53 protein-coding genes and 1 tRNA gene (2 of these 54 running past the window's edge) are annotated in these 56,978 nt (G+C 64.7%); 25 read left to right on the forward strand and 29 right to left on the reverse strand.

The window, feature by feature from the left end; genetic code table 11:
• On the reverse strand, positions 1-366 hold the 5' portion of the coding sequence (locus tag RXV90_RS16035) for a type 1 glutamine amidotransferase domain-containing protein (RefSeq protein WP_316649881.1). Its footprint begins 195 nt before the window's first position; only the first 366 of its 561 coding nucleotides appear in the window; its start codon is at positions 364-366; its stop codon lies beyond the left edge, outside the window.
• A gap of 138 nt (positions 367-504) precedes the next feature.
• On the opposite strand from RXV90_RS16035, the gene gatB reads away from it, so the two are divergent.
• Entirely contained in the window at positions 505-2,016 is a 1,512-nt protein-coding gene (gatB, locus tag RXV90_RS16040) for an Asp-tRNA(Asn)/Glu-tRNA(Gln) amidotransferase subunit GatB (protein WP_316649882.1), read from the forward strand.
• Between the two features lie 64 nt (positions 2,017-2,080).
• On the opposite strand, the gene RXV90_RS16045 is transcribed toward gatB, so the two are convergent.
• Positions 2,081-2,629, reverse strand: coding sequence for a VPLPA-CTERM sorting domain-containing protein (locus tag RXV90_RS16045; RefSeq protein WP_316649883.1), 549 nt, complete (start codon positions 2,627-2,629; stop codon positions 2,081-2,083).
• Between the two features lie 440 nt (positions 2,630-3,069).
• Between RXV90_RS16045 and RXV90_RS16050 the strand changes: the two genes are divergently transcribed.
• Positions 3,070-3,441 carry a DUF4177 domain-containing protein gene (locus tag RXV90_RS16050; protein WP_316649884.1) on the forward strand — a complete coding sequence of 124 codons (372 nt, stop codon included), beginning with the start codon at positions 3,070-3,072 and terminating at the stop codon, positions 3,439-3,441.
• A gap of 1 nt (position 3,442) precedes the next feature.
• On the opposite strand, the gene RXV90_RS16055 is transcribed toward RXV90_RS16050, so the two are convergent.
• On the reverse strand, positions 3,443-3,700 hold the full coding sequence (locus RXV90_RS16055) for a BolA family protein (RefSeq protein ID WP_316649885.1): 258 nt from the start codon (positions 3,698-3,700) through the stop codon (positions 3,443-3,445).
• 75 nt (positions 3,701-3,775) lie between these two features.
• On the opposite strand from RXV90_RS16055, the gene RXV90_RS16060 reads away from it, so the two are divergent.
• On the forward strand, positions 3,776-4,408 hold the full coding sequence (locus RXV90_RS16060) for a J domain-containing protein (protein ID WP_316649887.1): 633 nt from the start codon (positions 3,776-3,778) through the stop codon (positions 4,406-4,408).
• A gap of 117 nt (positions 4,409-4,525) precedes the next feature.
• The gene (locus RXV90_RS16065) at positions 4,526-6,862 is read left to right on the forward strand and encodes a methyl-accepting chemotaxis protein (protein ID WP_316649888.1); all 2,337 of its coding nucleotides are present in this window, start codon (positions 4,526-4,528) and stop codon (positions 6,860-6,862) included.
• A 21-nt stretch (positions 6,863-6,883) separates the two neighbouring features.
• On the opposite strand, the gene msrB is transcribed toward RXV90_RS16065, so the two are convergent.
• Positions 6,884-7,354: a peptide-methionine (R)-S-oxide reductase MsrB gene (msrB, locus tag RXV90_RS16070; RefSeq protein WP_316649889.1), complete on the reverse strand. Its 471-nt coding sequence runs from the start codon at positions 7,352-7,354 to the stop codon at positions 6,884-6,886.
• Between the two features lie 303 nt (positions 7,355-7,657).
• Here msrB and cobS point away from each other — a divergent pair, with 303 nt between their 5' ends.
• The 4 genes from cobS to RXV90_RS16090 all read left to right on the forward strand — a co-directional run bounded on the left by cobS (position 7,658) and on the right by RXV90_RS16090 (position 12,792).
• Positions 7,658-8,647, forward strand: a complete 990-nt coding sequence (gene cobS, locus RXV90_RS16075; protein ID WP_316649890.1) for a cobaltochelatase subunit CobS — start codon at positions 7,658-7,660, stop codon at positions 8,645-8,647.
• Positions 8,648-8,716: 69 nt separating this feature from the next.
• The gene (gene cobT / locus RXV90_RS16080) at positions 8,717-10,591 is read left to right on the forward strand and encodes a cobaltochelatase subunit CobT (protein WP_316649891.1); all 1,875 of its coding nucleotides are present in this window, start codon (positions 8,717-8,719) and stop codon (positions 10,589-10,591) included.
• Positions 10,591-12,414, forward strand: a complete 1,824-nt coding sequence (locus RXV90_RS16085) for an aminopeptidase P family protein (protein WP_316649892.1) — start codon at positions 10,591-10,593, stop codon at positions 12,412-12,414. The genes cobT and RXV90_RS16085 overlap by 1 nt, the downstream gene beginning before the upstream one ends.
• A gap of 33 nt (positions 12,415-12,447) precedes the next feature.
• Positions 12,448-12,792 carry a DUF427 domain-containing protein gene (locus tag RXV90_RS16090; protein WP_316649893.1) on the forward strand — a complete coding sequence of 115 codons (345 nt, stop codon included), beginning with the start codon at positions 12,448-12,450 and terminating at the stop codon, positions 12,790-12,792.
• Positions 12,793-12,834: 42 nt separating this feature from the next.
• Here the strand turns inward: RXV90_RS16090 and RXV90_RS16095 are convergent, their stop codons facing one another.
• Entirely contained in the window at positions 12,835-14,478 is a 1,644-nt protein-coding gene (locus RXV90_RS16095) for a chloride channel protein (RefSeq protein WP_316649951.1), read from the reverse strand.
• Between the two features lie 140 nt (positions 14,479-14,618).
• Here RXV90_RS16095 and RXV90_RS16100 point away from each other — a divergent pair, with 140 nt between their 5' ends.
• From RXV90_RS16100 to RXV90_RS16125, 6 genes are all read left to right on the forward strand, one after another.
• Positions 14,619-15,992 carry an FAD-binding oxidoreductase gene (locus tag RXV90_RS16100; protein ID WP_316649894.1) on the forward strand — a complete coding sequence of 458 codons (1,374 nt, stop codon included), beginning with the start codon at positions 14,619-14,621 and terminating at the stop codon, positions 15,990-15,992.
• A 674-nt stretch (positions 15,993-16,666) separates the two neighbouring features.
• On the forward strand, positions 16,667-16,984 hold the full coding sequence (locus RXV90_RS16105; protein ID WP_316649895.1) for a hypothetical protein: 318 nt from the start codon (positions 16,667-16,669) through the stop codon (positions 16,982-16,984).
• Between the two features lie 165 nt (positions 16,985-17,149).
• The gene (metG, locus tag RXV90_RS16110) at positions 17,150-18,865 is read left to right on the forward strand and encodes a methionine--tRNA ligase (RefSeq protein WP_316649896.1); all 1,716 of its coding nucleotides are present in this window, start codon (positions 17,150-17,152) and stop codon (positions 18,863-18,865) included.
• 73 nt (positions 18,866-18,938) lie between these two features.
• Entirely contained in the window at positions 18,939-19,574 is a 636-nt protein-coding gene (locus RXV90_RS16115; RefSeq protein ID WP_316649897.1) for a putative sugar O-methyltransferase, read from the forward strand.
• Positions 19,575-19,622: 48 nt separating this feature from the next.
• Positions 19,623-19,787, forward strand: coding sequence for a hypothetical protein (locus RXV90_RS16120; RefSeq protein ID WP_316649898.1), 165 nt, complete (start codon positions 19,623-19,625; stop codon positions 19,785-19,787).
• A 243-nt stretch (positions 19,788-20,030) separates the two neighbouring features.
• Positions 20,031-21,878 (forward strand): ABC transporter ATP-binding protein, encoded by a 1,848-nt coding sequence (locus RXV90_RS16125; RefSeq protein ID WP_316649900.1) that lies wholly within the window; start codon positions 20,031-20,033, stop codon positions 21,876-21,878.
• Positions 21,879-21,887: 9 nt separating this feature from the next.
• Here RXV90_RS16125 and RXV90_RS16130 read toward each other — a convergent pair whose 3' ends face one another.
• The 3 genes from RXV90_RS16130 to RXV90_RS16140 all read right to left on the reverse strand — a co-directional run bounded on the left by RXV90_RS16130 (position 21,888) and on the right by RXV90_RS16140 (position 28,523).
• Complete coding sequence (locus RXV90_RS16130) at positions 21,888-27,647, reverse strand: non-ribosomal peptide synthetase (RefSeq protein WP_316649901.1); 5,760 nt, start codon at positions 27,645-27,647, stop codon at positions 21,888-21,890.
• Positions 27,648-27,846: 199 nt separating this feature from the next.
• Positions 27,847-27,930, reverse strand: a tRNA-Leu gene (locus RXV90_RS16135).
• Positions 27,931-27,983: 53 nt separating this feature from the next.
• Entirely contained in the window at positions 27,984-28,523 is a 540-nt protein-coding gene (locus RXV90_RS16140; RefSeq protein WP_316649902.1) for a tetratricopeptide repeat protein, read from the reverse strand.
• A gap of 85 nt (positions 28,524-28,608) precedes the next feature.
• Here RXV90_RS16140 and RXV90_RS16145 point away from each other — a divergent pair, with 85 nt between their 5' ends.
• Positions 28,609-29,349 (forward strand): rhomboid family intramembrane serine protease, encoded by a 741-nt coding sequence (locus tag RXV90_RS16145; RefSeq protein WP_316649903.1) that lies wholly within the window; start codon positions 28,609-28,611, stop codon positions 29,347-29,349.
• Between the two features lie 10 nt (positions 29,350-29,359).
• Here RXV90_RS16145 and RXV90_RS16150 read toward each other — a convergent pair whose 3' ends face one another.
• The 8 genes from RXV90_RS16150 to metF all read right to left on the reverse strand — a co-directional run bounded on the left by RXV90_RS16150 (position 29,360) and on the right by metF (position 38,499).
• Positions 29,360-30,148 carry an inositol monophosphatase family protein gene (locus RXV90_RS16150; protein WP_316649904.1) on the reverse strand — a complete coding sequence of 263 codons (789 nt, stop codon included), beginning with the start codon at positions 30,146-30,148 and terminating at the stop codon, positions 29,360-29,362.
• Positions 30,149-30,238: 90 nt separating this feature from the next.
• Positions 30,239-30,406, reverse strand: coding sequence for a hypothetical protein (locus tag RXV90_RS16155; RefSeq protein ID WP_316649905.1), 168 nt, complete (start codon positions 30,404-30,406; stop codon positions 30,239-30,241).
• A gap of 77 nt (positions 30,407-30,483) precedes the next feature.
• Entirely contained in the window at positions 30,484-30,672 is a 189-nt protein-coding gene (locus RXV90_RS16160; RefSeq protein WP_316649907.1) for a hypothetical protein, read from the reverse strand.
• A gap of 47 nt (positions 30,673-30,719) precedes the next feature.
• Entirely contained in the window at positions 30,720-31,841 is a 1,122-nt protein-coding gene (locus RXV90_RS16165; protein ID WP_316649909.1) for a pyridoxal phosphate-dependent aminotransferase, read from the reverse strand.
• Positions 31,842-32,052: 211 nt separating this feature from the next.
• A complete protein-coding gene (locus tag RXV90_RS16170) occupies positions 32,053-35,139 on the reverse strand; it encodes a valine--tRNA ligase (RefSeq protein WP_316649911.1) in 3,087 nt (1,028 codons plus the stop codon).
• Positions 35,140-35,502: 363 nt separating this feature from the next.
• Positions 35,503-36,984: a ribosome biogenesis GTPase Der gene (gene der, locus RXV90_RS16175; protein WP_316649912.1), complete on the reverse strand. Its 1,482-nt coding sequence runs from the start codon at positions 36,982-36,984 to the stop codon at positions 35,503-35,505.
• A gap of 105 nt (positions 36,985-37,089) precedes the next feature.
• Entirely contained in the window at positions 37,090-37,545 is a 456-nt protein-coding gene (locus RXV90_RS16180) for a PaaI family thioesterase (RefSeq protein ID WP_316649913.1), read from the reverse strand.
• Between the two features lie 69 nt (positions 37,546-37,614).
• Positions 37,615-38,499, reverse strand: coding sequence for a methylenetetrahydrofolate reductase [NAD(P)H] (metF, locus tag RXV90_RS16185; protein ID WP_316649914.1), 885 nt, complete (start codon positions 38,497-38,499; stop codon positions 37,615-37,617).
• Positions 38,500-38,591: 92 nt separating this feature from the next.
• Between metF and RXV90_RS16190 the strand changes: the two genes are divergently transcribed.
• The 4 genes from RXV90_RS16190 to RXV90_RS16205 all read left to right on the forward strand — a co-directional run bounded on the left by RXV90_RS16190 (position 38,592) and on the right by RXV90_RS16205 (position 41,831).
• Positions 38,592-39,515 (forward strand): LysR substrate-binding domain-containing protein, encoded by a 924-nt coding sequence (locus RXV90_RS16190; RefSeq protein ID WP_316649915.1) that lies wholly within the window; start codon positions 38,592-38,594, stop codon positions 39,513-39,515.
• Between the two features lie 10 nt (positions 39,516-39,525).
• Positions 39,526-40,239, forward strand: a complete 714-nt coding sequence (locus tag RXV90_RS16195; RefSeq protein WP_316649916.1) for a hypothetical protein — start codon at positions 39,526-39,528, stop codon at positions 40,237-40,239.
• Between the two features lie 137 nt (positions 40,240-40,376).
• On the forward strand, positions 40,377-40,700 hold the full coding sequence (locus RXV90_RS16200) for a VOC family protein (RefSeq protein ID WP_316649917.1): 324 nt from the start codon (positions 40,377-40,379) through the stop codon (positions 40,698-40,700).
• Between the two features lie 144 nt (positions 40,701-40,844).
• Positions 40,845-41,831 (forward strand): GDSL-type esterase/lipase family protein, encoded by a 987-nt coding sequence (locus RXV90_RS16205; RefSeq protein WP_316649918.1) that lies wholly within the window; start codon positions 40,845-40,847, stop codon positions 41,829-41,831.
• A gap of 16 nt (positions 41,832-41,847) precedes the next feature.
• Here the strand turns inward: RXV90_RS16205 and RXV90_RS16210 are convergent, their stop codons facing one another.
• The gene (locus tag RXV90_RS16210) at positions 41,848-42,930 is read right to left on the reverse strand and encodes a site-2 protease family protein (RefSeq protein WP_316649952.1); all 1,083 of its coding nucleotides are present in this window, start codon (positions 42,928-42,930) and stop codon (positions 41,848-41,850) included.
• Between the two features lie 132 nt (positions 42,931-43,062).
• Between RXV90_RS16210 and RXV90_RS16215 the strand changes: the two genes are divergently transcribed.
• A complete protein-coding gene (locus RXV90_RS16215) occupies positions 43,063-43,647 on the forward strand; it encodes a GNAT family N-acetyltransferase (protein ID WP_316649919.1) in 585 nt (194 codons plus the stop codon).
• Here the strand turns inward: RXV90_RS16215 and RXV90_RS16220 are convergent.
• Positions 43,644-44,156 (reverse strand): hypothetical protein, encoded by a 513-nt coding sequence (locus tag RXV90_RS16220; RefSeq protein WP_316649920.1) that lies wholly within the window; start codon positions 44,154-44,156, stop codon positions 43,644-43,646. The two genes, RXV90_RS16215 and RXV90_RS16220, sit on opposite strands and share 4 nt — an antisense overlap.
• A 29-nt stretch (positions 44,157-44,185) precedes the next feature.
• Positions 44,186-45,403, reverse strand: a complete 1,218-nt coding sequence (locus RXV90_RS16225) for a pyridoxal-phosphate-dependent aminotransferase family protein (RefSeq protein ID WP_316649921.1) — start codon at positions 45,401-45,403, stop codon at positions 44,186-44,188.
• A 126-nt stretch (positions 45,404-45,529) separates the two neighbouring features.
• Between RXV90_RS16225 and RXV90_RS16230 the strand changes: the two genes are divergently transcribed.
• Positions 45,530-47,296: an ABC transporter ATP-binding protein gene (locus RXV90_RS16230; protein WP_316649922.1), complete on the forward strand. Its 1,767-nt coding sequence runs from the start codon at positions 45,530-45,532 to the stop codon at positions 47,294-47,296.
• Here RXV90_RS16230 and RXV90_RS16235 read toward each other — a convergent pair.
• A complete protein-coding gene (locus RXV90_RS16235) occupies positions 47,272-47,967 on the reverse strand; it encodes a TIGR04283 family arsenosugar biosynthesis glycosyltransferase (protein ID WP_316649923.1) in 696 nt (231 codons plus the stop codon). The two genes, RXV90_RS16230 and RXV90_RS16235, sit on opposite strands and share 25 nt — an antisense overlap.
• Before the next feature lie 80 nt (positions 47,968-48,047).
• On the opposite strand from RXV90_RS16235, the gene ygfZ reads away from it, so the two are divergent.
• Together ygfZ and RXV90_RS16245 are read left to right on the forward strand one after the other, a co-directional pair.
• The gene (gene ygfZ / locus RXV90_RS16240) at positions 48,048-48,785 is read left to right on the forward strand and encodes a CAF17-like 4Fe-4S cluster assembly/insertion protein YgfZ (protein WP_316649924.1); all 738 of its coding nucleotides are present in this window, start codon (positions 48,048-48,050) and stop codon (positions 48,783-48,785) included.
• The gene (locus RXV90_RS16245; protein WP_316649925.1) at positions 48,782-49,576 is read left to right on the forward strand and encodes a fructosamine kinase family protein; all 795 of its coding nucleotides are present in this window, start codon (positions 48,782-48,784) and stop codon (positions 49,574-49,576) included. Before ygfZ ends, RXV90_RS16245 begins: the two co-directional genes overlap by 4 nt.
• A gap of 147 nt (positions 49,577-49,723) precedes the next feature.
• Here the strand turns inward: RXV90_RS16245 and efp are convergent, their stop codons facing one another.
• Complete coding sequence (gene efp / locus RXV90_RS16250; protein ID WP_316649926.1) at positions 49,724-50,287, reverse strand: elongation factor P; 564 nt, start codon at positions 50,285-50,287, stop codon at positions 49,724-49,726.
• A gap of 216 nt (positions 50,288-50,503) precedes the next feature.
• Here efp and RXV90_RS16255 point away from each other — a divergent pair, with 216 nt between their 5' ends.
• Positions 50,504-50,824: a DUF6280 family protein gene (locus RXV90_RS16255; RefSeq protein ID WP_316649927.1), complete on the forward strand. Its 321-nt coding sequence runs from the start codon at positions 50,504-50,506 to the stop codon at positions 50,822-50,824.
• A 72-nt stretch (positions 50,825-50,896) separates the two neighbouring features.
• On the opposite strand, the gene RXV90_RS16260 is transcribed toward RXV90_RS16255, so the two are convergent.
• Positions 50,897-51,304: a cobalamin biosynthesis protein CobQ gene (locus RXV90_RS16260; RefSeq protein ID WP_316649928.1), complete on the reverse strand. Its 408-nt coding sequence runs from the start codon at positions 51,302-51,304 to the stop codon at positions 50,897-50,899.
• A gap of 30 nt (positions 51,305-51,334) precedes the next feature.
• Here RXV90_RS16260 and RXV90_RS16265 point away from each other — a divergent pair, with 30 nt between their 5' ends.
• On the forward strand, positions 51,335-51,478 hold the full coding sequence (locus tag RXV90_RS16265; RefSeq protein WP_316649929.1) for a hypothetical protein: 144 nt from the start codon (positions 51,335-51,337) through the stop codon (positions 51,476-51,478).
• On the opposite strand, the gene RXV90_RS16270 is transcribed toward RXV90_RS16265, so the two are convergent.
• The 7 genes from RXV90_RS16270 to RXV90_RS16300 all read right to left on the reverse strand — a co-directional run.
• On the reverse strand, positions 51,475-52,245 hold the full coding sequence (locus RXV90_RS16270; RefSeq protein ID WP_316649930.1) for a hypothetical protein: 771 nt from the start codon (positions 52,243-52,245) through the stop codon (positions 51,475-51,477). The two genes, RXV90_RS16265 and RXV90_RS16270, sit on opposite strands and share 4 nt — an antisense overlap.
• Before the next feature lie 101 nt (positions 52,246-52,346).
• Positions 52,347-53,714, reverse strand: coding sequence for a TolC family outer membrane protein (locus RXV90_RS16275; protein WP_316649932.1), 1,368 nt, complete (start codon positions 53,712-53,714; stop codon positions 52,347-52,349).
• 16 nt (positions 53,715-53,730) lie between these two features.
• Positions 53,731-54,384, reverse strand: a complete 654-nt coding sequence (locus RXV90_RS16280) for a protein-L-isoaspartate O-methyltransferase family protein (protein WP_316649933.1) — start codon at positions 54,382-54,384, stop codon at positions 53,731-53,733.
• A gap of 135 nt (positions 54,385-54,519) precedes the next feature.
• On the reverse strand, positions 54,520-55,794 hold the full coding sequence (gene tviB / locus RXV90_RS16285) for a Vi polysaccharide biosynthesis UDP-N-acetylglucosamine C-6 dehydrogenase TviB (RefSeq protein ID WP_316649935.1): 1,275 nt from the start codon (positions 55,792-55,794) through the stop codon (positions 54,520-54,522).
• A 128-nt stretch (positions 55,795-55,922) separates the two neighbouring features.
• Positions 55,923-56,138 (reverse strand): hypothetical protein, encoded by a 216-nt coding sequence (locus tag RXV90_RS16290; RefSeq protein WP_316649937.1) that lies wholly within the window; start codon positions 56,136-56,138, stop codon positions 55,923-55,925.
• 111 nt (positions 56,139-56,249) lie between these two features.
• On the reverse strand, positions 56,250-56,723 hold the full coding sequence (locus tag RXV90_RS16295) for a lasso peptide biosynthesis B2 protein (protein WP_316649938.1): 474 nt from the start codon (positions 56,721-56,723) through the stop codon (positions 56,250-56,252).
• 79 nt (positions 56,724-56,802) lie between these two features.
• Positions 56,803-56,978, reverse strand: partial view of a CHASE2 domain-containing protein gene (locus tag RXV90_RS16300; protein WP_316649939.1) — the end only. The gene runs 2,041 nt beyond the window's last position; 176 of the gene's 2,217 nt are visible here — the last part of the coding sequence; its start codon lies off the right edge, out of view; it ends in the stop codon at positions 56,803-56,805.

A 56,978-nucleotide genomic window follows, 5' to 3' on the forward strand; every position in this document is an offset into this window, starting at 1 on the left:
AACACCGGACTCGACAAGAAGCCACGGCGCATGACAGATCGCGGCAACAATCTTGCCTTCGTTGACGAAGGCCCTGATCAATTCGATCGCGCCGTCATTCACCCTCAGAAGGTCCGGATTGATCTGCCCACCCGGCAGCACAAGCGCATCGTAATCGTCGACGCTGGCGGCCGACAGCGCAAGATCGGCTTCGGCGGGCCGGCCCCAATCGTCGCCATCCCAGCCCATGATCTCGGCACCGTCCGGTGTTGCCACATGAACCGTCGCGCCCTTGGCGCGAAGCTGATCGCGGGGGAATTCCAGCTCCGACTGTTCGAACCCGTTGGTCGACAGGATAAGTATCTTCGACTGGTCGATATTAGGCATCTGTAATCTCCTGTTTGGCGTCCCGGCGAAATAGCCGGTGTCCCCCTGTCAACGTGCGCCGACCAAGACTGTTCCACCCTTGCCGCGCTTTGCCTCCTCCCCTAGAACCACCGGCGGATCTGAAGGGATGCAACCGCCATGCTCGACCTGACCTACGAGGCACCTAAACCCAAAGTCATTCAGGGCGCCCAGCATGACTGGGAGCTTGTGATCGGTCTGGAAGTCCACGCCCAGGTTGCCTCGAAAGCCAAGCTGTTTTCCGGCGCCTCCACGGCTTTCGGCGCCGAGCCGAATTTCAACGTCTCATTCGTCGATGCGGCAATGCCCGGCATGCTTCCGGTCATCAACGAATTCTGCGTGGCTCAGGCGGTGCGCACCGGGCTCGGGTTGAATGCCGAAATCAACCTGCGCTCGGCCTTCGACCGCAAGAACTACTTCTATCCCGACCTGCCCCAGGGCTATCAGATCAGCCAGCTTTATCATCCGATCGTCGGCGAGGGCGAAGTGCTGGTCGACATGGGGCCGGGCGTTGCGCGGCGTGTACGGATCGAACGCATTCACCTCGAACAGGATGCCGGCAAGTCGATCCACGACATGGATCCGAACATGTCCTTCGTCGATCTCAACCGCACCGGCGTCGCGCTGATGGAAATCGTCTCCCGTCCCGATATCCGCGGGCCGGAAGAGGCAGCGGCCTATGTCGGCAAGCTTCGCCAGATCATGCGCTACCTCGGAACCTGCGACGGCAACATGCAGAACGGCAATCTTCGTGCCGACGTAAACGTATCGGTCTGCCGCCCGGGCGACTACGAACGCTTCCAGGAAACCGGCGACCACTCGATCCTCGGCACTCGCTGTGAAATCAAGAACATGAACTCCATGCGCTTCATCCAGCAAGCGATCGAATACGAGGCCCGCCGCCAGATCCGCATCATTGAAGGCGGCGGCACCGTGGATCAGGAAACCCGGCTCTATGACCCCGACAAGGGCGAAACCCGATCGATGCGCTCGAAGGAAGAGGCGCACGACTACCGCTACTTCCCCTGCCCCGATCTTCTCCCGCTCGAGATCGAACAAGCGTGGGTCGATGATATCGCCGCCTCGCTTCCCGAACTTCCCGATACCAAGCGCGAACGCTTTGTGACGGAGTTCGGGATGACGGAATACGATGCATCCGTCCTCACGGCCGATGTGGAATCGGCGGCCTACTTCGAAGAGGTCGCCCGCGGGCGCGACGGCAAGACCGCCGCGAACTGGGTCATCAACGAACTCTTCGGACGCCTCAAGAAAGAAGACCACGACATCACCGAAAGCCCCATTTCGGCCGCACAGCTCGGAACAATCATCGACCTGATACAGAAGGGCGACATCTCGGGAAAGATTGCGAAAGAACTATTCGAGATCGTATACACCGACGGGGGCGACCCCGCGGAGATCGTCGAGGCCCGCGGCATGAAACAGGTGACCGACACCGGTGCAATCGAAGCGGAGGTCGATCGGATCATCGCCGAAAACCCCGCCCAGGTCGAAAAGGCGAAGGTAAACCCGAAGCTTGCCGGTTGGTTCGTCGGTCAGGTGATGAAGGCAACCGGCGGCAAGGCCAACCCGAAAGCGGTCAACGACATCGTCGCCACCAAGCTCGGCCTATAGCATCCGGACAAAAGAAAACGGCGGCCCAAAAAAGGCCGCCGTTTCAGATCTCTTCGACCTTTACTTAGGAAATCTTGCGGCGAATTGCAGCAAGACCGCCCAACGCACCCAGCATCAGCAGAGCCGAAGCAGGAAGCGGAACGGCGCTCGGCGTCAGGTTCGTCGACACCTGGCCGTCATTGTCGTCATCAAGCGTCCAGACGTACTTGAGCGTGCCGGTGCCGGTGAAGTCGGCAAGGAACGCACCCTCGTCCCCGATCGCCGTCGTCAGCAGCACATCGTTGAAGTACAGGTCGTACGACCCAGCGCCGGAACCGTTGATGACCAGATCGGTCTTAACAAACGTCCGCAGAAGCCGCTGCGCCGTGTTGATGATGTCGATCGAAAGCGAGCCGGACTCAGGAAGAGCGACAAACTCGATGATGTAGCTGTCGTTTCCATCGGCAAGATCGATGTCCTCATCGCTGAAGTTGTCTTCTGCAGCAAGAGTGCCGAAATCGTACTCGACCGAGTTCGATCCGACCGGGTTGATATCCGGCGATACCGTCGCTGCCGAAACAGCAAACGGGAACATCGCGATAATCGCACCCGCTAGAAGATTGGAAAGTTTCATAGGTCCCCCTACACACGAAGTTACACGTCGTTAACTTACCACGCCGACCGAAGGTTCCAACACAATTTCAACAAATTCGCGCTGATCTGGCCCATGATTGAGCACACACTCCATCAATTGTCGCGCAAACGTGGACAACACCGCTATATCCAGTAGATACAAGCGCTCTGATGGACAGACTGCCTTACTTTTGCCACAATTCACGCAGGGCCGACCAAAGGCTTTCGAACAGCCTGCTCGGAAGCCACCTCGCATAACAGGTAAATCAGCCGGTCGATTCGCCGATCGTTGCCGCGTTGGGGACAATCTCGCATCTCGCGGCGGCCACCCACCACCGATGACGGACAGTGCATCACGATTTCGCCCCAAATCGGTTGTTTTCTTGCCAGATTCGGCCGGTGCCGGCTACCCCTTGCTCATCGATTTTGGAGTGTCCGACCATGCCGAAGTACGAGTACAAACTGATCCCCACCCCCACCTCCATCGATCGCAAGATCTGCACAGACCGGTCCCACGACGCAGTAACCGCAACCCTCGAGGCGCGGCTCAACAGCCAAGCCATCGAAGGCTGGGAATACGTCCGCACCGACCGCATGGAATTGCCGAGGGGCGGATGGTTCTCCTTCGGGCGCAAGGTAACCCGTGAAATGATGATCTTCCGACGCGAACCCTTCGCGCTCACCTCCAGCGACGAAAAGCCGGCGCCTGTCGATCGCGTTCACCTCAAGGTCGAACGGTCCGTCCCACCCGTCGTACCTCGGCGCATCGCTTCCTATGCAAGCGAGGCGCGTGCGGCAATCGCCGCCGAGTGATCTAGGCCTCGATCTTCAACTGCAGGGCGTGAATCCGCCCTACGATCTCCGGGCCGAGCGCGCTGTGCACGGCCCGATGGCGCTCGATCCGCGACATTTCCGAAAACGCCGGCGCAGCAATCGCCACGAACCAATGGCTTTCGCCACCCTCCTGGTATCCTGCATGGCCCCGATGCCGCTCACTGTCGTCGCGTATCTCCAGCCGCTCAGGGGCAAAAGCCGCTTCCAGCTTGCGGCGCATTTCATCCGCCATTCCCATAAAACCGTCTGCGCCCCCTTTCGTTTTCGGCCCGACACCGTAAACTCTGCGGTCCGAGTCGAAAAGGGGCCAGTGATGAGCAACAGTGATCCGTTCGGGTTCGACATCCGCGTATCGTCCGACAAGAAGAAGCGGCAGCGCACGCGCCGCGGCATGTCGGGCGCCTTCGAGACGTCGCAACGCGCCTGCGATCACCCCGAATGCCAGGAGCGGGGGCAGTATCGCGCTCCGAAATCGCCCGATACGCTCGACGACTACTACTGGTTCTGCAAAGACCATGTGCGCGAGTACAATACGAAATGGAATTTCTTCAACGGATCGACCGAGGAGGAATTCGAGGATCAGGTCGCCCGCGACCGTGTGTGGGACAGGCCCACAAAGCCATTCGGAAAGAACGGGGAAGAGGCCCGTGCCTGGTCGCGTCTGGGCGTTGACGATCCCCACCAGATCCTCGGCGAAAACGCCACGAAGAACCCCGGAAAGGGCGTGACGGGCAGTCGCAAGCTGCCGCCGACGGAACGCCGCGCCCTCGATATTCTCGAGGCCCGCGATCACTGGACCAAGGCGGAAATCCGCAAGCAATACAAAAGCTTGGTGAAAGACCTCCACCCCGACATGAATGGCGGCAACCGCGCTGACGAGGATCGTCTGCAAGAGGTCGTCTGGGCATGGGATCAGATCAAGGACAGCCGCAACTTCGCAACCTGATCGATCGGAAAATGAGGCGCATTTTAAGCGTCTCCTCCCTTCATGGTGCCCGATCGTTAAGTGCTTGAAAACCGGGATGCCGTTACGCCTGCGCGTCATGGGTAGGCGGAGGCATTGATGGTTGAGCTCTCGCAGTGGAGCATCGCGAAACGCATCTCCTTCATAGCGGCGGTGCTGTCGGCGGGGCTGGTCGTCTCCGGTGCTCAGGGCTTGTTTGCAAGCTGGCGCATCGGTGCCATCTTCGAAACCTACCGCTACGACACCGTCGAGAGCGCGCAGATTGACGAACTGCGCGCCGAGGTGCTCAACGCAAAGAAATACGAGATGCAGTTTCGCCGCGTCGCGTCGGAGGAACTTGTGGAACTTACCCGTACGTCCCTGTCCGACGCTATGCGCAAAAGCAACGCGGCGCAGGACACCTACGCCCGAAAACCCGGCGTCTTCGATGCGCTTGTGGCCGTTGAGAACAGCCTCGGAAATTTCAGGTCGGCGTTCGAAAAAGCCATCGGCCACGAGCGCGAACTGGCGGTTCGCTCGGATGAATTTAAGGCGCGCGGAACGGAAGCCCTGAAGCAGATCAACGCGCTCACCACCACGCTGATGTTCGACAACAACCAACGGGCAATCGTCGGCTTGGGCGAAAGCAAGCAAAGCTTTCTGCTGGCGCGAATTTTCGTCGAAAGCTTTCTGTTCAAGAATGATCCTGAATATCTGCAGACAGCGATCGATCATATGAACGCCGCGCGCACGCGTCTCGCCGACGTCGCAGGCAATCTGACGAACGAAAGCCGCCGGGAACAGGCTCAGAAGATCATTGATGAGGCAGAGGCATTCTGGACGACGGCGGAAGCCGCGATGGCGGCAATCAAATTGCGCAACACGGTCCGCGATCAGCTTGATCAGACATCAGACGATCTTACAGCAAGGCTCGACTCGATCACCGAAGAACTCGACAAGGGGTTGGCGTCGCACGCCGCGAAGGGCGAACAGACGCTGATCTCGACCGTTACGCTTCAGGCGTTTCTGGTGATCGCATCCATCGTGCTCTGCGTGGTTCTCGCGCGAAAGGTGCAGCGCGGGATATCCGATGCCATGGCAGGATCGGTGGCTGCGATGCGCCGGCTGGCCGAGGGCGATCTCGAAACGAAGATCGAGGGGCACCAGCGGGACGATGAACTCGGAGCAATCGCAAAGGCGCTCATCTCGTTCCGCGAAAACGGGTTGGAGCGCCGGCGGCTTGAGGCGGAACAGAAGCGGCAAGCCGATGCAAAGGAAGAAGAGAAGGCGGAGCGTGCCCGCAAAGACGCCGAGGCCGAAGCCGCCCGCCAGCGCCAGGTCGAAGAGGCCCGCCAGGCAATGCTCACCCGCCTGCGCGACGCGGTCGGCGATGTCGTTGACGCGGGCGCCCGCGGTCATTTCAGCGTCCGGATCGACGCAGCTTTCGAAGAGCCGGAACTGACGCAGCTTGCCCGATCGATCAACCAACTCGTCGACAATGTCGATCGCGGTTTGACGGAAGCCGCCCGTATCATGGCAGAAATGGCGGAGGGCAATCTCGCCGACAGCATGCACGGTGCCTTCGACGGCAAGTTCGCCGAACTCAAGATCAGCGTGAACCAGACCGTAGAAAGCCTCGGCGATCTGCTCGACCAGATCCGCGGCCAGTGCGAGGGCGTGGGAGAGTCCGCGGCCCGTATGACCGAGCAAAGCGGGGAACTCGCGCGCCGGGCGGAACAACAGGCCGCCTCGCTGGAGGAAACATCCGCAGCGATGGAGGAGATTTCCGCATCCGCGAGATCAAGTGCAGACGGCGCGTCGAACGCTGCCGAATTCGCGCAATCCGCCAGCCAGCAGGTCAATGAAGCCGAAGGCGTTGTCGCCTCGGCTGTCGGTGCGATGTCAGATATTCAGGATGCCTCTGACAGGATCGGCGAAATCGTGTCCGTGATCGACGGAATTGCATTCCAGACGAACCTTCTGGCCCTCAATGCGTCCGTGGAAGCGGCCCGCGCGGGCACTGCCGGCAAGGGCTTTGCCGTGGTAGCGACAGAGGTTCGCGCCCTGGCCCAGCGCTCGGGCGAAGCGTCGAAGGACATCAAGGAACTGATCGAGGAAAGCGCAACCCAGGTCCGCCGCGGCGTCGAACTTGTCGAACAGACGGGGGCGACGCTGGGAAAGATCATGACGGGCGTCTCGCAAATGGCCTCCACCATGCAGGAACTGACCGCCACGGCACGCGAACAGGCCACGGGCGTCGGCGAAGTGACTTCCGCGATCAGCCAGCTCGACGTCATTACCCAGAAGAACGCCGCCCTCTCCGACGAAACACGCGAGGCGGCATACTCCATGGCCGGCCAGGCACAAGCGATGCAGGCCCTCGTCGGACGCTTCCGCACCCGTTCCGGCGGCACCGCCATGGGATCGCCGGCCCCGGATACGATCGCTGCGGAATGAAGTGACCGCCCGGTCTTCTCCTCAGGCGGAACGGAAAACGAGGCTCACTCCGTTCAGGCAATGGCGCTTGCCCGTCGGCTGAGGTCCGTCGTCGAAGATGTGCCCCAGATGCGACCCGCAGCGGCGGCAATGCACCTCCGTGCGCACGCGAAACAGCTTGCGGTCAGGCTTCGTGCCCACCGCCCCAGGCTGGCTCTTCCAGAACGACGGCCAGCCCGTGCCGCTGTCATACTTGTGCTCGGAAGAGTAAACTGCGAGGTCGCATCCACGGCAGTGATAAAGGCCCGGCGCGTAAATCTTGTCGAGCGGGCTGGATCCCGGCGGTTCCGTTCCCTCACGCCGCATCACCTTGTATTCCAGATCGGTAAGCATCGCGCGCCATTCCCGGTCGCTCCGTGTCACCTCGAACGGGCCGGTCCCGGCCACCCCGGGCCCTGCTGCCGCCAGGGCTGTCAGAGAGACGGCCCCGGCCAGAAATCCCCGTCGTTTCATCGCGATACGCCTCATCTGCACCATATTTTACTTGCCTTCGCCGCAGACGGCCGTCACCGGACAGGGCAAGGCAGCGTCGCCATGATCCTAAGCACCCTGCAGCAAATCCCCCAATCAACTTCCCGCGCGCGCGCCGTGATCAACGCGCAACAGCCGCTCTGCGGCATCAAAACCACGCCGGGAAGGCCGCCACATCCTTGCCCGCCCCCCGCCTTGCCCTCGCCGCGCCACACCATATGATGGAGCCAAGATCGCGGTGCCTCTGGGGCGCCACCCAACAATCCCGAAGAGCGAGTAGGACATATGTCAGCATTCGGCATCATGGACGCAACCGAAAGACCGACCGAAGAGATTTCGGTACGCGAGGTCTTCGGAATCGACACCGACATGATCGTCAAGGGCTTCCCCGAGGCGATGGACCGTGTCCCCGAAATCGACCACACATACAAGTTCGACCCGGACACCACACTGGCGATCCTCGCAGGCTTCAGCCACAACCGCCGCGTGATGATCCAGGGCTATCACGGCACCGGGAAATCGACCCATATCGAACAGGTCGCCTCGCGCCTCAACTGGCCCTGTGTCCGAATCAACCTCGACAGCCACATCAGCCGGATCGACCTGATCGGCAAGGATGCGATCAAGCTCTACGGCGACAAGCAGGTCACCGAATTCCAGGAAGGCATCCTGCCCTGGGCGCTGCGCCACCCTGTTTCGATCGTCTTCGACGAATACGACGCGGGCCGCGCCGACGTGATGTTCGTGATCCAGCGTGTTCTGGAAGCCGACGGCAAGCTCACCCTTCTCGACCAGAACGAGGTGATCACGCCGCATCGCTACTTCCGCCTTTTCGCCACGGCGAACACCGTCGGCCTCGGCGACACCACCGGCCTCTATCACGGCACCCAGCAGATCAACCAGGGCCAGATGGACCGGTGGAGCCTCGTTGCCACGCTCAATTACCTCAGCCACGACGCGGAAGCGGCGATCGTCCTCTCGAAGGAGCCCACCTACAACACAGAAAAGGGCCGCAAGATCATCGGCCAGATGGTGACGGTGGCGGATCTCACCCGCACGGCATTCATGAACGGCGAGCTTTCGACGGTGATGAGCCCGCGGACGGTGATCTCCTGGGCCCAGAACGCCCAGATCTTCCGCAGTGTAGGCTATGCGTTCCGGCTTTCCTTCCTCAACAAGTGCGACGAACTTGAACGTCAAACGGTGGCCGAGTTCTATCAGCGCTGCTTCGACGAGGAACTGCCCGAAAGCGCGGCGTCGATGAGCCTCGGCTGATCCGACCGGGCCGGGTGGCGCCCACATGCGCCATCCCCGTCTCCAACCGAAGGACCCGGACACCAAAGCATGGGCGCCCCGAACGACAATCCAGCCGATCCCTTCAAGAAGGCGCTTGCAGAAGCGACCCGGGTGATCGCCGACGACCCCGACATGGCGGTCAGCTACACGGTCGACCCGCCGGGCATGTCGGCGGATACCGTACGCCTGCCCCAGATTTCGCGCCGGATGACGAAAGACGAGGTGCTGCTGGCCCGCGGTACCGCCGATGCCTATGCGCTCTACCGCAAATATCACGATGAACGCACGGCGGCGCGCTACGCCCCCCCGGGCCAGATGGCCCGCGATCTCTATGATGCCATGGAAACCGCCCGCTGCGAGGCGGTGGGTGCCCGCGCGATGCCCGGTACCGCCAGCAACATCGACGCCAAAATCGCGGTCGAGGCCGACCGCAAGGGCTACGGCCAGATCCGCGAAGCCTCCGAGGCGCCGCTCGCCGTAGCCGCCGGATACCTGATCCGCCACCTCGCCACCGGCCGCCCGCTGCCCAAGGGTGCCGACAACGTGATGGAACTCTGGCGCGGGTTCATAGAGGAGCAGGCGGGCGGCACTCTCGAAGGCCTCGCCGAAACGCTGGACGATCAGGCGGCCTTCGCGCGCTTCTCGCGCCAGATCATCGAAGATCTGGGCTACGGCGATCAGCTCGGCGACGATCCCGATGCCGAGGATCCCGATACCGAGGATCAGGCCGAGGAAGGCACCGAGGAAGAGGAAAACCCCGACGCCCAGGGCGATAGTGAGGGCGACGACGAGGGTATGGACGCCTCGCCCGAACAAAGCCAGGAGGCGATGGACGACGCACAGCAGGCGCAGATCTCGGCCGATGACATGGCCGATGCCGAGATGGGCGAAGAAGTCGACCTGCCCGAAGGCGAGGCACCGCTGGAGCCGCCTCCGCCGCAGCCGATCAGTGACGCCGATCCGAATTATGTGGTCTACACCTCTGAATATGATGAGGAAATCAAGGCAGAAGAGCTTGCCGAACCGGCCGAGCTTGAACGCCTCCGCGCCTATCTCGATCAGCAGCTCGATCCTTTGAAAGGCGCGGTCTCACGGCTCGCCAACAAGCTTCAGCGCCGCCTCCAGGCCAAGCAGGGGCGCAGCTGGGAATTCGACCTTGAAGAGGGCGTCCTGGATTCCGGCCGCCTCGCCCGCGTGGTCGCGAACCCAACCACCCCGCTGACCTTCAAGATGGAGAAGGACACGAACTTCCGCGACACCGTCGTGACGCTCCTTCTCGACAACTCCGGCTCGATGCGTGGCCGCCCGATCTCGATCGCGGCCATCTGCGCCGATGTCCTCGCCCGCACCCTCGAACGCTGCCAGGTGAAGGTCGAGATCCTGGGCTTCACCACCCGCGCATGGAAAGGCGGGCAGGCCCGCGAGGAATGGCTTCAGGCCGGTCGCCCGATGACGCCGGGCCGCCTCAATGACCTCCGCCATATCATCTACAAATCCGCCGATGCGCCCTGGCGCCGGGCGCGTGTGAACCTCGGGCTGATGATGAAAGAGGGGCTCCTGAAGGAAAACATCGACGGCGAAGCGCTCGAATGGGCGCACCGCCGGATGGAACGCCGCCGCGAAGCGCGCCGCATCCTGATGGTCATTTCCGACGGCGCGCCGGTCGATGATTCCACGCTGTCGGTGAACCCCGCGAACTACCTCGAAAAGCACCTTCGCGACGTCATCGCCATGATCGAGAAGCGAAAGGCGGTGGAACTGCTGGCCATCGGCATCGGTCACGACGTGACCCGCTATTATGACCGCGCCGTCACGATCACCGATGTCGAGCAACTTGCCGGCGCCATGACCGAACAGCTCGCCGCCCTCTTCGACAACGACCCGCGGATGCGGGCGCGTGTCCTGGGCATGCGGCGCGTCTGATGTTCCAAAGCTTCGAGGCGACGAGCACTCCCGAACAGGGCCCACCCCGGCTGAAAGCGCTCCGTGCCGCCATGAAGACGCAACAGGTCGACGGCTTTCTCATTCCGCGCTCCGACGCCCACCAGGGCGAATATGTGGCACCCTGCGACGACCGGCTAAGCTGGCTTACAGGCTTCACCGGCTCTGCGGGTTTTTCCGTCGTCCTTGCCGACGAGGCCGGCATCTTCATCGATGGACGCTACCGCACGCAGGTGAAGCACCAGGTCGACACAGGGCATTTCACCCCCGTGAACTGGCCCGAAACCAAGCTTGCAGATTGGGTCTCGGAACGGCTCGGCGACGAGGCGATCTTGGCTTTCGACCCCTGGCTCCACACTATCGACGAAGTCGAGAAACTTAGTGAAGCCCTTGAAAAGAAAGGGATCGAAGCTGCCTACTGGGAAAATATCGTCGACGAGATCTGGGAAGATCGACCGAACCGCCCGACCGGCGCGATCACGGCCTATCCCGAAGAACTGGCGGGCCGCAGCCTTACCGAGAAATGCGATCTCGTCGCGGAACAGCTGAAAGCTGCGGGCCAAAGCGCAGCCATCCTGACACTCCCCGATTCCATCGCCTGGCTCCTGAACATCCGCGGCAGTGACATCCCCCGCATCCCGATCCTCCAGGCCTTCGCGATCATCCACGCGACCGGAATGGTCGATCTCTTCACCGATGCCCCGGCCGATCAGGCGGTGCGCACGCATCTTGCCCCGCGCGTAGCACTTCACCCTTATGACGGGTTGCTCGATCACCTCGAAACCCTCGAAGGCGCGATCCGCGTCGATCCGAAAACCGCACCCTTGAAGATCTGGTCGCATCTCAAGGCCCGTGAAGGCTTAACGAACGGCGCGGTCCGCCCGGTCAAGGGCGATGACCCCTGCATTCTGCCGAAGGCGCAGAAGACCGAGGCTGAAATCGCCGCCACGACCGAGGCGCATCTTCGCGACGGCGCCGCAATGGTGGCATTCCTCGCCTGGCTCGACGACGCCGCCCCGAAAGGCGGGATCACCGAAATCGACGTGGTCGAACGGCTCGAAGGGTTCCGCCGCGCGACCAACGCGCTCCATGACATTTCCTTCGATACGATCTGCGGCGCTGGGCCGAATGGTGCCATCGTCCACTACCGCGTGACCCGGGACACGAACCGCGAGATCACGCCGGGCGACCTCCTCCTCGTCGATTCCGGCGGCCAGTATCTCGACGGTACGACCGACATCACCCGCACGGTCACGACCGGCACGCCGGCAGAAGATCAGAAAGCGGCCTTCACCCGTGTCCTGCAAGGCATGATCGCGGTCAGCCGCGCACGCTGGCCACGGGGCCTCGCGGGCCGCGATCTCGACGCGCTCGCACGCGCGCCGCTCTGGATGGCGGGGCAGGATTACGATCACGGCACCGGGCACGGTGTGGGCGTCTTCCTCTCGGTCCACGAAGGGCCCCAGCGGCTGTCGCGCCTCTCCGAAGTTGCCCTTGCCCCCGGCATGATCCTGTCCAACGAACCCGGCTATTACCGCGAGGGCCACTGGGGCATCCGCATCGAAAACCTCGTCGCGGTCGAAACGGCCCCCGAGATCGCCGGCGGCGACGGGCGCGATCAGCTTGCCTTCGGCACGCTGACATGGGTACCCATCGACACACGGCTCGTGAACACCGATTGGCTGTCACCAGGAGATCGGGACTGGCTCAACGCCTATCATGCTGACGTGCTTGAGAAAATCGGCCCTCGCCTTTCCGATGACGCGACGCGGGACTGGCTCAAACGGGCCTGCCGCGCTATCTAGGCGGCGACACACGGAATATTGGAGGGGGCGAAGATGGCAGATCATATCACCATCCGGAAGGCAGACGGCACCTGGACGGTTCGCGCCGGCGGCGCGGTCATTGGCGAAAGCGCGAATGCGTTATCCCTCCACGAAGGAGGCTACGATCCGGTCATCTACTTCCCGCGCGGCGACATCGCCATGGCCTTCCTCGACGCCACCGACAAGGTCACGACCTGCCCACACAAGGGCGAGGCGCAGCATTATTCGATCATCACGAAATCGACCGTCCTGAAAGACGCGGCGTGGAGTTACGAGAACCCGAAAGACGAGGTGGCGGGGATCAAGGATCACCTCGCCTTCTACCCAAGCGGCCTCGTGACGATCGAAGAGATCTGACGCCCCAGCCCCGGCCCCCGCGCCGGGGCTTCGTCTTCCCTGTCAGCTATGTTCCTCGGCCGCTGTAGCCGCCAGCGCGCGGTTATAGGCCTTCAGCGCATCCACCTGGTGCAGCGCGCCCAGAATCTCCGGCGCTTCGCCTTCCGCCCCAAGCCGCACCACCGCCAGGAACTGCCGGTTGGTCTTTTCGAAGATCGGCATCGCCGTCTCCAGCGTCGCGTTCCCCTCGACGGTAAAGCCCTGCTCGATCGCCTCCCAGATCGCGTCCGAAGGGGCGCAGCCCGGCTCGTCGGGCTTCCGCATCACATTCGACACCCGGAACATTGCCAGCAGATAGGCCTGCGGGCCCGCCGCAAGATGTATCCCCTTCCGTTCCAGCTGGGTCAGGAAGAAGGACCGGTCCACGAGTTTCGAGGCCAGCGCCGTCGAGGTCGACACCGCCACCATAACCGCAAGCCCCGTCTGCCAGTCCCCGGTCAGCTCGAACACGATCAGGGTCGTGGAAATCGGTGCGCCCAAAACGGCCGCCGCCAGCGCGCCCATTCCCGCAAAGGCATAAAGCGTCTCCGATCCCGAGACGTCCGGAAATATGCTGGTGGCGATCAGCCCGAAGGCCAGCCCCGTCATCCCGCCGATCATCAGGGATGGCGAAAACACCCCGCCCCCCATCCGGCCCGCCATGGTGATCGCAACAGCGGCCACCTTGATCACGGTAAATACGATCGCCTCGTGCAGAAGAAGCTGGCCGGTCAGCGCGGCCGAGGTCGTCTCATACCCGACCCCGATGATATGCGGGAAAAAGATCGCGATCCCGCCCAGCATCGCGCCAGCCACCGCAGGCCGCAGCACGCGGGGCAGGCCGGTCTTATCCTGAAGGACCGTGCCCATGTCATCGGCCCAGAAGATCGCCCTCATGAACAAGCCACCGATCAGCCCGCAGACCAGCCCGAGGATCAGAAACGCCGGCAGTTCGACATAGAACTCCAGCACGCTCGACGACGTCAGCGCGAACTCCGCCACATCCCCGAATTCCAGCCGATTAATCACCGTCCCCGCCGCCGAAGCGATCACGATCGGCGCGAAGGAATGCACCGCGAAATGCCGCAGAACGACTTCAAGCGCAAAGATCGCCCCCGCAATCGGCGCGTTGAACGAGGCCGACACGGCCGCCGCCACCGCGCATCCCAGAAGATCGCGCGCCGTGATCCCGCTCGCGTCTATCCGGTCCGACACCCAGGTCGAAATCACGCCGGCAAGGTGCACCACCGGCCCTTCCCGACCCGTGGACCCACCTGACGACAGCGTAATCAGCGACGCACAGGCCGAGGCAAGCCCCGCCTTCGTCTCCACACGCCCATCCCGAAGTGCGGCGCCCTCGATCACATCGGCCACCGACCGGACCCGCCCGTCATCGGTGAACCAGTTCAGGATCAGCCCGACGGCGAGGCCACCAAAGATCGGAATGACCAGAACCTGCCACCACTCCAGCGTCTCCGCGAAGGAATGAATCATCCGCACATCGTCGGTGCCGTAAAGCGTTGTCTGTAGTAAAGTGATGCCCTTGCGGAAGAACAGCGCGGCAAACCCGGCGGCGATCCCGATCACCAGTGCGATGAACCAGAACTGAACCTGCCCGGGGCCCTTGTCGCGCAAGGCCTCCCACGCCTCCCGGAGAACCGCGACCATGTCGCTCAGCTGGCCGCTTATCCCTCCCGGTTTCGCGCCGTCCGCCATTCCGTCACCGACCGCCTCTCACGCGCGGCCCCTTCCCCATCAAGGCCCGTTGCCCTAGGGTCCGGCGAAACCGAAATCCGGGGGTTATCCCAGTGACCATCGATGCCGCCATCGCCGAATTATCCACAGTGTTAGGCGATCGCCTCTCGCGGTCCAAGTCCGATCTGGATCTGCACGGGCAGAATGAAAGCTATTTCGATACAACACCGCCCGATGCCGTCGCCTATCCCACGTCAACCGAAGAGGTGCAGGAGATCGTGAAGATCTGCGCGCGCCACGGCTGCCCCATCGTACCCTGGGGCGTCGGCACCTCGCTCGAAGGCCACGCGCTTGCGATCCGGGGCGGCGTGTCGGTCGATTTCAGCCGCATGAACCGGGTGCTCTCGATCAATGCCGAAGACATGGATTGCGTCGTACAGCCCGGCATCACCCGCCGCGCGCTGGCCGAGGAGCTTCGCGCCACCGGGCTTTTCTTCTCGGTCGATCCCGGCGCCGACGCCACCCTGGGCGGCATGGCCGCCACCCGCGCCTCCGGCACCACCGCCGTCCGCTACGGCACGATGCGCGACAACGTTTTGGGGCTCGAGGTCGTCCTTGCCGACGGCCGGGTCATCCGCACCGGCACCCGCGCCCGCAAATCCTCAGCCGGCTACGACCTCACCGCCCTCTTCCTCGGCTCCGAAGGCACCCTCGGCCTCATCACCGAGCTCACGCTCAAGCTCCACGGCCAGCCCGAGGCGATCTCCTCCGCCGTCTGCGCCTTCCCCGACATCCATGCCGCCGTCTCGGCAGTGATCGCCACGATCCAGATGGGCATCCCCATGGCACGGATCGAGTTCGTCGATGCCGCCACGGCGCAGGCCTTCAACGCCTACGCGGGCTCTTCCCTGCCGGAAATGCCCCACCTGATGATCGAATTCCACGGCTCCGACACCTCCGTCGCCGAGGATGCCACACGCTTCGGCGAAGTGGCCGAGGAATTCGGCGCCGAAGGCTTTCAGTGGTCGACGAAGACAGAGGAACGCAACAAGCTCTGGCGCATGCGCCACGACGCTTATTACGCGATCATGGCAAGCCAGCCGGGCAAGCGCGCCATGGCGACCGACATCTGCGTTCCGATCTCGCGGCTTGCCGATGCGGTCGTGGAAACCCAGGAGGATATTGCCCAAAGCGGCCTCTACGGCCCTCTTCTGGGCCACGTGGGCGACGGCAACTTCCACGCCACCATCGTCACCGACCCGACCCGCCCCGAAGAACTCAAAACCGCCAAGGCGCTGGCCCGCCGCATGAACGAACGCGCGCTCCGCATGGGCGGCACCGTCACCGGCGAACACGGCGTTGGCATGGGCAAGATCGACTACATGTCGGAGGAGCACGGTGAAGCCTGGTCGGTGATGGGTGACCTCAAGCGTACGCTTGATCCGGCGAATATCCTCAACCCGGGGAAGGTTGTGAGGCTGAACTAACGGTGCGGGACGTCAACTCCAGACCACATAGGGCAAGGTCAACGGCGGCTTCGAGCCCTCTTTGCCCGGAACCAAGGGGCGTCAGCCCCGCCGGGCAGGGCCCGACCGCCCCCCGGGCGGGCCCTTCTGCAACGGTGCAAATCGTGCATCGGGTGTTCGGGATTGTGAGATAAAGCGCCCCGACCAACTGTCGGCGGGCCCACCCGCGGTCGAGCCCCGCCCGGCTCATCACAAGGACACGTCTATATCGAAGGTAGCGAAGGACGGCTTGGAGCCAAATTTTATGTCTCAGACGAAACAGAACCACGCTATGCTGGACGCCGGATTTCGACAACGTAGTCGGAGGGGTCAAAGTGTATCTAAGAGCGGGCACACAAGTTGGATATGATGGTCTCGAAGACGGAGGTCCAGAATATGGAGTTGTAGTTCATTTCTGATTCAACGACGAAATTCAATCCCATGATTGCTACGTCGCTTTCTTCGGGGACCACGAACCGGTTGGTGAGCCAAGTGACAGGCCCTACATCCTGCGCTACGCCTCAAGCTCGCTTACGGTGATATAGAGGTTTGTCCCGGGGATCCGCTTTGAGCTCAAAGTGATTGCCAACCGTCTGGATTGTTTTGTCACTTGCGAGTTTCAGTATTTTTTATAGGAAATTCAATAAGGTAATCTCTTGAGCAACATCTACGACTACATCGACGACATGAGACAACGGCCAAGCATGTTCACTACGGACCTATCTATTGGCCCTCTCGAATGGCTCCTTCAAGGATATTGCGCTTGCCTGCAAAGCAATGAAATCGAAGAGACTTATGCGGGCCGTAGGTTTCACCCTGGCGATTTCTCCGAATGGTTGTATGGCGAGATTGGGTGGTCGGGTGCGCGAGGGTTTGCCTTTGCAATTGAAGAGAATACCGCCACACCAGCAGAGGCCTTTGATACGTTCTTCCGTTTGGTTCAGCAATTTCGGCAGGGAAAGGTTCCCAAATAGATTGAACGAGCGGCCTTTGCGAAGGTCCGCAATGTCCCGCATTGCAGAATTCAGCGACATGGAACGTAGGCACCCCCGATACACCCCCTTCCTTTCTTCGCGGCCAGACCCACCCGACCCATCTCCTACTAGACGCCCCCCGCCCCCCACGCTAGACGCACGCCCATGGCACGGATCCTCATCACCTCCGCGATCCCCTACATCAACGGGATCAAGCACCTCGGCAATCTCGTCGGCTCGCAGCTCCCCGCCGACCTCTACGCCCGCTACATGCGCGCGCGCGGGCATGAAGTGCTGTTCCTCTGCGCGACGGACGAACACGGCACGCCTGCGGAACTTGCCGCCGCCAAGGCCGGCAAGCCCGTGGCGGAGTATTGCGCCGAGATGTGGCAGGTCCAGAAAGACCTCTCCGACGGCTTCCGCCTCTCCTTCGACAAGTTCGGCCGCTCCTCCTCGCCGCAAAACCACGCACTGACCCAGCATTTCGCGGGCAGGCTGGCGGAAAACGGCCTGATCGAGGAAGTGACCGAACAACAGGTCTACTCGAACGCCGACGGCCGCTTCCTCCCCGACCGCTATATCGAGGGCACCTGCCCCAATTGCGGCTACGATCGCGCCCGCGGCGACCAGTGCGAGAACTGCACCAAACAGCTCGACCCCACCGACCTTATCGAACCGCGCTCGGCCATCTCGGGTTCCACCGATCTCGAGGTGCGCGAAACCAAGCACCTCTACCTCAAACAGCGCAGCCTGCGTCAGGAGCTTTCGGACTGGATCGACAGCAAAACAGACTGGCCCGTCCTCACCACGTCCATCGCGAAGAAATGGCTCAACGACGGCGACGGCCTTCAGGATCGCGGCATCACCCGCGACCTCGACTGGGGCATTCCGGTCAAAAAAGGCTCCGAAGACTGGCCCGGAATGGAAGGCAAGGTCTTCTACGTCTGGTTCGACGCGCCCATCGAATACATCGCCTGCGCCAAGGAATGGACGGATGCGGCCGGATGTCCGGATAGTGAATGGGAACGCTGGTGGCGAACCGATAAAGGCGCCGACGATGTTCGATATGTGCAATTCATGGGCAAGGACAACGTGCCCTTCCACACCCTCAGTTTCCCCGCCACGATCATCGGTTCGGGCGAACCGTGGAAGCTTGTCGACTACATCAAGTCCTTCAACTACCTGAATTACGACGGCGGCCAGTTCTCGACGTCTCAGGGCCGCGGCGTCTTCATGGATCAGGCGCTGGAGATCCTGCCGGCCGATTACTGGCGCTGGTGGCTTCTCTCCCACGCGCCCGAAAACTCCGACAGCGAGTTCACCTGGGAAAACTTCCAGGCCTCCGTGAACAAGGATCTGGCCGACGTCCTCGGCAACTTCGTCTCTCGCGTCACCAAGTTCTGCCGTTCGAAGTTCGGCGAAGTGGTGCCGGAGGGCGGCACATACGGCGACCGCGAAACCGCGCTCATTGCCGACATAGAGGCGCGCCTCCGCACCTACGAAGGGCATATGGAAGCGATCGAAGTCCGCAAAGCCGCATCGGAACTTCGCGCGATCTGGGTCGCGGGCAACGAATATCTGCAGGCCGCCGAACCCTGGGCCGTTTTCAAGACCGATCCCGAGCGCGCGGCCGCTATCGTACGCCTCTCGCTCAACCTCATCCGCCTCTACGCGGTGATTTCAGCCCCCTTCATCCCCGATGCGGCGGCGCGGATGCTCTCGGCCATGAACACGCTGGATACCGCCTGGCCCGACGACGCCGAAAGCGCGCTCTCGGCGCTTCCTGCCGGGCATGCGTTCACGGTGCCGGACGTGCTGTTCAAGAAGATCGCCGATGAGGAGCGCGAGGATTGGCAGACGCGCTTCGCGGGCAGAAGATAAGAAACGCGCGGCCGCAGGCCACCTGTGCCGGGCCGGAAAACAGCCCGAACACCCAAAACGGGAGGATCGGATCATGAGACGACTGCTTTTGAAGATCTTCCCCGGCATGCGAGAATTCTCGTCGGCGGAAGACCTAAGATCAGACAGCGACAACGGCGCCTACAACCTCGCCGTGCGCCGCGCCGTCGCCTCCTACCGCCATTTCGCGAACTTCAAGCGCGACAAGGATTACAACAAGATCCTCGAACACGTCTCGGAACAGGACGGGCGGGAATACCTGAAAATCCTGCAGGATCGGAACGACGGCATTTTCAATGGCGCCCGCAAGACGCTCCTGCGAAGCGACGCGATCGGGAACCCCCGCAAATACGATTACGGCACGGGCGCCCCCCTGTCCCCCACCACGCTCCGCTATCTCAAGGTCGCATCCGATCTTAAGATCCTCTTCGGCGATCTCTCGGGGACCCGGATCGCGGAAATCGGCTGCGGCTACGGCGGTCAGGCGCTGGTTTGCGACACGCTGTTCAAGACGCGCGAATACGTCATCTTCGACTTGCCCGATGTGACGAGGCTTGCCGCGAAGTACCTCGAAAGCTTCCTCTTGAACGGCTGCTATGTCCCGCGCACGCTGAACGCGGCGACACCGGAACCTTACGATCTCGTCATCAGCAACTATGCCTTTTCCGAACTTCCGCGCGCGGTGCAGTAAACCTACATCCGCAAGGTTCTTGCAAAGGCGCAGCGGGGCTACCTCACCATGAATTCGGGACTGGCGGATCATGCGGGCCGGCCCGACGAAAAGCTAAGCCTCGACGACCTGAAGGGCCTCCTGGCTGAATTCGAGGTCTTCGACGAAAAACCGCTGACCGCCCGGCAGAACTACATCATAGCCTGGGGCCACCGGCCCGGCGCCAGCCTCTGATCCGGATCAGTCGCGCCGAATTCCCCAGCATTGTGCCCAGCCGTGCAACACCCCGCGGTGACAGTCCGCGCACATGGTGCCAGGAGGAGGGGAATTGGGCTATTCAATAGGCTAGGACGCGGTCTGACGGCAGGCCCGTAAGGCACTGAAAAGGGGCCCGGACGTGAAGTTTCGCCTCATCCATCATCGCGGGCAGCCAATGTTCTGGAGCACGGCGGGCTCGGGCAGGCCCGTGTCGCCATGATGGCCCAGCCATCCCCCGTCACCCAAGGTACGGGCCGCTGGGATACGATCCGCCGCGCGATAGGGCTTCTCACCCCGGCGCAAAGGCGCGAAGGGGCAATCGTGCTTGGCATCAGCATCCTGAGTGCGGCGCTTTCTGCCATGATGGTCTGGTCGATCCTGCCCTTTCTCACGCTCCTGTCCGATCCCGGGCGGCTGAAAACCGACACCGCGCTGATCCGCCTCCACCAGATCTTCGGCAGCCCGCCGGAAGCCTCGTTCCTCACCTTCCTCGGCATTATGACAATCACCGCAGTCGTGGTGTCCTCGGCACTTCAGATCCTGCGCACCTATCTCATCTCGCGGATGACGACCGGCCTCGCGCACAGTTTCGGCCTGCGGCTTCTCGGCAGATATCTCGGCCAGCCGTGGGAATACTTCCTTCGCCGGAATACCGCCGATCTCTCCGCGAAACTTCTGACCGAGGCTCAGGAGGCCGTCGATCAGTATTACACGCCGTCCCTCGATCTGGTCGCAGCCCTTGCGACGACGACGCTCGTTTTCCTCGTCCTGACCGCCGTCAACATGCAGGTGGCGGTGCTCTCCGTCCTGATCATCGGCTCGTCCTACGGCGCGATCTACACGCTGATCCGCCGCCGGATCCGCCGCGCGGGAAATCAACGGGTCAGGGATAATTCCGGGCTCTACCGCACCGTGGCAGAAAGCCTGAAAGGCCTGAAGGACATTCGCATCCTCGGCCGCGAACAGGCCTACTTGGACAGGTTCGAAACCCATTCGGGCCGCGTCCGCGATGCGAATGTCGCGGTGCGCGTCCTTGCCGAAACGCCCCGCCATGTCATCTATGGGTTGATCATCATCTCTGTCGTGGGCCTTTCGCTTTTCATCGTGGGGCGCGGGGCGGACGGCGCCGGCGCAATCGGCGAAATCGTGCCCCTGATCGGCGTGTTCGGCTTTGCGGGCATGCGCCTCGTTCCCGAACTGAACCGGCTCTACCGCAGCATCTCCACCCTTCAGTTCGGTGGCCCTGCCCTCGATGCGATCCACACCGAGCTGGCCGGCGCTCCGCATGCCGCCTTTTCGAGTTCTGACGATGGGCCCGAATTCACCCGCGAAGTGCGGCTAGAAGGGGTCAGCTATACATACCCCGATGCCTCCACGCGTGGCCTTGACGGCATTGACCTTACCATCCCGGCTGGTCAGCGGCTTGGCATCGCCGGCCCCTCGGGGGCGGGAAAATCCACGCTGGGCGACATCATCCTGGGCCTGATCAGCCCCACGGCCGGACAGATCCTGATCGACGGTGTGCCTTTGGGGCCCGGCGACATCAGGGGATGGCAGGCCCGCGTCGGCTTCGTCCCGCAGGATATCTTCCTTGCCGACGCCACCGCGGCGGAAAACATCGCCCTCGGCCTCACGTCGGAAGAAATCGACAGGCGCCGCGTGGAAGAGGCCGCGCGGGCCGCACGGATTCACGAGTTTCTCTCAGGCCTCCCCGAGGGATACGAAACCCCGGTGGGGGAAATGGGCGTACGCCTCTCGGGCGGCCAGCGTCAGCGGATCGCGATTGCCCGCGCGCTCTACAAGGGGGCCGATCTCATCGTCTTCGACGAGGCAACAAGCGCGCTGGATTCCGAGACCGAAGCGGGTGTTATGGAGGCGATCGCCAATCTTCCCCACGGCAAAACCCTCGTCGTGATCGCCCACCGGCTGACCACGCTTGATGTCTGCGACAAGATCGCGGTGATCGATCAGGGCCGGCTTGCCGGGCTGGGTGATCGCGCGACGCTCAGTGAAACCTGCCCGGCCTTCCGTGCTCTGGCGCGAACGGAACCGGAAGCGTCCACATAGCAAACGCCGTCATACACGGTCCCGCAACCGCGCCAGCGCCTCTGCCAGGACCTCGCTGAACGGCGCCTCGTTCGGGCCCTTGAACATGTCGAGATGGGTCCCCGGAACGGGCAGAACCTCAAGCCCGGACACGACCTGCGACCAGCCATGGTCCGGCAGGTTTCCGATCCCCGATCGCGCCTTGCTTCTCAAAAGAACCGTCGGCGCATCATGAGGAGCGGGACGGTAGCGCCGGCCGAGATCCCTTTGGGCAAGCTGAATCGCAAGGCGGCGCTCGCGCTCCGCCACATGGTCAAATCCGTTCGCGCCGGTCCCGGCCCCGGCTGCCGAAACGGCCGGCGCACGCAGGCCCTCGGCCAGCTTTTCGATCCGGCGCTTGCCCGCGGCCAGACGCGACCGTGCCCGCCACAGCGTGCTGCTCAGCGCGGCCGAGTGCGTATCGATCAACACGACACCGGCCCGCCGGCCATCAGCGAGCAGCTGCCGTGCAATTTCATGCGCCACCAGCCCGCCATAGGAATATCCGGCAATGAAGCAGGGCCCGTTCGCGTCGAGCGTGCCGATCGCGTCGATGTAGCACCCGGCCAGATCTTCGACCGAGGCCGCCGGTGCCTCTCCCACCAGAAGCGGATCGACAAGCCCGATCCCTTCCCACGTCTCCGCAAGCCTCCTCGCCACGCCGGCAAAGGGAAGGACGTGGCCACCCGCGCCCGATACGATGAAGAACCGGGGACGTTCGGCCCCCTCCCCGCGCCTATGACTCAGCGGGCAAAGGATCGGTGACGCCAACGCATCTGCAGTGTCCCCGGCAGCGTCGCGACGATCGATGTGAGTAGCGATCGAACGGATCGTCGGATCCTGAAACAGAACGGCAAGCGGTACCTCGACCCCGAATTCCTCGGAAATACTGAACGCAATCTGCATGAGAAGAAGCGAGTCGCCGCCCGCCTCGAAAAAGGATTGCTCGCAATCCGATACGCTCGTCTCGAGAAGCTCCGACCAGAGGATCGCCAGCGTCGCCTCGGTCAGCGTGCGGGGCATGTTTGCCTCAGATGCTCTGTCCCGCGTCTCTCCCGCGATCTGCCGGAGGGCCGCACGGTCGATCTTGCCGTTCCGCGTCACGGGCAGCGCTGGCACTCGGATCAGCCGCGCAGGCACCAAATACGGCGGCAGCCTGCCGCTCAGGTGCCGGCGCACCTCATCCGGCGCCGGGCCGTGGGACGCCTTGTCGATTGGCGCGTAGAATCCCAGAAGACGGCGCTGCCCATCCGCGCCCTCTTCGGCCAGCACGTGGGCGTGCTCGACCCCGGGATGGGCGATCAGTTGGGCCACGATTTCCGCCGGTTCCACCAGGAAGCCCCGGATCTTCACCTGGTGATCGATCCGGCCCCGGAACTCAACCTCGCCGGCGCGATTAAGCCGTGCGCGATCTCCGGTAAGGTACATCCGCGCCCCCGGCGCGTCCGAGAACGGATCGTCCCTGAACTTCTCCGCCGTCAGCTCGGGCGCGTTGAGATAGCCAAGCCCCACGCCCGGCCCGCCCACCGCCAGTTCCCCTTCAATGCCCGAAGGCAGCAGACGGCCCTCGGAATCGAGAATGTAGATAAAGGTATTGGCAATCGCCCGCCCGATCGGGATCGACACCCCACGCGCGCTTTCTTCCGTCACCACATGCGCAGTGGACCAGACCGAGTTTTCTGTCGGCCCGTAAGCGTTCACCAGTCGCGCCCCCGGCGCATCGCGCAAAAAGCGGCGCGCATGGTCGGGCGACAAGGCATCGCCCCCAACCAGCACCTGATGCAGATGCGCAAAGCAATCGCACCGCAGATCCACCAGCTTCTCGAAAAGCGGCGTCGTGATTTCCAGCGAGGTCACTTCGGGCCGCGCGATGAGATCCGCCAGTTCCCCAAGCCCCGGCAGCGGCCAGGGGGCCTGGATCACGTGGCCGCCATTCAGAAGGCAGCCCCAGATATCGAAACTCGACACATCGAAGGTCGTCGGCGCGACCTGAAGGAAAGCGTGGTCGGGGCCGAGATCGGCGATATCGGTCCCTTTCACGAGGCGCAGGATGCCCCGGTTCGGGATAACAACGCCCTTCGGCCGCCCAGTGGAACCCGAAGTGAACAGCACATAAGCCGGCGTTTCGGGCGCGCCACGTTCGGCCACGGGCTCCGCGGGCACCGGCAAGTCGTCGGGCGAAAGCGGCAGGTGCACACGCTCGATACACTCCGACAGCTCCGGCAGGGCGGATCCTGCCTGCACCAGCGCATGGCGCGTCGCGGCATCGTCCAGAACCGCGGCCAGGCGCGGGGCGGGCTGCGCCGGGTCGAGCGGGACATAGCCCGCTCCGGCCTTCAGACACCCCAGGATACCCGCAACGAAGGCCGGGCTCCGCTCGGCACTGACAGCCACCAGATCGCCAGCTGCGACGCCGCGCTCCACAAGGTGGGCGGCGACGGCGTCAGACCAGGCATCCAGCATGCGGTATGTGATCGTCGTGCCATCGGGCCCTGTCACCGCGGGCAATTCAGGCCCTGCCTTCACCTGCGCGCGAAACTCGGCCGCAATCGTGCTGTCTTGCGGAAAGGGCACCTGCGCGCCCCGTGTCCTGTCCACCAGAACAGCCTCGGCGCTGGGTTCCATCAACGGATAGGACACGATCTTGCGGCCCGGATCTCGGGTCATTTCGTCGATGAGGTGTTCATAAACCGAAACCAGACGCTCGACTGATGCGTGGTCGAACATGTCCTTGCGATACTCGACGAACCCGCCCAGACCGTCTTCGTCGACGTCGTCCACCAGCATCAGCGTGAAATCGAACCGCGACTGGCTGCGGCCCATATCCATGGGCTCGAAATCCGATCCGCTGCCGATCCCCGTGCCACGCCGGGGCATCAGGCCGAAGAACGCCTGCACGAGCGGGTGATAGCTTTGCGTCCTCGGGGGGTTGATCATCTGCACGATCCGCTCGAATGGCATCTCTGCATGGCGCAGGCCTTCCGACAGCGACGCGCGCGTCTGGCGCAGAAGATCGGCGAACGTCATTCCGGCCGACAACCGCGCGGCAATCGGAAGCACGTTGACATAAAGCCCAAGCGTCCGCCCTTCGGTGCCGGGCGGACGGCCATCGACACCGGTGCCGATGATCATTTCGTTCTGTCCGCAACTCCGGCACAGAAGCACCTGGAATGCCGCAAGCGCGGTGGCGAAAACCGTCGTGCCATGTTCCGCCGCCGCCCGGCGCAACTGATCGTGAAGCGCTTTCGGGAAGTTCAGCCGCACCCGCCCGCCGTCATAGGCTGCCTTCGCGGGCCGGGGCCTGTCGCTCGGCAGCGCAAGAACCGTGGGCACACCTTCGAGGCTCTCGCGCCAGTACCGGCTCAACTGGTCGAGGTGCGGCCCCGAAAGACGCTCCCGCAGCCAGGCCGCGTAGTCACCATAGGGAAGCGGTTCCGGCAACGCGCCGGGATCTTCGCCGCTATAGACGTGCAGAAACTCGCGATCCATCAATGGATTTGAAATTCCATCGGTAATCAGATGGCTCAGGCAGAAAAGCAGAACGCCGCTCTCGTCCGAAAGCCGAAGGAAATGCGCCCGGAAGAGCGGCCCCGCCTCAATGTCGTATGGATCCGCGATCAGGGCCTGCGCGGTGTCGTTCAGGATCGCTTCGGGATCGCCTTCGGTCCGTTCCCTGAGATCGATCTCCGGAAGTTCGACCCGATCTATGGCGTCGAAACACTGAATCGGACGGCCCGCGACGGAGGGAAACCTTGCCCGCAGAATTTCGTGCCGGTCGACCAGCGTCTGCAATGCCGCCTTCATACGCGGCAAGTCCACGCTGTTCCGAAACCTGATCCCGTGCCCGTTGCGATAGCTCGCCCCCGAAGGATCGGCTTCGATCACGAACCACAGACGTTCCTGCGCGAAGGTCAGCGGCACTGTTTCGCCGGGCGGTCGTGCCGCGATCTCCACCTTCCGGTTGCGGTTCGCGGGCACCGCATCGCCGGCCGCCAGCACCGCCTCGATCGCGGCCGCCATCCCCGAGATCGTCGCCCCGCTGCCATAGATCGTTTCGGTCGACAGGGTGACGCCGTAGGCCTCTTCGATCTCAAGCACGAGCCGCAGGGCCTGAAGTGAGTCACCCCCGCGCACCACGAAACTCTCGCCCAGCCCCACCGACGACAGGCCAAGCACCCGTTTCCAGATCTCGGCAAGCCCCAGCTTCAGGTCCGTCCAGGTCCCGCCTCCATCTCCGGCCTCGACGAGGCCCAGCGCCTCCAGTGCACGCGACGGTTGGAACTTGCCGTCCGGGGACCGCGGAACGCGATCACTCAGGATGATCCGGTCGGGCACCTTGTAACGTGCGAGCCGCGCCGCCAGCGCCTCCATCAGGCCCGCCTCGTCCAATGTCGTGCCGGGTTCGGGCGCGACGACGGCGGCCGGGATCTGGCCCAGCGTCGGATGCGGCAGCGCGAAACAGCCGCAATCGGCCACACCGTCGAGCGAAAGAAGCGCGCGCTCCACCTCCGTCGGCGAAATCTTCTGCCCACCCCGGTTGATCACCAGCGTCTTGCGCCCGGCGACTGTGAGGTAACCGTCCGCATCGAAGAACCCCAGATCGCCGGTCATGAACCAACCGTCCTGAAACGCCTTGTCCGCTTCGGGATCATTGTAATAGCCCGGCGCCAGCTCTGGCCCTCTCACAGCGATCTGCCCCTCTTCACCTGGGCCAAGGGGCTGGCCATCCTCGTCGAGAATGCGAACCTCGCACCCAAGAGGCTTGCCCACCGTGTCGGGCCTGTGCGCAACGCCGCTGGCCGCCGTCGCGATCATGCCCGCATCGGTCGAGCCGTATTTCACGACCACTCGAAGACCGAGTTCGGTTTCGAGCCGCGCCCGCGTCGCCTCAGGCAGACGGTAGCTGGCGGAACGCGCGATCTTCATGCGCCAGCGCCCGATCACCTCAGGGTAGGCCCCTGCCCGGGCAAGGATCGCCTCGTGATAGGCCGCGCCGCCGGAATACCATGTCGCGCCATGCGCATCGGCCAGTTCAAAGAACAGATCCGCGTCGAAATCTGGCGGCACAACGATGCACCCGCCGGAATACAGCGTCGACTGAAAGCCGGTGTTGATCGCCCCGCCCACATGGGCGGGACGGAAATTCAGCGACACGTCCTCGTGGGTCAGACCGATGCTTTCCGACGCTGTTCTGGCACGACGCACCGCGATGCGATGCGGCACGCACACCGCCTTGGGCCGCGACGTGGTGCCGGAACTCATCAGAAGATAGGCGAGGTCATCGGGTTCGGCCGGGCCCGGATGTGGCGCCGCGCCCTGCCCGGACGGGAAGGACAGATCGAAGGTGCCCGCAGGGCCGTCCATCGCCGGTGTCAGCGTGATGACAGGAAGCCCGGCCTCGCGCGCGGCCGCCCGCGCGCCCTCGTGCCCCGCGGTCGTCACGACCGCATGCGCCTCGATATGGCGAAGGGCCGCGGCATATTCCACAACCGTCAGTTTCGGGTCCATCAAAGCCGGCGTGGCCGAGGCCGAGAGCGTTTGCAGGGCAATGAAGGTTTCGGGCCGCGAGTTGACGATCACGGCGATCCGGTGGCCGCGTCCGAACCCGTTCGCATTCAATGCCTCACGGATCCGGGCGATCTCATCCGTCAGCCTGCGATAGCTGAGCGGAGCACGGCCCGGCGCCTTCAGCACCGGCGCCTCCGGCCGCGCGGCCGCGTGCGCCGCGATGATCTCTTCAAACCGCTCCAAACCCCGGGTCTCTCCCGCCACAATCAAAGCGATCTTACGATACAGTCACCCGGGGATTAAGCCTGCCGGGTGAATTCTTCTCATAGTTGCAAGATGTTGCGGCTTCCGGGCGTAATCGGGAAACAATCGTGAGGACGCCATTTCACCGTAGACGCTTTGGGATCGGCCCCGATTTCCTCGATCCGGCCGTATTCCGCCGTGGTACCCGCGGCCGGACTCGAACCGGCACGGCTTGCGCCTGGGGATTTTAAGTCCCCTGTGTCTACCATTCCACCACGCGGGCCACGCCCGTTCGAGTGCCACAGGTGCCGCGCGAAGGGAAGGCTCCTCCCGCAGTCAGAGGTCTTGTTCCGGTGCCTCCGTCAGCAGAAAACGCTCCGAAATCCACGGGTTCAGGGCCACCGCCTTGCGGATCCAGATCTGCGCCTCCTCCTCGCGGCCAAGCTGGATCAAAGTGAGGCCAAGGCCGGTGAGCGCCCCGATATGGCGCGGCTCTCGGGCGAGCGCCTGTTCGAGATCGCGTTCCGCCTCCTCGAAGGCACCGCTCAGGAAATACATGAAGGCGCGCTGGTTCCAGCCTTCCGCATAGTGCGGGCAATAATCGACAAGCCTGTCGTAAGTTTCGATCGCGCCAAGGAAATTCGCCGCCCGCCCCATCGAGGAGCCGCGTTCGAGAAGCGCCTGCGCGGCCTCGTCCGGGGCATCGAACCAGATTTCCCACATCTGCTGATTGAGCGCCCGGCCCTCGGCCTCGGTTTCGGCCACGCGGGCGGCATCGAAAAGCGCCGTCAGCTCTGCCCCGCGATCCGCCACCGGCGGACAGTCGGCAAAGGCGGGTGCGGCGGAAAGAAGAAGGATCGGAAGAAGCTGTCTCATACGGCAAGAAGGCCGCGTGCGCGGGGCCCCTGTCAAGCGCGATGCGCCTTGACGGCGACGGCGGATTTGCCCAGCGTTCGGCACGATGCTGCCGATCCGAGATCACAACCCCTCCCGCGCCATGCCCTTCGTGACATGGGCCCTGATCGCAGCCAACATATTGATTTTCATAAGCTACTGGCCTCTGTTCGATCAGCCGTTCGCCCTGCAGCGCTTCTTCGAAACCTGGGGGCTCGTGCCGGCCCAAAGCACCGCGCAGCCGCTTGGCTTCATCACGTCAATGTTCCTGCACGGGGGTGTGATGCACCTGTTCGGGAACATGCTGTTCCTATGGATCTTCGGCGACAACATGGAAGAGGAAATGGGGCATCTTGGTTTCCTCGCCTTCTATCTCGCCACCGGAATCGCCGCCGCCCTGGGCCAGATCGCGGCCGATCCGGCATCGCAGGTGCCGATGGTCGGCGCATCGGGGGCAATCGCGGGGGTCATGGGGGGATACCTTCTGTTATTCCCGAAGGCGCGGGTCGATGTGCTGATCTTCCTAGTGATCTTCGTGCGGATCATTCCGGTGCCGGCATGGATCGTGCTCGGCTTCTGGTTCGGATCGCAGATCGTCTCGGGCAGCCTCGCCTCCGCCGAACTGGGCGGCGGCGCCTACTGGGCCCATGCGGGCGGATTTCTGGCCGGCGTTGCGCTTTCGCTAAAGGTCTGGCTCAGCCGCGGCGGCGCCGGCTTCTGGCGGCGGACAGAGGGGCACCCGCCCCATGCCGAAGCAAGCTACCGCTATGTCCGGACAAGCGTGCCGCGGGTGCCGCGGCGGCGCTAGGCCCCGCGTCTCAGGTGTTGCGGATGACGGCAGCGAAGCGGTCGAAGATCTGCGCATTCCCTGCGAGGATCGAGCGGGTGTCGGTGATCGACTTGCCCGGTTCGACGGCCTCGATGAAGCCGCCCGCTTCGCGGATCAGGATGATCCCTGCGGCGATATCCCAGATGTTGAGGCCGCGTTCCCAGAAACCTTCGTACCGGCCCGCCGCCACATAGGCGAGATCGAGTGCGGCGGCGCCGAACCGGCGGACGCCGGCGACCTCGGGCATCAGCCGCGCAAGATCCTGAAGCGTGGCGGGAAGATCGGGCCGGCCGCCGAAGGGCACGCCGGTGGCGAAGACGCTTTCGATCATCCGGTTTCTGTCCGAGACGCGCAGGCGCTGGTCGTTGAGCCAGGCGCCCTGCCCCTTTTCGGCAAAGAACATCTCGTCCTTCACCGGGTCGTAGATCACGCCCGAGACGATTTCGCCCTTGAATTCAAGGGCGATGGAGATCGCCCAATGGGGCAGGCCATGCAGAAAGTTCGTGGTGCCGTCGAGGGGATCGACGATCCAGCGGCGGGTGGGATCCTTGCCCTCTTCCGCGTCGCTTTCTTCACCGACCCAGCCGTAATTGGGCCGCGCTTCCATCAGCATTTCGCGGATCGTCTTCTCGGCGGCGATGTCGGCACGGCTGACGAAATCGCCTGCGCCCTTCGACGAGACCTGCAGGTTCTCGACCTCGCGGAAATCCTTCACAAGCCCCCGCGCGGCCTTGCGGGCGGCCTTGAACATGATGTTGAGGTTGGCGGATCCCTGCATTCTCGGCTCCCGGGCGCTCGGCATTCAGAAGCCGGGCGTATAGGCGAGGCGCCGGGGAAAGCCAAGACTGTTCGGGGGATACCCCCGGTATCAGCCGTCGCGGCGGACGCGGCGGCCTTCGAAAACAAGGTAGCGGTCGGTGACGTAGGAAATGAACAACGCCGTGAGAAACCCCCAGACGACCCAGATCGTCGTCAGGATCATCATGCAGAGAACCGCCGCGCTGACGAGAAAGGCATTGGTGTAATTCGGAGCCATTGAACCCTTTCCTAAACGCCCCTCACCAACCCAATCCTAACGCGCCGCGCGCAGTTGAAAAGGCGTTTTGTCGCAGGTCAGCGGGGGGTGTGGCGGTAAACCACGCGGGCCCGGGCGCGACGCGCCTCGACCCGGCGCAGAACGATGTCGGTCAGCGCCGCCGCCATCGCCACGCCGGCGATGCCGCCCAGAAGGAAGATCACGGTTTCCGCGAGAAGAACGGCGGTGATCAGCATCATCATGTGAAAGTCGGTGTCTCGGGACATGGCCACTCTCCCTGTTGGGCTCTATAGGCCCTTAACGCACAAAAGCCTTATAAGTTCGTTGTCTCGCGCGCCGCCTCCAGCGCCTTGGGCAGGGTTTCGGCGATGATCGCGAGATCCTCATCCGTCCCGCAGGTGATGCGAATGCAGCGGTTGCCCGGTGCCGCGAAGGGCATGCGTACGAAGACGTCGCGCGCCACCATCTCGTCGAGCACCGACTTTGCGAAGCGCGCATCGCCCCCGCAGTCGATGGTCACGAAATTGGCCGCAGACGGGATCGCGGACAGGCCGTTTTCGGCAGCGATGCGGGTGATCTCGTCGCGGGCCGCGGCGACCCGGCGGATCACGGAACCAAGCCAGGCTTCGTCGCCCAGCGCGGCGAGCGCGCCGATCTGGCTGATCCGGCTCATGCCGAAATGGTTGCGGATCCGGTCGAAGGCGCGGATCAGGTCGGGATGCCCTACGGCGTATCCGACGCGCAGCCCGGCAAGGCCGTAAGCTTTTGAAAAGGTTCGCATTCTGATGAGACGGCGATCATCGATATCGAGCGGCGGCAAGGTGCCCACCGGCGCGAATTCGGCATAGGCCTCGTCGAGGACGAGAAGCGTGCCGTCGGGCACGGCCGCGATGGCCCCGGTGATGCGGTCGGCCCCGTGCCAGGTGCCCATCGGGTTGTCGGGGTTGCAGAGGTAGACGAGCCTGGCATCCGTTTCGCGGGCGCGGGCCAGCAGCGCGTCGATGTCCTCGCGGTCGTCCATCCCGAAGGGCACCTTGTGGAGCGTGCCGCCGAAGCCCGCCACGTGGTAATTGAAGGTCGGGTAGGCCCCGTCGGAGGTGACGACCGCGTCACCCGGGCCCACGGTCAGACGCGCGACATAGCCCAGAAGCCCGTCGATCCCCTCGCCCACGAGGATCGCCTCGGTCGGGACGCCGAGCCTGTCGGAGAGGCCGGCTTTCAGATCATGGCTTTCGGGATCGCCGTATTTCCAGGCTTCGGCCGCGGCCTCCGCCATCGCATCGATCGCGCGGGGGGACGGGCCGAAGACGCTTTCGTTGGCCCCGACCCGCGCGCGGAAGGGGCGGCCCCGCGCGCGTTCCTGCGTCTCGGGCCCGACGAAGGGCACCGTGGGCGGCAGGCTTTGCACAAGCGGGGTGAGGCGTGGGCCGGTCATAAGAGAAAGTGAAATCAGGATGCGGGGGCCCGCGCAAGATATTCAGTGCGGGGAGCCTTACGGGCGCCTCGATGCCGGACGTGACCGTGATGCGCCGTCGAGACTTGGCGAGGGTGTTGCGCGGGCGGGTCATGGCGATCTCTCCTGAAGCGGGGGAGAGCGTGCCCGACGAGGTTAAGGATTTTCTGACGCCGCCGGGCGGCGGCGTCTTTCAGGCCACTTCTTCCAGCTTTTCAAGGGCTTTGGCGAGGCGGCTGCGTTCGCTTTCCTTCTCTGCCGCAAGCTCCCGCGTTTCTTCCACCACGTCTTCCGGCGCGCTTTCGATGAACTTCGGATTCTTGAGGCGGCCGGTTAAGCCTTTGAGATCCTTGTCGAGTTTTTCCAGCGACTTGGAGAGGCGGGCTTTTTCGGCGGCAACGTCGATGATGTCGGCCAAGGGCAGCGCGTAGGTGCCCCCGTTAACCGTGATCGTTGCCGAACCGCGCGGTGCCTCCGACGCCCCCGTCGTGATCTCTTCGATCCGGGCCAGGCGCTTGATAAGAGGCGCGTTTTTCTCGTAGGCCGCGCGGCCCGCATCGTCGAGCTCAAGCTCGAGCAGCGTGACCTTCAGGCCCGCCGGCACGTTCATCTCGCCCCGGACGCTGCGCACCGCGTCGATCAGGGAGATGACCCACTCGATCTCTGATTCGGCTTTGGGATCAACGGCTTCCGCGGCGGTGTAGAGGGGCCAGTCGGCGTGGACGAGGAGTTTTTCACGCGGTCCCGTTTCGCCCCAGAGCTCTTCGGTAATGAATGGCATGAAGGGGTGGAGCAGGATCAGGCACTGATCGAGCACCCAGCGCATGGTTGTGCGGGTTTCCTGAATGAGTTCAGGATCTTCCGAGGCGAAAAGAGGTTTCGCGAATTCGATATACCAGTCGCAGACCTTGCCCCAGACGAAGGCGTAGAGCGTGTTCGCCGCGTCGTTGAAGCGGAAGGTGTGAAGGGCGCGATCAACATCTTCACGAACGCGCGCCGTCTCGCCGATGATCCATTTGTTGACTGTATGTCTGGCGTACACATCCCGTACACCGCCCGTACACGGACTTTCGCTAAAGACTTCGTTCATCTCTGCAAACCGAAAGGCGTTCCAGAGCTTCGTCGTGAAGTTGCGGTAGCCGGCGATTCTTTGCGTCGAAAGTTTCAGGTCGCGGCCCATGGCGGCCATCGACGCCAGCGTGAAGCGCACCGCGTCCGCGCCGAACTCGTCGACGAGGTCCAGCGGGTCGAGGACGTTGCCGAGGGATTTCGACATCTTCTTGCCCTTCTCGTCGCGGACGAGGGCGTGGACATAGACGGTGTCGAACGGGTGTTTTCCGACCACGGCGTATTGCATCATCATCATTCGGGCGACCCAGAAGAAGATGATGTCGAAGCCGGTGACAAGGACGGAGGTGGGGAAGTATTTCTGGAGTTCCGGCGTGTCCTCGGGCCAGCCGAGGGTGCCGATGGGCCAGAGGCCGGAGGAGAACCAGGTGTCGAGGACGTCGGGGTCGCGATAAAGCGGAACAGAACCGACAAAGTCCCAGTTTTCGGCGCTGTAAAGATCGCTGGCTTCAAAGAAACCAGTGATATTCCAAGTCTCGGGGTAATGCGCCTTGGCTTTGTCGCATGCCTCGTCAAACGACGCGGCGCAGAATGGAACCGGCGCATCGCCATTATGGATGGGAGGCCCATACCACACAGGGATCTGGTGCCCCCACCAGAGCTGGCGGGAGATGCACCAGGGTTCGATGTGTTCGAGCCAGTTGAAATAGACCTTCTTGTCCTGTTCGGGCAGGATCTGAACGGTGCCGTCGCGGACGGCGTCGATGGCGGGGCCGACGATCTTTTCGGCGTCGACGAACCACTGGTCGGTGAGCATGGGCTCGATCACGACCTTGGAGCGGTCGCCGTAGGGGGCCATGATCTTTTTCGCTTCGACGAGGGGGACGCGTGCGAGGTCATGGGTATCGGTGGGGTGAAACCCCACCCTACCGTCATCCGACGCCCCCGTCGCGCCATCCGTAGGGTGGGGTTTCACCCCACCTTTGCCGAGGCGCGGATCGTCCGCGTCGGTCATGACCGCGAGGTCTTCGGACGTGATCTGCTCGACCACGCGCTTCCGCGCCTCGAACCGGTCGAGGCCGCGCAGGTCATCCGGCACAAGGTTAACGGCGTCGCATTCACTTTCCGTTAAGGTGGCTTCGCCCCTGGCAACCTTTAAGGCGAGCGTTGCATCTTCGGCGTAGGAGCGTCCGTCGGCGCGCATCGCGCCTTTCGTGTCCATCAGCCGGTACATCGGAATCTGGTTTCGACTCGCTACTAAATAGTCGTTGAAGTCATGCGCGCCGGTGATCTTCACCGCGCCCGAGCCGAAGGCCGGATCGGGGTAGTCATCCGTGATGATCGGGATCAGGCGGCGGTGTTCCTTCGGGCCCACCGGGATCTCGCAGAGCTTGCCGACGATGGGGGCGTAGCGGGTGTCGGACGGGTGGACGGCGACGGCGCCGTCGCCGAGCATGGTTTCGGGGCGCGTGGTGGCGATAGAGATGTAATCGCGCTCTTCCTCGAAGAGGACGTTACCGTCCTCGTCGCGCTCGACATAGGTGTAGGTGGCGCCGCCCTCGAGCGGGTATTTGAAGTGCCACATGTGGCCGTCGACCTCGATATTCTCGACCTCGAGGTCGGAGATCGCGGTTTCGAAATGCGGATCCCAGTTCACCAGCCGCTTGCCGCGGTAGATGAGGCCCTTTTCGTACATGTCGACGAAGACGCGGATCACCGCGTCGTGGAAGTTCTGGCCGCCGGGCGTGTCGCCCGGATCGCCCGGCGCGCCGGCCATGGTGAAGGCCTCGCGGTCCCAGTCGCACGACGCGCCGAGGCGTTCGAGCTGGGCGCGGATGTTGCCGCGGGATTTCTGTTTCTGTTCCCAGACCAGGGCCAGGAAATCCTCGCGCGAGAAATCGGTGCGGCGGCGGTTGGTTTTGGCAAGCTCGCGTTCGACGACCATCTGCGTGGCGATGCCCGCGTGATCGGTGCCCGGCTGCCATAGCGTGTCGTGCCCCTGCATCCGGTGCCAGCGCACGAGAATATCCTGCAGCGTGTTGTTGAAGGCGTGGCCCATGTGGAGGTTGCCCGTCACGTTGGGCGGGGGGATCATGATCGAGAAGGTTTCGGCCCCAGGCTTTGCATTCGCGCCGGCGGCGAAGGCTTTCGCCTCGTCCCAGGCCGCGCTGATCCGGGGTTCGGCCTCTGTCGCGTCGAAGGTCTTTTCCATCGCTCGTCTCTCTCGTTCACGCCCGGGGGAGATAGCGGAGGGGCGCGGAGAGGAAAAGGGCGGATTGGGGGCGCTGCCCCGCGCCCCGGCGGGGCCGGGGCGCCCCCCGGAGTATTTGCCGCCAAAATGAAGGGCGGGCCGGATCGGGGCGATTGTCGGGAAGGGCCGAACATTCTGTTGCGATTTTGGGGATAGGAAATCGGCGCGGATCGGGTAAGCTGAGCAAACGTTCAAAAATCCAAGGTTGGGGACATCCGGACCGGGCCAGTTTCGCGAACCAGAGAGCCAGCACGAGTGCACCGGGCCGCTCCCTTGCGGGGGCGGCCCGATTTCTTGCCGGCACGCGCGCCTGGCGCGGGCGCCCTAGCCGCGGGGGCCGGGCTTCAGGTGCTTGCGAAGCCGGGAGGGCGTGGATTTCTTCCTGTCCTTGTAGGGGTTCGCATCGGCCTGCGAACGCATCCAGAGGCGGATGGGCGTGCCCGGCATGTCGAAATCCTGGCGGAGCCCGTTCACGAGGAAGCGCGTGTAGCTTTCGGGCAGCTTGTCGGGATGGGAACACATCACGACGAAGCCCGGCGGCCGGGTCTTGGCCTGGGTCATGTAGCGGAGCTTGATGCGGCGGCCGCCCGGCGCGGGGGGCGGATGCGCCTCGACCATGCCGGCGAGCCAGCGGTTGAGTTTCGCCGTGCCGATCCGGCGGTTCCACGTCACGTAGGCGCGTTCGACAGCGGCGCGGAGCCTGTCGAGCCCCTTGCCCGTCTTGGCCGAGACCGTGACGAGGGGCGCGCCGCGAAGCTGCGGCAGGAGGCGTTCGAAGGCCTCGCGGAGGTCGCGGAGCTTTTCCTGCTTGTGCGGTTCGGCATCCCACTTGTTGACCGCGACGACGACCGCCCGGCCTTCGCGTTCGGCAAGGTCGGCGATGCGAAGATCCTGCTGTTCGAAGGGGATCGCGGCGTCGAGGAGGACGATCACGACCTCGGCGAACTTGACCGCGCGGAGGCCGTCAGAGACCGAGAGTTTTTCGAGCTTTTCCTGCACCTTGGCGCGCTTGCGCATACCCGCGGTGTCGAAGATGCGGACCGGGAGCCCTTCCCAGTCGAAATTGACCGAGATCGCGTCGCGGGTGATGCCGGCCTCGGGCCCGGTGAGAAGGCGGTCTTCGCCCAGAAGCCGGTTGACGAGGGTGGACTTGCCCGCGTTGGGGCGGCCCACCACGGCGATCTGGAGGGGTTTCTTTTCCGTGGGCCAGGGGATTTCGGGGGCGTCCTCGTCGCCGTCCCAATCCTCGCCGTCGGGGGAGAGATCGACATCGGTTTCGGGCCGGTCGTCTTCGGCGGCCGCGGCCTCGGCGGCGTCGGCGATGGGACGGAGCACGTTGTAGAGATCGGTGAGCCCCTCGCCATGTTCCGCCGAAAGCCGGATCGGATCGCCGAGCCCGAGGCTCCAGGCCTCGATCAGCCCCGCCTCGCCTGCCCGGCCCTCGGCCTTGTTGGCGGCGAGGATCACGTGGGCGGATTTCTTGCGCAGGATATCGGCGAAGACCTCGTCGGCGGGCAGGACGCCCGCGCGGGCGTCGATCATGAAGAGGCAGATATCGGCCATTTCCACCGCGCGCTCGGTGAGTTTGCGCATGCGGCCCTGGAGGCTTTCGTCGGTGGCCTCCTCAAGCCCGGCGGTGTCGATCACGGTGAAGCGGAGGTCGCCGATCCGGGCCTGGCCTTCACGCAGGTCGCGGGTGACGCCGGGCTGATCGTCGACGAGCGCGAGCTTCCGGCCCACGAGCCGGTTGAAGAGGGTCGACTTGCCGACATTGGGGCGGCCGACGATGGCGAGGGTGAAGCTCACGGGGAGGCACTCCGATTCTCAGAAGCGGGGGTTCTAGCGCGGGAGGGGCGCGGCGGGAAGGGGGTGTGGCAGCGGGGCGCTGCGCCGGGACAGCCGCGACGGCAGTCAGCCTTTCGGCGGAGGCGCCGGGAAGATCATGCAGGTGGTGGAGCCGGTGGCATAAAGCTTGCCGTCTTCGAGGCCGCGCAGCTCTGCCGTGGCGACGCCAGTCGAGCGGCCGCGGTGATCGAGCTGGCCGATGGCCTCGACCTGCATCCCCGGCGGGATCGCGCGGGTGAGGTTCACCTTGTATTCGAGCGTCACATAGGCCTCGCCCGCGGCAAGGCTTGAATGCACCGCGCAGCCCAGCGCGCTGTCGAGGATCGCGCCATACCAGCCGCCATGGACAAGCCCGACCGGGTTCAGCACATCGCCGCCCGGCGTGCCGCGGAAGGTGGCCTTTCCATGCTCCACCGCCACGAGACGGAAGTTCAGGGTGCGGGCGATCGTCGGGCCCGGGTGCTTTCCGTCGATGACGCGGCGAAGGGCGTCGAGCCCCGCGAGAGATCTGAGATCGGTCAAAAAAACGGGTCCGCTTTGGGGTTAACCGCGCGGACCCTAAGTGGTCTCTCAAGGAGCTGCAATGGCCGGTCAGGCGACCTTTTCGAGCGCGACCTCGGGCAGGATGCCGAGGGCGTGGACGACGTCGCGGGTGAGGCCCGGCTTATTCAGGGTGTAGAAGTGGAGGTCTTCGACGCCGCCTTCGATCAGATCCGAGCAAAGCTCGGTGCAGACGGCTGTGGCAAGGAGATCCTCGCGGCCGTCGCGAGTGGCGGTTTCGAATGCGTCGACCAGCCAGCCCGGGATGCTTGCCCCGCAGCGGGCGGCGAATTTCTGAACCCCCGCCCAGTTTTCGATCGGCAGGATGCCCGGGATGATCGGGGCGTCGATGCCGGCGGCCGCGCAGGCATCGCGGAAGCGGAAGAAGGTTTCGGCCTCGAAGAAGAACTGGGTTATGGCGGAGTGCGCGCCCGCGTCGATCTTGCGCTTCAGCCACTCGACATCCGCCGTCCGGTTGGGCGCCTCGGGATGGGGATCGGGATAGGCGCCGACGCGGATGGTGAAATCGCCGGTCTCGGCGAGAGCCGCCACGAGTTCGGTGCTGTCGCGGAAGCCCTGGGGGTGCGGGGTGAAACCCCCGGCCCCTTTCGGCGGATCGCCGCGGAGCGCCACGATTTCGCGCACGCCCGCATCGGCATAGCGGCGTGCGATCTGAAGCGTTTCCTCGCGCGAGGCGTTCACGCAGGTCAGGTGCGCCGCGACGTTCAGCCCGTAATGCCTGCCGATGGTGCCCACCGCGTCATGGGTGAGATCGCGCGTGGTGCCGCCGGCCCCGTAGGTGACGGAGACGAATTGCGGCGCGAGCGGCGCGAGTATGCGCACCGTATCCCAGAGCCGGAACGAGGCCTCGAGCGATTGCGGCGGAAAGAATTCGAAGCTGATCCGAGGAGGGGTGGACGCTTTGGTGGCGGGCATGACTGGTACTCCGGGTGTCGGTAAGCGCTTGTCTCACGGGGGCGCATGTGAGACAAACTCATAATTCTCAAAACGATTATGAGTTTCGCCTCATGCACATCGAATTCCGCCACTTGCGTACGATCCGGGCCATTCACGAGACCGGGGGGCTGGCGCGGGCCGCAGAGCAATTGAACATCACCCAGTCGGCGCTGTCGCACCAGGTGAAGGGGATCGAGGACCAGGTGGGGGTTGAGCTTTTCGTGCGACGGTCGAAACCCCTGAAGCTGTCGGCGGCGGGCAAGCGGCTTCTGGCGCTGGCGGAGCGCATTCTGCCGGAGATCGAGGCGCTTGAACTGGAATTCGAGGGGCTGAAGAGCGGGCGGAGCGGGCGGCTTCACATCGCGATCGAGTGCCATGCCTGTTTCGAGTGGCTGTTTCCGGTGCTCGAGCAGTTCCGCAAGGCCTGGCCGGATGTGGACGTGGATATCCGGCCCGGGCTGGCCTTCGACGCGCTGCCTGCGCTGAGGCGTGAAGAGGTGGATCTTGTCGTATCGTCCGACCCCGAGGCGCTGCCGGATGTCGAGTTCACGCCGCTCTTCGACTATGCGCCCGTCTTCGTGGCCTCGGCCCAGCATCCGCTGGCGGCGAAGGACTATATCGAAGCGGAGGATTTTCGGGGTGAGACACTGATCACCTACCCGGTGGACCGGGCGCGGCTTGATGTGTTCAGCCAGCTACTGATGCCCGCGAAGGTGGAACCCGGTGCGGTGCGGCAGGTGGAACTGACCGCCGTGATCCTGCTTCTGGTGGCCTCGAACCGGGGGGTGGCGGTGCTGCCCGACTGGGTGGTGCGCGAGGTGCGCTACAATTCCGATTACGTGACGCGGCCGCTTACCCGGGACGGAATCACCCGGCGGCTTTACGCCGCGACCCGGGCGGAGGACACGACGAAGCCCTTCATGGCGCATCTGATCCGGCTCGCGCGCACCGAGCCCGTCAAGCTTCAGCGCGCCGGGGAAACGGTGGGGGCGTGAGGCGGGGCCGATGATCGGGCGCGTGGCGACGGTTTTTGCCTTCGCCGTCAACCTGATGCTGGCGGCGATCGTGGCCGGGGCCGCCCTGCCCGGCCAGCACCGGATCCTGATGCCCAAGGCCTATGGCCTGAGCGAGATCGCGCCGCGGGTCTGGACCGATGCGCCGGGCCGCCGGGCGGAGCTTCTGGCGCTGCGGGACCGGGCGAAGGCGCGGGTGGCCGCGTTCTTCGAGGACGCGCCGCCCGATCCGGCGCTGGTTCTCTGTACGACGGAGGCCTGCCGCGAGGCGTTTCGGATCAGGGGCAACGGGCTGTCGATCGCCGATCTTGTGGTGATGGCGGCGCCGGGCGGGCTGACGGAAGGCACGCTGACCCATGAAATGACGCATTCGCGGCTGCACCGGTCGATGGGGCTTTCGAACCTTGTTCGCCCGCCCTATCCGACCTGGTTCGACGAGGGGCTGGCGACCCGTCTGGCCGATCACCCGAAATGGACCGGCACGATCCGTGCGGCGGACCGGGCGCGGGTGCGCGAGGTGCGCCGGTCCTGGCAGCTTCGGCCGGCCTTCGGGGAGCTGGGTGTCGGGCGGACCTATCGCGCCGCGGCGGCCGAAGTTGCGCGGATCGAGCGGCTGGCGGGGCGCGCGGGGCTTCTGGCGCTGATCCGCCGGGCCGAGGCGGGTGAGGATTTCGACCGCGTCCTGAAGGAAGTGACCGGGGAGTGAGGGGGCGTTGCCCCCATCGCCCTGGCGGGCGATTCCCCCAGAGTATTTCGGCCAAAATGAACGGGGCCCGCGCCTCTGGAGCGCGTTGACAGGCCCCGCCGCCCGGGCCGAAGCTTGCCGAAACGGGAGGCCCCCCCATGACCGGAGAGATCGCCTGTTCCGCCGTCTATCCGACGCTTGCGGTGCGGGATGTGGAGGAGAGCTGCGCCTGGTATGTCGAGCGGCTGGGCTTTGCGATGCGGTTTCTCTGGGGCGCGCCGCCGACCCATGGCGCGGTTCTGTTCGGGTCGGCCTGCGTGCATTTCTGGAGCGGGGTGCCGGAGCCCGGGCAGAACTGGCTTTACTTCGACATCACCGGGCTCGAGGCGATGCTTGCGCGGGCGCAGGCGAACGGGGTGACGATCGTGCGGCCCCCGAGACCTATCCCTGGGGGATGCGGGAGTTCAATGCGGTGGACCTGAACGGGTACAACATCCGGTTCGGTGAGTTCGTCGGGGCGGAGGGCTGTGGGCGCGTACCGGCGCGATTTGACCGCGGGTGCCGGCGCACTAATTTCCGGGTTTCAGGCGGGAATTTCTTCCGCCAGAGGTTTGGGTGACATTTACGTGAAACGATTTTTCTCTGCCGCTGCGGCGGTGGTTTGCCTGTCGGCGCCGGCGGCCCATGCGATCACCGTCGATGAGATTTACGTCTTCGGCGACAGCCTGAACGATTGCTGCATCAACCCGGCCGCGCCGTTCACGAACGGGCCGGAAACCTGGCTGGTGGAATTCGCGGCACTGCTCGGGGCGAGTTATGCCGAGAGCACCACATACAACTATGCCACGGGGGGCGCGCAATCGGGCGATTACAACGCGATCGCGCCCGGGGGCGCGCCGCAGCCCAACGGCCTGCAGTCGCAGATCGACCTGTTCGAAGGCGATGCCCCGGCGGTCGATAGCGACGACCTGGCCGTGATCTGGGTGGGGACGAACGACATCTGGGCGTCGTCCTATGACAGCCCGACGCTGTTCGGGATCGAGGGGCTCGATATCGTGAAGCCTCTCGGCGAGGATCCGAGCACGGGCGACCTGACCGATTACATCATCGGGAACCTGCAGGATGCGGTGATCGACCTGCGGGAGGCCGGGTTCGGCACCGTCCTGTTGCTGACGCCCTACGACATCGGGGATTCCGCGCTTGTCGACAGTGCCGGGGGATCGGCGCAGAACACCGCCTATTCCGAGGCGCTGAGCGAGGCGATGCTGGCGCTTTACACCCCTGGAATAGATACCTTCGTGCTGGACACTGTGGCCCTGATCCGGAGCCTGCAGGACGGATCGCCGGAGAACGGGTTCACCGAACTGACGACCGCGCCGTCCTGTACCTTCGGGGAGATCCTGTGCGAGACGCGCACACCGCCGGAGCAGGACAGCTTTATATATTACGACTTCGTGCACCTGACGCGGGCGACGAACCGGGAAGTGGCAATGGCTGCGGCCGACCTTTTGCAGAACGGAACGCCGGTGGCGCCGGTGCCGCTTCCCGCAGGAGGACTGCTGCTTCTGTCGGCGGCGGGCGGGCTTTTGCTGCTGCGCAGGCGCGCGACCTGAGCGGTCGCGCGTCCCGTCAGGGGCGCGACCGCCGGCGGAGGATCATCCACTCGCCGATATTCTCGCGCGTGATGTAGCCGAGGAAAATGCCGCGCGCGTCGGTGACCGCCACGGCGGGCACGGCGGGCTGGGACAGGGCATCCAGTGCATGCTCCAGCGGCTCGTCGAGCCGGAGCGCGGGGATGTCGGTGGCCATGACCGCCGAGACCCGCATCTGGGGCGGATCGTTCTGGACACCGGACGCGATGGCGGCCCGGGTGAGCATCCCGAGAAGCCGGTTGTCGGGGCTCACCACCGGAAACTCCGTCTGCGTCGTCCGCACGAGGGCGCGGGCGGCCGTGTCGAGGCTGTCGCCGGGCGCAAGCGCTTCGAACGAGGTGATCATCGCGTCGCGGGCCGGAACGTCGTGGGTGCGGGCATGGAGGGCGACATCCGAGCTTTCAGCCGCGGCGGCCATGAAGACGAAGACCGCGATCAGAAGCAGAAGCACGTTGCCGGTGGTGAGGCCGAGGAAGCCGAAGAGAAACGCGATGACCTGGCCCGCGCGGGCGGCAATCTGCGTGGCGCGGACCCTGTCGAGCCGTGTGGCGAGCAGCGCGCGAAGGACGCGGCCGCCATCCATCGGGAAGGCCGGGATCATGTTGAAGAGCACGAGAAACAGGTTCACCGCCGCGAGGCGCGAAAGAAAGCCCGTGGCGGGATCTTCGAGAGAGCCCAGGGCCGCGAGTTCCGTGCGGGCGCCGAGGCCGATGGCGAGGATCGCCCAGATCGCCACGTTCACCGCCGGGCCCGCGAGGGCGACGGCGATTTCCTGACCCGGCTTTTCGGGCATGCGTTCGAGCCGGGCCATGCCGCCGATGGGCAGAAGCGTGATGTCGGGCGTGCGGATGCCGAAGCGGCGGGCCATCAGGGCGTGGCCGAACTCATGCGCCACGACGCAGGAGAAGAGTGCGAGGATGAAGGCGATGTTGACGATCGCGGAGGCGGGCCCTTCGGCCATCCATGCAGAGGCGCCGATCCAGGCAATGAGCAGGAAGAAGGTTGCGTGGACGCGCAGTTCGGAGCCGAGGAGCCGGCCAATGGGAAAGGACCATGACATGGTCTGAAGATAGGCGTTCCCGGGCGCGGCCGGAAGATGTGCGGCAGGGGCGCGGCCAATTGCGGCACCGGGCCTTGCGCGGAAGGCCGTTCGGCCCGACACTCCGCCATCGGCCACCACGGGGATGCGCGCATGACGGCTTCGGTTTTCACGGCTTCGCCATCCGAGATGCAGGCGATCGCGGCGGTGATGGACAAGGGGTTTCAAGACGATCCGACCGTCCGCTGGGCCGCGGCGACGCAGGAGGATTTCGAGGCCCTGCACCACCGGTTCGTGGAGATCTGCGCCCGGCCCGCCTTTGCCGTCGGCGGTGTGCATGTGCTTGAGGGTTGCAAGGGGGCGGCGGTGTGGTATCCGCCGGGGGTGGCGCTTGATGTCGGGGCGCTGGAGGCGATTTTCGCGACGGCGTCTCGGCAGGACCGGATCGGCGCGTTCTTCGATCTGCTGGAGGCCTGCGAGCCGTTTCGGCCCAAGCACGACTATTGGGAGCTTGAGCTTCTGGCCGTCGATCCCGCCTGCCAGGGACAGGGGCTTGGCGCGGCGCTTCTGGCGCATGGGCTTGGGATCTGCGATCGCGCGGGGCAGCCCGTTTACCTGGAATCGAGCAATCCCGCGAACCTGTCGATCTATCGGCGGCACGGGTTCGAGTGTCTGGCCGAGGTGCAGTTGCCCGGGACGCCGAAGCGTTTTCCGATGCTGCGGGCGGCGCGGGGCTAGAGGTCGATCCGAAGCGCGGCGGGCGAGCCGACATCGATCCCGCGGGCGGCCCAGTCCTTTGCGATGGCCTGGATGTCCTGCCGGATACGCTTTGCCGTGACCGGGCCAGAGCCATCGCTCGGCGTGACCGGGAGGGATGCGGCGAGCCGGTCGATCATGTGGACGAGGTGATCGCCGCGGGAGAGCGGGTTGCGCAGGACGCTGTAGGTGAAGCGGAGGCCGTCGAAGCGGCCCGGATGGTGATCGACGATCCGGCCGGCCACGAGGGGGAAGAGCCAGATCGGAATGTCCTCGCCGACGTCGCCTAACGCCCGGACGCCGAAGTAATCGCCGATCTGAGAGACCTGCAGGTCGGTGAATTGCGCGAAGTCGAACTGGCGCGGAGGCGGGAAATTCGGGTTCTCGTGGCCGGTGATCGTGAAGAGATCACCGAAGGTCGGGCCCGGACCGTCGAAGAGGAGATCGACGGCGATCTCGCTTTGCGGTGCGAGGGGCGCGCCGGGGGCCATCGGGTATCCCTTTCGCTGCGACGGGCGGATCAGCCGCCCGCAGCCTCCGCGAGAACGCCCGCCGCCGCGTCGAGGCCTCCCGGGGCGAAGGGGATGCCCGCGCCGCGGAGGCCGATTTCGATGGCGCCGAGCGCGCCCATGATCATGTGGGCGTTCACGTGGCCCATGTGGCCGATGCGGAAATAGGCGTCGCTGGCGCGGTCGGTCGGTTCGCCCATGCCGATCCCGAGACCGAGCGTGAGACCCGTCATGCGTTCGACCGTGGCGCGCAGTTCGGCGCCGCGGGTCTCGCCCGCGAGGATCGTGGTGACGGCATGGCTGCGATGGGCCGGGTCGGGGATGTTGAGTTCGAGGGGGCCGCCCTGCCCCCAGGTTTCCACCGCTGCCCAGACCGCGCGGGCAAGGGCCTCGTGGCGGGCCCAGATCGCTTCGATCCCCTCTTCGGCGATCATGCCGAGCGCGGCGCGAAGGCCGTAGAGGTGGTGGGTGGGGGCGGTGCCGTCGAAATAGTTCGGGAACAATCGGGGCGAGACGCGGGGCCGCCAGTCCCAGTAATGGGTGACGCAATCGGCATGGTCGCGGGCGGCATCTGCGCGGTCGTTGAAGAAGACGAAGGCGAGGCCCGGGGGTGTCATCAGCCCTTTCTGGCTTCCGGTGACGACGACATCGACGCCCCATGCATCCATCTCCATCACGTCGCAGCAGAGGCAGGCGATGCTGTCGACCATGAGAAGCGCGGGGTGGCCGGCCGCGTCGAGCGTGCGGCGGATGGCGGCGATATCGTTGCGGACGCTGGTTGAGGTGTCGACCTGGACGGTGAGAACGGCCTTGTAGGCATGGCCCGTGTCGGCGGCGAGCACCTCTGCCAGGCGAGCGGTGTCGACGGGACCACGGGTGCCGAAAGAGAGCATCTCGACCTCGGCGCCGAGCCGTTCGGCCATTTCCGACCAGCCGACGGAGAAGCGGCCGGTGTGGAGGACGAGAACCCTGTCGCCCCGGGAGAGCACATTGGCCAGCGACGCCTCCCACCCCGCGTGCCCGTTGCCGATGTAGATCGCGACGTGATGGCGGGTGCGGGCCACGGATCTGAGCCCGTCGAGGAGGCCCGGCACCATATCGACCAGTTCGCCCTCGTAGATGTTGGGCGCGGCGCGGTGCATTTCGCGTAGCACGCGCTCGGGCATCACGGAGGGCCCTGGGATCGCGAGGTAATCGCGTCCGCTGGCGAGGTTCGGCCTGTTCTTCATGTCGGGTGCCCCACGGCAGTTGCGCTGCCGGAGCTAGCCCGGGCGAAGGGCGCGGTCAATCGGGTGAACTTGTTTCACCGCGGGAGACCCGGTACATCCGGGGGAACGCCCCTTGCGAGCCCGGATTTGACCCCTTCCCCCGACAACACGACCCCGCCCAGCGCCACCGGCCTTATCGGCCGGTTGTGGCGCGGCTACCTGAGGCGGCACTGGCCCTGGCTGGTGCTGGCGACGGGGCTGATGATGATCGAGGGCTCGACGCTCGGCTTTCTGAGCTATGCGCTGGAGCCGATGTTCGACCGGGTTCTGGTGGGCCGCGACGAAAGCATGATCTACGTGATCGGCGGCGCGATCATGGCGCTGTTCGTGATCCGGGCGGCAACAGGGGTCGCGCACCGGGTGATCCTGACGCGGGTGGGCCAGATTTCCGTCACGGACATGCAGAAGGACATGCTGGCGCACATGATGCGGCTGGACAGCCTGTATTTCCATGAGCATCCGCCGGGCGCGCTTCTGGAGCGGGTGCAGGGCGACACGATGCAGGTGCAGACGGTGTGGCAGACGCTGATCCAGGGCGCCGCGCGCGATCTGATTTCGCTTCTGTCGCTCGGTGTCGTGGCCGTTCTGATCGATCCGGTGTGGACGCTCACGGCGCTTGTGGGCTTTCCCCTTCTGATCCTGCCCGCCGCGGCCCTGCAGCGGTATCTGAGGCGGAAGGCGGGATCGATCCGGGAAGCCTCCTACGCCCGGGCGACGCGGCTGTCCGAGATCTTCGGCGGTATGGACACCGTGAAGCTGAACCGGATGGAGGACTATCAGACCCGGCGATTCACCGAGATCGTGGACCGGCTGGTGATCGCGATTGTGAAGACCGCCGGAAGCTCGGCCCTCTTGCCCGGGCTTCTCGATATCGTGGTGGGAGTGGGGTTCTTCGCGGTCCTGGTGCTGGGGGGGCAGGATATCCTGTCGGGCGAGAAGACGGTGGGCGAGTTCATGTCGTTCTTCACCGCAATGGCGCTGGCGTTTCAGCCGATGCGGCGGCTGGCGAACCTTGCGGGCATTCTGCAGACGACGGCGGCGAGCCTCGAGCGGGTGTTCAGCGTGCTCGACACCGCGCCCGGGATCACGAGCCCCGCCGCACCGCGCCCGGTGCCGGAGGCGACCGATATCGCGTTTCGGGACGTTGCCTTCACCTATGGGGACGAGCCGGTTCTGAACGGGCTGAGCTTTACCGCCGAGGCCGGGAAGATGACGGCGCTTGTGGGCCCCTCCGGCGCGGGGAAATCGACGGTATTCCGGCTTCTGACGCGGCTTGTGGAGCCCCAGGCGGGCGAAGTGTGCCTGGGCGGCGCGCCCGTGGAGACGCTGGATCTGGGCGCCTTGCGGGACCGGTTTGCCGTGGTGACGCAGGACGCGCCGATGTTCGATGAAAGCATACGCGAGAACATCGTGCTGGGGCGCCGGGATGTGGACGACGCGCGGCTGAGCGAGATCCTCGAGGAAGCGAACCTGTCGGAATTCGTGGCCGGGCTTGAGGCCGGGTTGGAGACGCGGGCGGGCCCGCGCGGGGCAAACCTGTCCGGCGGGCAGCGGCAGCGGGTAGCGATCGCGCGGGCGTTTCTGAAAGATGCGCCGGTGCTGTTGCTGGACGAGGCGACCTCGGCGCTTGATGCGAAATCGGAAGCCGCGATCCATGCCGCGCTGGCCCGACTGTCGCAGAACCGGACGACGCTGGTGATCGCGCACCGGCTGTCGACGATCCGGGACGCGGACAAGATCGTGGTGATGGAGGCGGGCCGAGCCGTCGACGAGGGCGTGCACGACGAGTTGCTGGCCCATGACGGGCTTTACGCCGCGCTTTACCGGCTTCAGTTCTCGGGCCGCGAGGCGTAGCGGCGGGCGAGTTTCGCCGGATCGGCCCCGAGAAAGAAGCGGACCTGCAGGGCGAGGTTTCGGGTACCGCGGGTTATCCAGCCTTCGGACTGGTAGCGGGCGGGGGAGGTGCGGGCCTCGGCCTCGAGCGGACGGAGGCGGCCTTTCAGCGCGCGGGCGAGCGCCACGTCTTCCATGAGCGGAAGATCGGGGACGCCGCCGATGCTGTCGAGCGTTTTGCGGGAGATCAGGAGGCCCTGATCGCCGAAAGGAAGGCCGAGGACCCGCGCGCGGAGGTTGGCCCAGCCCGCGACGATCCGGCCGGGGGTGCCGCCGTCGCGGAAGGCGAGGCGGAAATGGGCGGCGTGATCGGGGGTCCGGGCGATATGGGCCTCGACCGCGTCGGTCCAGCCCGGGGAAAGTTCGGTATCGGCGTGGAGGAAAAGGAGCCAGTCGCCCCCTGCCCGTTCCGCGCCCCGGGCGAGTTGCGCACCGCGCCCCGGGCGGCCGGTGAGAAGCCGGGCACCGACCTCTTCGGCAATCCGGATGGTGGCGTCGGTGGAGCCGCCATCACTGATCAGAAGCTCGCGGATCAGCCCCGCCTGCAGGCCCGACATGAGGCTTGCGAGCGTGCCGGGCAGGCCCTCGGCGGCATCGAGCGTGGGGATGATGACGGAGAGCGGCGCGCGCATGGATCCTCGTGCGACAGATGGCGCCGGGCGCCGTTCGCCCCTATATACGCCGGACGTCGGGCTGCGAGGAAGAGAGCGATATGGGTGAGCGCAGGGTTCTGGAGATCGGGGGGCCGGAGCGGCGGCATTTCCTGCAAGGACTGGTCACGAATGACGTGCCGAAGGCGCCCGGGCGGCTGGTTTACGCCGCGCTGCTGACGCCGCAGGGGAAGTTTCTGGCCGATTTCTTTTTGCAGGAGACCGGCGACGCGATCCTCCTCGATGTCGATGCTGGGCTGGCCGAGGGGCTGATGCGGCGGCTGATGATGTACAAGCTTCGCGCCGACGTGACGGTTGCGGAGAGCGATCTGAAGGTGTTTCGCGGGACAGGCGAGGCGCCCGAGGGGGCGCTGGCCGATCCGCGGCACGCGGGGCTGGGCTGGCGCCTTTACGGCGCGCGGGCCGGAGATGACGGCACCGACTGGGATGCGCTGAGGGTGGCGCACGGGGTGCCGGAGACCGGCATCGAGCTTCAGCCCGACGACACCTATATCCTGGAAGCCGGCTTCGAGCGGCTTCACGGGGTCGATTTCAAAAAAGGCTGTTACGTCGGCCAGGAAGTGACCGCGCGGATGAAGCACAAGACGGAGCTTCGGAAGGGGTTTGCCGTGGTGGAGGTCGAGGGCGACGCGCCGGTCGGAACCGAGATCACGGCGGACGGGAAGCCCGTGGGCACGCTTTACACGCAGGCCGCGGGCCGGGGGATCGCCTATCTGCGGTTCGACCGGGCCGGGGCGGAGATGACGGCCGGAGAGGCGCGCGTCACCTATCCGGCGTGAGGTTTCGGACGCTTCTTGGACGCGATGTTCGCCATGTGACACCGCTGGGCGGGGGGAGCCTGTCGGAGGTGTTTGCCGTCTGGCTCGCCGATGGCCGGGAGGTGGTTGTGAAGCTGGCACCGGGCGCGGAGGCGGAGGCGCGGATGCTGGCGGCGATCGGGGCGGCAGGATGTGCGGCGCCTGAGGTTCTTTCGGCGGAAGACGGTATCCTCGTGATGTCGCGGCTCGAGGCGGGCGGCGCGGGCGATGCGCGCAGTTGGCGGGAGGCCGGGGCAGCGGTGGCGCGGCTTCATGCCGCCCGGGGCGCGGGCTATGGCTGGCCCGAGGATCATGCCTTCGGCGACGTGGCGATCCCGAACGGTGCGGCAGAGGACTGGCCCGGGTTCTGGGGCGCGCGGCGGCTGATGGCCGCGCCCGAGGCCCTGCCGGTGGAGGTGGCGCGTCGGCTCGAAAAGCTGTGCCGGGCCCTGCCGGGGCGCCTGCCGGCCACGCCGCCGCCAGCGCTTCTGCACGGGGATCTCTGGTCGGGAAACGTGCTGTTCGGGCCGGAAGGGTTCAGCGGAGTGATCGATCCCGCCTGCTATCATGGGGATGGCGAGGTGGATCTGGCGATGCTGACGCTGTTCGGGAGGCCGCCGGCGGCATTCTTCGAAGGTTACGGGGCGCTGCCCCCCGGCTGGGAGGCGCGGCGGACGATCTATCAGCTTTGGCCCGCGCTGGTGCACCTTCGGCTTTTCGGAGCCGGATACCGGGGGATGGTCGAGCGTCTTCTGGACGCGGCGGGGGTGTGACCCCGAACCCGACCCTGTGCTCGCCTCGGCGCCTTGCGGCGCCGATCCGCCGGGGGCGCTGCCCCCGCCTCCCTGACGGTCGGCCCCCCGGAGTATTTCGGCCAAAATGAAGGGGCTACCCCCTGCCCCGACAGCCGGGTCGGACGATCAGGCGCGCTCGGAATATTCCATGGTTTCGGTGTTCACGACGATCGCCTCGCCCTCGCCCACGAAAGGCGGGATCATGACGCGGACACCGTTGTCGAGCACCGCCGGCTTGAAGCTGTTCGCCGCCGTCTGGCCCTTCACCACCGGTTCGGTTTCGGACACCGTGCAGGTGACTTTCTGAGGCAGCGTCGCGTTCAGCGCCTCGCTGTCGTAGAATTCGACCGTGATCGTCATGCCGTCCTGCAGAAACGGGCGGCGATCGCCCAGAAGCTCTGCCGGAAGCTCGATCTGTTCGTAGGTTTCGGTATCCATGAAGACGAGGTTGCCGTCCGTCTCGTAGAGGAACTGCTGATCCTTCTGTTCGAGGCGTACGCGTTCCACCTTGTCGGCGGAGCGGAATCTTTCGTTCAGTTTGGAACCGTTCCGCAGGTTGCGGAGTTCCACCTGCGCAAAGGCACCGCCTTTGCCGGGTTTGACGTGGTCGACTTTGACGGCAGCCCAGAGGCCGCCGTTATGTTCAAGCACGTTTCCGGGACGGATCTCGTTTCCGTTGATCTTCGGCATGTGTCAAATCCATGACAAAAGGTTGAAGGAAGGTTGACGGGAGCTATATCTGCGCAGTGGACGGCTGGCAACTCCACAATATCCTGTGTTTGTGCGCGTAAGAGTTATGCGGCTAATGCATGAGAGCTATGCAAAAGCAGGGTAGTCGAATCAGCGCTAACACGGCATAAGGGACGCCACGCCGAAAAGACAAGAGCAACAAGTTCGGGATAACACATGGTCGATTTCGTAGATGGCACCGCATTCAACAATGAGCAGGGCAACCGTGCGCGCAAACTTTTTGCAGCCGTCGTCCTGGCCGCGCTGGATGATGCGATTGCCGACGACAAGAAATACGGCAATGGACCGGAGCAGATCGCGCGCTGGGCGCGGTCGCGCGACGGGCGTGAGGTGCTGACCTGTGCTGGGATCGACCCCAACGAGCGGGTCGTCTCGGGGCTGATGGATTTCGTGTCCAAGGGTGTGCGCACCTCGGTGGCGCTGAGCCGCGAGGAAAGCGAGCGCCGTCAGGCCGCGGAACAGGCGCGCGCCGCCTGAGCCCAACCATTGCGGTTTTTCATGCGTGGCGCGCCCGAACCGGGCGCGCTTTCGCTTTTCAGGGCGGCCGCTTCAGAAGACCAGGCGCCAGATGAAGAAGGGCGCAACCTGAAGCGCACCGATCCCGAGAAACACCCATTTCCAGAGTGAGGCGCGAAAGCGCCAGAGGAGAAGCGCGGTCAGGAGTGCGACCGCCGCGACCTCGATCATGCCCACGACGTCGCCGCCCCGCGCGCTTTCCCAGTAGCTGATCGGGCTTTCGAAGCGCCAGGTTGTGAGCGGCCAGAAATGCATGCGTGCATCGTGGTTGTGGAGCGGGAAATCGAAGGCGAGGTGAAGAAGTGCGGCCCCGGTGAGGGCGACAGCCCAGCGCGACCGGCGCCACAGCGCGAGCGCGAGGCCCGTGCCCCAGAGGATGAAGCTGTTGTCGATGGCGAAAATGCCCTGCCAGGCCTCGGAATAGTAAAGCTGGCGAAACACGACATCGGGCGGCGTTTCGAGGATGATGAGGTGCCAGCCCGCGAGGCAATAGAGCGAGGCATCGGGCAGAAGCGCGCCGATCAGGGCGGCGAGGGTGATGCGGGTGTGGCCGGGGCGGGCAAAGGCCGCCGCACCGAAGATCAGATGGGCGGGCGTGTTCAGAGGCGCGCCTAGTTGAAGTCGCGCGTCATGATCGCGCGGTGGATCTCGCGCCGGACGAGTTTGCGGACGTTGCGGGTGATTCTTTCGCCCAGCTCGCCCTGAAGCTCCTGGCGGACGATCTCTGCCACGATGTCGCGCAGCATCTCTTCGTCGATAATGCTTTCCTCGACGAGATCGGGCGCAGCGGTTTCGTCCGTTGATGTATCCTGCGTGGGCGCGACGGCCTCGACCGCGGGTTCGGGACGGGCCGGCTCGTCGGGCCGGTCGGTACGAAAGCGCAGCGTGGCTGACGCGGGATCGGGCGCGGCCTCGATGATCGGGGCCTCCGGAGCCGCCGGGGCATCCTTCGGTTCATCGGTGAGGATTGTCGCATCCTCGATCTCATCTTCCGGCGGGCGATAGCCGAACGGGAAACGGCGCGGGGTTTCTGTGTCGATCTCCTCGCTGCCGTCGGGTTCCCAGGAGCCGTCGTCGCTGACGGCCTTTTCGAGTTCGGCGATGCGCTGTTCGAGCGTGATCCGCTCTGCCGTCAGAGTGCGTGTGGTCACGCGGGGCCGGCGGCGGGGCGGAAGCTCGGGCGCGGGATCGGCATCGGTTTCGTCGACGCGGAGGGCGGGCGTGAGAAGCAGACGTTCGGCGCGCTCTTCTTCCGGTGACGGATGGGGCGCTTCGACCGGTTCCGGCGCGCGCACGGAAGGATCCGCCATGGAGCGGGTCACGATACGCCGAACGGTGGACAGGACTGCGTCTGCCTCGGGATGCGGTTTGTTCTCCGACATATCCAGACTCACTTACGCCCCTCACGACATACGGTAGTACGAGTACCAGGTTCACACAACCACTCGTCGTGTGACAGGTCTTGCGCCCGGGGCGCGATTGTCTACTGCAGGTTGAGGCGGCGCATCACACGATCGAGTTTTTCGCCCTGCGGACTTGTGACCGTTCCAAGAGGCGCGTTCTTCACCGCGTTGTAATAGGCCGCCGGATCGTAGGTGGCGACGCCGAGGGCGAGATGATCGACGGTGAGCAGGCCCATGGCGGCCAGAAGCTCGTAAATCGTGACCGCGCGGTTGATCTGGGCCGAGATCAGGTTCGTCTGCGCATCGAGCAGATCCTGTTCGAGATCGAGCACGTCAAGCGTGGTGCGCGAGCCGACTTCCAGTTCCTCCTGCGCGCCGCGCAATGCGAGGCGGGCGGCGCGGACTTCCTCTTCGGAGGCGCGTTCGCTGGCCACGGAGACGGCAAGATCGGCCCAGGCATTGCCGACGCCCTGTTCGATCCGCTTGTTGACGAAGTGAAGGCTGGCACGGGACGCATCGCGGCGGGCCTGCGACTGGCGGATCACAGAGGAGATATTGCCGCCCGAGTAGATCGGCCCGCGGAGTGTCACGCCCACCGAGCTTGCATCGTCGCCATCTTCGTCGAGCGAGACGCCGACGGTGCCGCGAAGCGTTGGGTTCAGGGCGGCACGGGCAACGGCGATGCCGATTTCGCTTACGGTAACGTTGCGCTGAGCTTCGAGAATGTCGGGATGGCGGCCGAGCGCGATGCCCTTGGCCTCGGCCTCGGATGCCGGGATGCGCGGCGCGGGCGGCGGCGGGCGGAGGCTCATGGGATAGGCGCCGGTGACGGCCTTGTACTCTTCACGCGCCTGAGCGAGCGCGCCCTGCGCAGCGGCAAACCCGGAACGGGCGGCGGCAAGGCGGGCCTCTGCGATCGACACGTCGGTGCGGGTGACTTCGCCCACTTCGAACCTGTCGCGGGCGGCGCGGAGCTGTTGCGTGATCACGCGGACATCGTTTTCACGCAGGCCCACGAAGGCGTTCTGAAGGCGGACGTTGAAATAGGCGTTGACGCCGCGCAAAAGCACATCCTGTTCGATCCCCTTCAGCCCCTCGCGGAGGGCGAGAACGGTTTCCTTCTGGAGATCGATGGTGAGCTGGCTGCGGCCGAAATCGAAGAGAAGCAAGCTTGCTTCGAGCCCGACATTGCCGGTGAGATGGTCGCCGATCGATGGATCGCTGTAGCTGACCCGGCCCACGTATTCGAGCACCGGGCGGAGGCTCGACACCGATTGGGCGACGTCTTCGTCGGCAGCTCGCAGAAGGGCGCGGTTCTGATCGAGAAGATCGCTGGTGCGGTAGGCGTTGATCAATGTGTCGGTGAGCGATTGGGCCCCTGCCGGTAACGCCGTTGCAACGGCAAGTGCCGTCGCGCAAAGTAGGGATTTCAATGTCATGCGTCCCATGGCCAGACTGCCTTTGCTAAAATGAAAACGCGCGCGCGCGTTCGAACCCTGGCAGGACCGGGGCTGCGGCATTGAAGGCGAAGCGCCAGCTGATCTTGCCGTCGACCATGTGGCCGATGCGGCAGACACCAAGCGCGCCTTCCATGAAAACAGCACCGATGCGCCCGCCGTCCTTCAGTTGCGCTTCGAGCCCGGGAGGAATGGATTCAACGCCGCCTTGAATGAGAATCGCGTCGTAGGGCCCGTGTTTCGGGGCACCTTCGGCCAATGTGCCGGCGACGATGACCGCGTTGTCGGCGGCCACGTCCGAAAGGGCAGCCTCGGCTTCGGAGGCCCAGCTTTCATCTTCTTCGACGGCGACAACGGCCTCTGCAAGCCGGGACAGGACGGCCGCGGAATACCCGAGCGCGGGCCCCACATCGAGCACCAGATCAGTCGGACCGATGTTCATGGCATCGAGCATCTTGGCCATCGTGCGCGGCTCGAGAATCACGCGGCCCTGCCCCAGATCCATGTTCTCGCCCACATAGGCCGCCTCGCGGCGATTGTCGGGCACGAAGCGTTCGCGCGGCACCGACAGCATCGCGTCTATGATGGGAAACTTGGTCACGTCGGACGGGCGCACCTGCGTGTCGACCATCATCGTCCGTCGGAGCGCAAAATCGGTCATGTATACTTATCTTCGGTGTCGTTTTTCCAGAACAAGTCCTCGCACATTCCTGCGATCCGGGCAACACCTGCGGCGAATTGCGATACGCCCATCCTCCGCCGTCCACCCTTGGACTTTCAGGGCGTCCTAGCGATGTCAGAGGCGCAGATCGCTGTCTTCGGGCGCGAAGACGCTTTTGACGTCGAACAGCACATGCGGATCGCGGCCATAGGCGCGCAGGCCCCCTGCCCCGGCCTCGCGAAACGCGCAGTGGGCCACGGCGACGATGACGGCATCGTAGCTGCCCGGGGACGGATCCGCGGTCAGGGCGATTCCGTATTCGGCCCTGGCCTCTTCCGCGGAGACCCAGGGGTCGTGCACGTCGACCTCGGCGCCGTATTCCTTCAACTCGGCGATCACATCGATGACACGGGTGTTGCGGAGATCCGGGCAATCTTCCTTGAAGGTTAGCCCGAGAAGGAGGACGCGCGCGCCTCGGACGGGGATGTCTCGGCGGATCAGTTCCTTGACAAGCTTGCCTGCCACATAGGCCCCCATGCCGTCGTTGAGGCGGCGGCCGGCGAGGATGATCTGGGGGTGATAGCCGCTCTGTTCCGCCCGGTAGGTCAGGTAATAGGGATCGACCCCGATGCAGTGGCCGCCGACGAGGCCAGGGCGGAACGGCAGGAAATTCCACTTGCTGCCGGCGGCGCGGAGCACGGTTTCGGTGTCGAGCCCGAGACGGTCGAAGACGATCGCAAGCTCGTTCATCAGCGCGATGTTGAGGTCGCGCTGGGTGTTTTCGATGACCTTCGCGGCCTCGGCAACGCGGATGCTTTCGGCCCGGTACGTGCCCGCGGGGATGATCGCGCGGTAAAGCGCGTCGATCCGTTCCGCCGCCTCGGGCGTGGAGCCGGACGTGACCTTGACGATGTTCGGCAGGCGGCGGGCCTTGTCGCCGGGGTTGATCCGCTCGGGCGAGTAGCCGGCGGTGAAATCGGTGTTGAAGCGGAGGCCAGAGGCACGTTCGAGGATCGGGATACAGACCTCTTCGGTCGCGCCCGGAAAGACGGTGGATTCGTAGACGACGGTGTCGCCGGGTTTCAGGACGGCGCCAACGGTTTCAGAGGCTGCCCGGAGGGGGGCGAGATCGGGGCGCTTGGCCGCATCGATGGGTGTCGGGACCGTCACGATGAAGACGGTGCAGGCGGCGAGATCCGCGGGATCGGTCGAGACGGTGAGATGGGTGGCCGTGCGAAGATCGTCTTCGGGGACCTCGTGGGTGCTGTCAGCCCCGGCCCGGATCTCGGTCACGCGGGCGGTCTTGACGTCGAAGCCCACCGTGTCGAAGACCCGCCCGAAGGCAACGGCCAGCGGCAGGCCCACATAGCCAAGCCCGATCACGCCAATTCGCGGGGTATCTGATGTCATCTCAAAGTGCTCTTCACGCTTAAGTCTTGCCACTGAATGGAAATTCTCAATCCAACCCGCAAGGATTTACCGCAGAGACGGGCCCGATGCCACAGGATTGCGGCGGAATTGCAATTGGTGCGGATGACTCAGAAGAAAAGGTGGAAGAGGACGTAGAGCGCGGCCGCCCAGAAGGCCCCCGTCATGAGGACGATCGGCCCCCAGATCAGGCCGGACCAGCGCGGGAGCGGACCGTCCGACGGTGGCAGGGGCCTGGGCTTTTCGACGACGGCGCAAGACCCGGAGACGCGCGGGTCTGCGCGTCCGACCCGGTGCGCCGGGATATCCAAGCTGATCTTGCCCATTTCCTGCCAATCCGCGTGCCGTGCGGTCAGTGCCTCGGACTTTTTTTCTTTATGCTAACACAGATTAAGAAATCGTTGGTGGTCGCCAGGAAAATCGGTTGCAGGTGTTGCCTAAACTTCCACGGGGCGAGCGCTGTGATAGCTGGTTACGGGCACGTAGCCTGCCATCGCCTCGCCGCCGAGAAGGACGACCGGCCCGACATTGAGCCATGCGTGTGCGGCCATGCCCTCTGCGTCGGACCCCTCGCCCGCGCGGTTCATCTTGGCGCCAAGGATCAGCGTATTTTCCACCCCGCGGCGGTTGAGCATCGCCTTACCGGCCATCCCTTGCATCAGGCAGGTGAAGCGGCCGAAGAACGTGCGGTTCACCGCGCCGATGGCCCACTTCACGTCGCGCAGAAGTTCGAGATCGCCATGGAGATCGGTGGTGCTGTGTGCGCCGGCATGGGCGTGCCCGAGATCGCCCGCATAGCTTCGGAACGGTTTGAACCGCACCGTCCACCAGGCGCGCAGAAGCTCGCGCAGGGCCTCTGCCACGAGGCGCCGCCGCCGGGCGGGTTGTTTCAGAAGTGTCAGGGCGCGCATGGGCCTGGGCTTACCGTTACATCACAGATTGCGCGGCAGGTTAGCGCGACGTGCGCCGCGCGAAAAGACCGGTACGGCGTTACTTCGAGGTTGCATCGTAGACGCCGTCCCAACCGTCGGGCGCGGGGGCGTGCGAAACCTCGGCAAGCCGGGCGCGGTAATTCGCGATATGCGTCTCGAGGCCGGTACCCTGGGCCGCGTTGAGACGATCCAGATCGGCAATCGCGGCCTCGGTTTCCGCCCAGTTTCCGGCGC

This window comes from Ovoidimarina sediminis, assembly GCF_032586175.1.
Classification (GTDB): Bacteria; Pseudomonadota; Alphaproteobacteria; order Rhodobacterales; family Rhodobacteraceae; genus Ovoidimarina; species Ovoidimarina sediminis.

Coding starts and splice junctions, on each gene's coding strand:
- gatB (WP_316649882.1), top strand. CDS start 505: ATGCTCGACCTGACCTACGAGGCACCTAAACCCAAAGTCATTCAGGGC.
- RXV90_RS16045 (WP_316649883.1), bottom strand. CDS start 2,629: ATGAAACTTTCCAATCTTCTAGCGGGTGCGATTATCGCGATGTTCCCG.
- RXV90_RS16050 (WP_316649884.1), top strand. CDS start 3,070: ATGCCGAAGTACGAGTACAAACTGATCCCCACCCCCACCTCCATCGAT.
- RXV90_RS16055 (WP_316649885.1), bottom strand. CDS start 3,700: ATGGGAATGGCGGATGAAATGCGCCGCAAGCTGGAAGCGGCTTTTGCC.
- RXV90_RS16060 (WP_316649887.1), top strand. CDS start 3,776: ATGAGCAACAGTGATCCGTTCGGGTTCGACATCCGCGTATCGTCCGAC.
- RXV90_RS16065 (WP_316649888.1), top strand. CDS start 4,526: ATGGTTGAGCTCTCGCAGTGGAGCATCGCGAAACGCATCTCCTTCATA.
- msrB (WP_316649889.1), bottom strand. CDS start 7,354: ATGAAACGACGGGGATTTCTGGCCGGGGCCGTCTCTCTGACAGCCCTG.
- cobS (WP_316649890.1), top strand. CDS start 7,658: ATGTCAGCATTCGGCATCATGGACGCAACCGAAAGACCGACCGAAGAG.
- cobT (WP_316649891.1), top strand. CDS start 8,717: ATGGGCGCCCCGAACGACAATCCAGCCGATCCCTTCAAGAAGGCGCTT.
- RXV90_RS16085 (WP_316649892.1), top strand. CDS start 10,591: ATGTTCCAAAGCTTCGAGGCGACGAGCACTCCCGAACAGGGCCCACCC.
- RXV90_RS16090 (WP_316649893.1), top strand. CDS start 12,448: ATGGCAGATCATATCACCATCCGGAAGGCAGACGGCACCTGGACGGTT.
- RXV90_RS16095 (WP_316649951.1), bottom strand. CDS start 14,478: ATGGTCGCGGTTCTCCGGGAGGCGTGGGAGGCCTTGCGCGACAAGGGC.
- metG (WP_316649896.1), top strand. CDS start 17,150: ATGGCACGGATCCTCATCACCTCCGCGATCCCCTACATCAACGGGATC.
- RXV90_RS16115 (WP_316649897.1), top strand. CDS start 18,939: ATGAGACGACTGCTTTTGAAGATCTTCCCCGGCATGCGAGAATTCTCG.
- RXV90_RS16120 (WP_316649898.1), top strand. CDS start 19,623: ATGAATTCGGGACTGGCGGATCATGCGGGCCGGCCCGACGAAAAGCTA.
- RXV90_RS16125 (WP_316649900.1), top strand. CDS start 20,031: ATGGCCCAGCCATCCCCCGTCACCCAAGGTACGGGCCGCTGGGATACG.
- RXV90_RS16140 (WP_316649902.1), bottom strand. CDS start 28,523: ATGAGACAGCTTCTTCCGATCCTTCTTCTTTCCGCCGCACCCGCCTTT.
- RXV90_RS16145 (WP_316649903.1), top strand. CDS start 28,609: ATGCTGCCGATCCGAGATCACAACCCCTCCCGCGCCATGCCCTTCGTG.
- RXV90_RS16150 (WP_316649904.1), bottom strand. CDS start 30,148: ATGCAGGGATCCGCCAACCTCAACATCATGTTCAAGGCCGCCCGCAAG.
- RXV90_RS16155 (WP_316649905.1), bottom strand. CDS start 30,406: ATGGCTCCGAATTACACCAATGCCTTTCTCGTCAGCGCGGCGGTTCTC.
- RXV90_RS16160 (WP_316649907.1), bottom strand. CDS start 30,672: ATGTCCCGAGACACCGACTTTCACATGATGATGCTGATCACCGCCGTT.
- RXV90_RS16165 (WP_316649909.1), bottom strand. CDS start 31,841: ATGACCGGCCCACGCCTCACCCCGCTTGTGCAAAGCCTGCCGCCCACG.
- RXV90_RS16170 (WP_316649911.1), bottom strand. CDS start 35,139: ATGGAAAAGACCTTCGACGCGACAGAGGCCGAACCCCGGATCAGCGCG.
- metF (WP_316649914.1), bottom strand. CDS start 38,499: ATGCCCGCCACCAAAGCGTCCACCCCTCCTCGGATCAGCTTCGAATTC.
- RXV90_RS16190 (WP_316649915.1), top strand. CDS start 38,592: ATGCACATCGAATTCCGCCACTTGCGTACGATCCGGGCCATTCACGAG.
- RXV90_RS16195 (WP_316649916.1), top strand. CDS start 39,526: ATGATCGGGCGCGTGGCGACGGTTTTTGCCTTCGCCGTCAACCTGATG.
- RXV90_RS16200 (WP_316649917.1), top strand. CDS start 40,377: ATGACCGGAGAGATCGCCTGTTCCGCCGTCTATCCGACGCTTGCGGTG.
- RXV90_RS16210 (WP_316649952.1), bottom strand. CDS start 42,930: ATGTCATGGTCCTTTCCCATTGGCCGGCTCCTCGGCTCCGAACTGCGC.
- RXV90_RS16215 (WP_316649919.1), top strand. CDS start 43,063: ATGACGGCTTCGGTTTTCACGGCTTCGCCATCCGAGATGCAGGCGATC.
- RXV90_RS16220 (WP_316649920.1), bottom strand. CDS start 44,156: ATGGCCCCCGGCGCGCCCCTCGCACCGCAAAGCGAGATCGCCGTCGAT.
- RXV90_RS16225 (WP_316649921.1), bottom strand. CDS start 45,403: ATGAAGAACAGGCCGAACCTCGCCAGCGGACGCGATTACCTCGCGATC.
- RXV90_RS16235 (WP_316649923.1), bottom strand. CDS start 47,967: ATGCGCGCGCCGCTCTCCGTCATCATCCCCACGCTCGATGCCGCCGAG.
- ygfZ (WP_316649924.1), top strand. CDS start 48,048: ATGGGTGAGCGCAGGGTTCTGGAGATCGGGGGGCCGGAGCGGCGGCAT.
- efp (WP_316649926.1), bottom strand. CDS start 50,287: ATGCCGAAGATCAACGGAAACGAGATCCGTCCCGGAAACGTGCTTGAA.
- RXV90_RS16255 (WP_316649927.1), top strand. CDS start 50,504: ATGGTCGATTTCGTAGATGGCACCGCATTCAACAATGAGCAGGGCAAC.
- RXV90_RS16270 (WP_316649930.1), bottom strand. CDS start 52,245: ATGTCGGAGAACAAACCGCATCCCGAGGCAGACGCAGTCCTGTCCACC.
- RXV90_RS16275 (WP_316649932.1), bottom strand. CDS start 53,714: ATGGGACGCATGACATTGAAATCCCTACTTTGCGCGACGGCACTTGCC.
- RXV90_RS16280 (WP_316649933.1), bottom strand. CDS start 54,384: ATGACCGATTTTGCGCTCCGACGGACGATGATGGTCGACACGCAGGTG.
- tviB (WP_316649935.1), bottom strand. CDS start 55,794: ATGACATCAGATACCCCGCGAATTGGCGTGATCGGGCTTGGCTATGTG.
- RXV90_RS16290 (WP_316649937.1), bottom strand. CDS start 56,138: ATGGGCAAGATCAGCTTGGATATCCCGGCGCACCGGGTCGGACGCGCA.
- RXV90_RS16295 (WP_316649938.1), bottom strand. CDS start 56,723: ATGCGCGCCCTGACACTTCTGAAACAACCCGCCCGGCGGCGGCGCCTC.